We start from the raw sequence: 52,299 nt of genomic DNA, 5'->3' as shown, positions 1-52,299 counted from the left end.
TTGCTCTACCAACTGAGCTATGCCGGATCAGTGGAGGCGCGAGCCGGAATCGAACCGGCGTGCAAGGATTTGCAGTCCTCTGCGTAACCACTCCGCCATCGCGCCTTCGCGTTGGCTGGAGCGGTGTATAGCCTCATAGAATACGAGCCGTCAAGCACCCAATTTTACATTTTTTGAACAACGGCTTGATATTTACACTGAAACGAGAAAAACCGCCCGGGATACAATCCCGAGCGGTTCAACAGGGTGGGGTGCGTGCATGAAGATGACTGTGTCAGGCAGACTTCTTGCCATATTTACGTTCAAGCCACGGGGCGAGTTTTTCCTCGCGGTTTTTACTTGGTGCGAAGTCAATATTGGCAATCGTGTCGTGCGAATGTTCAACCTCGAACGGGATCGTCGTATTCGGTCCTTCAAGGGTGATCTCACCTTTGGCGCCTTTCTTTACCGGTTCAGCCAAAGAAACCTTGGCGCCGCCGGTGGAGATGTCGACGGTTTTTCCGCGAATGGATTTGCCACCAATTGTTAATGTTACCAATATCTGGGTTTCGTAACGCGGATCCTTACGGCGGTTCACTTCAGGTGTTGCTGTGCGAACGATTCGAACAAGACTGTTGCGAAGCTGGGCAATGCTCCCATCCACTTCCTCGGCGATTTTGTTCATTTGCGCTGCACGGTTGAGGTTTTCCTGCGCTTCGGACGCGACATGACCGATTTTTTCGGTAACTTCGTTTGATGCCTCAGCCGTCTGGATAACATTTCGGGCAATTTCCTGAGTTGCATCGTCTTGCTGGCGCACGCTTACCGCAACGTTCGATGCAACTTCATCAACGCGTCGAATGCTTGCCGTCATCAGCTGTACCGTGGATACAACGGAATCTGTGACGTTCTGGATCTCGCCAAGCTGACGGGTGATTTCCTCCGTTGATTTTGCTGTCTGATTTGCAAGGTTTTTGACCTCTTGTGCAACCACGGCAAATCCTTTGCCAGCATCACCAGCTCTTGCGGCCTCGATCGTTGCGTTCAGGGCAAGCAAGTTGGTTTGTGCGGCAATATCACTGATAAGCTCGGCAACTTCGCCAATCTTGCCCACGCTGTTCTGAAGCGAGGTAACCGTTTGCTCTGCGCTTTCGCCCGCCCGGTTGGCTTCGGCGGTCAAATTGGTGGCTTGTTCGATTTGGCGGGTGATTTCGCGAATGGAGGCAGCCAATTCCTCTGAGGCGCCGGAAACTGTTTCCGCATTTGCCAATGCTTGATGTGCTGCTGCAGCAACACTCTCGGAGTTTTCTGAGACACGTTCGGATGATCCTGCCATCTCGCCAGCAGATTCATTCAAACGCCGGGTTTGATCAATGATCGACTGAACAACTTTCTGCAGTTCTTTTTCAACCGTTTCGGCAAGGCCGCGAAGGGCTCCGATCCTCTGGCTGTTGGCTTTGGACTCATTTTCATCACGTTCAAGACGATTATATGCAAGCTTTGCATACAATGCGCGAAGTTGCTGAGTCAACGGTTTGAAATCAGGCATTTCAGGCAAAGGGATAAGATGGGCCAGGTCATTTCGTGCGATTGCATCGAAATGTTTTGCCATCTCGTTCAGGGGGCGACGGAATTTGCGGATAAGCCATGCGCCATAGATCAGAGTCAGGCCTGCTGCGATCAGGATCAGGACACCGTCAACTGTTGCGGCCATGAAGAATGCCTGACGGGCATCTTCAACCTGTACACCGACAATCTCGTTTTGTGCGACTGACAGATTGCCAATCTGTTCGGTGAGCGGGTCTATGGTCTGATAAAGTTCATCCTTGATCAAAGCGTCAAGTGCAACTCTGTCGCCATCTTTAAAGATGGCGCGGAGGCGCAGGATAAGCTTATCTGCGGGCGGGAGCAGCTGTTTAACGCGCTCGACGACTGCGACTTCTCCAGAATCAAGGTTCCGTGAAAAGTAGACATCAAGGTTTTCCTTGATGCGCTGTTCCGCGATATTGATGCTATCCAGACCTTCCTGCCACGTGAAGTTACCGTTGCGGACTTTGTGAGACGCATCAACAACAAACACGGCATAGTCATCAGATACCTGTTTTAGCAGGTTCAACGGTTTGACACGGTCATTATAGACGTTCTCAAGAGCTTGCTCTGTTTTGAATTCGCCATACAATGCATATCCGCCAATCAACAGCATCAGGATAAACATGGTTCCGAAAGCAAGGCTGAGACTGCCTTTGATGCTGGCGAGAAACTCTCTCATCTTCGCTTTGGGGCCTGTATTAACAACTTCACCCTGCTCAAGGCGAATATCCTTTGCCGACCCTGTGCGAATATCGGCATAGATCCGGTTGGCCGTATTTTTTTCTGCCTCGGATGGGTTTGTCCGGATGGAAATGAAACCGTTTACCTGACCGTCTTCTATAATGGGTGTTACGTTTGCCCGAACCCAGTAATGATCACCATTTTTTGCGCGGTTCTTGACCAAACCCTGCCAGGGCGTCCCGGCCTTGATGGTTTCCCAGAGGTTTGCAAATGCTTCCTTGGGCATGTCAGGGTGTCTGATCATGTTATGTGGAGCACCGACAAGTTCGTCGTTGGTGTAACCGCTGATCTCAACAAACGTCTGGTTGGTAAAGGTGATACGCCCACCTGTATCCGTTTTCGAAACCAGAATATCTCCGTCTTTCATGACGACTTCGCGGTTGGTGACTGGTCCATTGTCACGCATGATTTGCTTTCCCCCGGATGAAACACATGACACGGTCTGTCAGACTGTCACGTTCTGTAGAATTCCATTTGTGCATTTATCGAGTTCGATGGTATATATTTTTAATACTGACGTATAACATTCTCATTTGAGGATAAAAATTGTGACAGATCAAAAAATCATGTGCCGGTTTCAAAAAATCTTTGAACCGTAGGGGCGCGCCTTCTGTTTCTGTAAAAATTGGCGGAAAAACGCGCTCAAAGAGCAGGTTGGAGTTGATCCGTTGTTGTCAGTTGCTTATGTGGCAACTATAAACAGGGCAATTGCCGTGACCGCGTTTGACAACGATCAAACAGGAAGCGGAGAGTTTCTCGCGAGAATTTTCAGGTCAGATAATCATGGATTACCAAATCGCGCGCCATAACATGGTGGAAAATCAGGTTCGGACCAACAAGGTTACCGATCCGCTGGTCATCGCTGCGATGGAGGAAGTTCCGCGCGAACTGTTCCTGCCCGAAGGCAAACGCGGCATTGCCTATATTGATGAAGATATTCCGGTTGGTGATGGTCGCTTCGCGATGGAGCCGATGGTGATTGCGCGCTTGATGCAAAGTGCCGAGATCGCTGAGGCAGATGTTGCTTTGGTGATTGGTGCGGGCTTTGGTTATGGCAGTGCGCTGATTTCGCGCGTCGCAGAAACCGTTGTTGCTGTAGAAAGCAACAAGGAAATGGCGAGTGCTGCCGAAGCAGCCTTCCAGAAAGTCAACTATGACAATGTTATCGTTGTCGAAGGTGAACTGGCTGCCGGCTACGCCAAGCAGGCACCTTATAATGTAATCATCTTCGATGGTGCAGTTTGCGAAGTACCCGCCGCCATTCTGGATCAGATCGCAGAAGGTGGTCGTTTGCTCGCCGTTGTAAGAGAGGCTGGCAAGGTCGGTGTTGCCAAGCTTTATGAACGTGAAAATGGCGTCATTGGTCATCGCGATCTGTTTGATGCAAACATTCCATACCTGCCGGGCTTTGAGCCGGCGGAAAGCTTTGTATTTTAATCTGACGAATTGCCCGGAACCATCCGGGCAATTCTTTTTGTGCTCATCGCGATTGTCAGGATTTCATGGTTAGGGAACTTGCATGCCAGGAGTTGGCTAAAATCCTTGAACAAAAATTGCCAATCGTTCTTTTGGATGTGCGCGAAGACTGGGAAGTTGAAATCTGTATGATCAGGGAATCTGTGCATATTCCATTATCGGAATTGCACGGCAGGCTGGATGAGCTGCCGCAAGACATGCCGCTTGCCGTTATCTGCCATCATGGCGTTCGCAGTCGTCATGCAGGGATTTTCCTTGAAGAATATGGATTTAAAGATGTTTTTAATGTTACAGGCGGTATAGATATCTGGGCGCGTCAAATTGCGCCAGATATGATGCGCTACGATTAAACGATGTAACGATCAGAAAGCGGGCAAAATACTTTTTTGGCTTCCAAATGCCTCTTTTGTTGGAAAATTTTGTTTCCGTCGTTACCATGAGTGAAACTGCGCCGGGGTCGGGACTTGGTGTAGGATTTTACAAGGGTAGATAAATGTTAAAACGGTTCTTGCTGACCTGCAGTATCCTTGCAACCGGAGGAATGGTTGCCGGTGGCGCATCTGCGGAAAGTCTTGAGGACGCTCTTATTAAGGCATATCAGAGCAACCCGACACTCGAAGCCGGGCGCGCATCGTTGCGCTCGACAGACGAAGAGATTTCGGCTGCACTGTCAAACTGGCGCCCGAGTGTTACATTAACTGGTGATGCCGGTCTCCGTGAAAACAACACGGAAGTCAACGGGACAAATACCGACAACAGCCTTACGCCTTATACTGTCGGCTTGAACGTGACCCAGCCGCTCTATCGTGGTGGCCGTACAACCGCGCAGACAGAACGTGCAGAAGCACGCATTCAGGCAGCGCGCGCATCCCTGCGTTCCACAGAACAGGATGTGATGTTGCAAGTTGCGACGTCGTATTTCAATGTATTGCGTGATACTGCCGTTGTTGAACTGAACCAGAACAACGTTCGCGTGCTTGAGCGTCAGCTTGAAGCAACCCGGGATCGTTTTGCGGTTGGTGAAGTGACCCGTACCGACGTCTCGCAGGCAGAAGCCCGCCTTGCTGGTGCGAAAGCAGACTTGATTTCGGCACAGGGGGCGCTGGCAAATACACGCGCACAATATGAGCGTCTGGTTGGTAATCCACCAAGCAACCTTGAAATTCCCAACCCGCTTGCCGGTCTTCCAACCAGTGTTACGGATGTTTTGTCGATTGCACAGGGTCAACATCCTGATGTTCTGCAGGCGCAATACACCGAACAGGCAGCCCAGTCTGATATTCGTCTGAATGAAGGGTCGCTTTACCCGGAAGTTAGTCTTTCAGCTGGTGTTGAACGGGCGCATGAAGGGTCGACCGAGGATTTTACGGCCGACAGCGCTGATATAATCGCATCCGTTTCTGTGCCACTGTACCAGCAGGGCGCAGTTTATTCCGGTGTTCGAGCTGCCAAGCAGACCGCAGGTCAGGCGCGCATTCAGGTTGATGAAGCACGCCGTGCTGTGATTGAGAATGCCACCAGTGCATGGGAAACCCTTGTAACTGCGCGGGCGAGTATCGAATCGCAGCAGGCACAGGTATCGTCGGCAGAAGTTGCGTTGGATGGTGTTCAACGAGAAGCATCTGTCGGTTCGCGTACTGTTCTTGATGTTCTTGATCAGGAGCAGGAACTTTTGCAGGCCCGTGTGGACCTTGTCGGTTCGCGTCGTGATGCGGCGGTTGCAGAATTCCAGGTCAAGGCGGCGATGGGTGCTCTTAATGCCCAAGTCCTTGGCTTGCCAGTCGAAATTTACGACACTGAGTCCAACTACAATAAAGTCAAGGACCAGTGGTGGGGAACAGACTGACCTGATGTGTTTTCAGGACAGGGTGTCTGGCATCCTGTCCTGAACAAACTTTCGGATCGGTCTGGTTAAATGACACTAGTGCGGAAATTTAATTATGAGTGACGGGCAACAAGAACCTTCAATGGAGGACATCCTCCAGTCCATCCGCAAAATTCTTGCTGATGAGGGGGATGAAGAAAAACAGGAAGCCGCTCCTGAACCCGAACCGATGCCGGAACCAGAGCCGGAACCGGAACCCGAACCCGAACCGGAAGAAGAAATCGACGAACTCGTTCTTGATGAAGAACCCGAAGAACTTGAGTTTGACGATGAACCCGAAGAACTCGAACTCGACGAGCCCGAGGAGGAGCTTGATCTCGACGATATGCTCGATTTCGACGAGACTCCGCTTGAAGACGAGCCCGAGCCATTCGAAGACGAATTCGAAGAGCCTGAGCCCGAGCCAGAACCGGCAATGCCAGCTCTTTATGATGACGATGATGACGAACCGCTGATTTCGAATATGACGGAATCGTCGGCGACCGGCACCATCTCGGAATTGGCACAAGCCGTTGCAAAGAAACGTGCTGTTGCCCTTGGCGTTAATGCCGGTCATGCGACCCTTGAGGATCTGGTGCGCGATATGCTGCGTCCGCTGCTTAAGGAATGGCTTGACGAAAACCTACCCTATATGATCGAACGCCTTGTGAAGAAGGAAATCGAGCGGATTGTGAACCGCGCCGAAGACCTGTAGGCGAGCCGATAGTTGATTTAAAGCGGCGCGCCCTTGGTGCGCCGCTTTTTTCTTTGTATGAATGATTAAACCCGCAGCGGATCAAAAGACCATGTTGGAGAAGACTTACAGCCCGGCCGACGTTGAAGGCAGACTTTACGATAAATGGGAAAAGTCGGGGGCGTTTGCCTGCGATACGGCATCAGGTGCCGATCCCTATGTCATCATGATGCCGCCGCCCAACGTGACCGGCAGCCTCCATATGGGGCATGCGCTGACTTTTACGCTTCAGGATATCCTTATCCGTTATAACCGCATGAATGGGAAGGACACCCTGTGGCAACCCGGAACCGACCATGCCGGTATCGCCACCCAGATGGTGGTTGAGCGCCAGCTTGGCGAACAGAATGTGACGCGCCATGATCTTGGCCGCGAGAAGTTCGTTGAAAAGGTCTGGGAATGGAAAGAAAAATCCGGTGGTACAATCACCAACCAGTTGCGTCGCCTTGGGGCTTCGCCTGACTGGGCGCGTGAACGTTTTACCATGGACGAAGGCCTTTCTGCCGCTGTTCGCAAGGTTTTCGTTACCCTTCATAAACAGGGCCTCATTTATCGCGACAAGCGTCTGGTGAACTGGGATCCGAAGCTTCTGACTGCGATTTCAGATCTTGAAGTTGTCCAGAAAGAAGTCAAAGGCCATTACTGGCATTTCAAATACCCGATCGAAGGTCGTGAAGGAGAATTCATCACCGTTGCAACCACTCGTCCGGAAACCATGCTTGGCGATACCGGTGTTGCGGTTCATCCCGATGATGAGCGCTACAAGGACCTGATTGGCAAGTATTGCATTCTGCCGATCGTTGGTCGCCGCATCCAGATCGTTGCCGATGAATATGCCGATCCGGAAAAAGGGTCTGGCGCGGTCAAAATCACTCCGGCCCATGATTTCAACGACTTTGAAGTCGGCAAACGTGCTGATCTTGAAAAGATCAACATCATGGACGATCACGCCTGCATTAACGAAAATGCACCGGAAGAATACCGGGGGCTTGATCGTTTCGAAGCACGCAAACAGATCATCGCCAAGATGGACGAGCTTGGCTTGCTTGAGAAAATCGAAGACACTGTTCATATGGTGCCATATGGCGACCGTTCGAACGTTGTTATCGAGCCTTACCTGACCGATCAGTGGTTCGTTAATGCCGAAGTGCTGGCAAAGCCGGCAACCGAAGCCGTCGAAGACGGTCGCATTCGCTTTGTGCCGAAAAACTGGGAAAACACCTATTTCGAATGGATGCGCAACATCCAGCCTTGGTGCATTTCCCGTCAACTTTGGTGGGGACATCGTATCCCGGCATGGTTTGCGCCGGATGGCGAAATCTTCGTTGAGGAAACCGAGGAAGAAGCAATTGCCGCGGCAAAAGCGCATTACGGTAAGGACGTTGAACTGACCCAGGAAACCGATGTTCTGGATACCTGGTTCTCTTCTGCTCTGTGGCCGTATTCGACCCTTGGCTGGCCGGATAAGACGCCCGAGCTTGATAAATACTATCCGGGCGATGTTCTGGTTACCGGCTTTGACATCATCTTCTTCTGGGTTGCCCGTATGATCATGATGGGTATGCATTTCATGGACGGGAAAATTCCGTTCAAGGATATCTATATCCATGCTCTGGTTCGTGACGAGAACGGTCAGAAGATGTCGAAATCCAAGGGGAACGTAATCGATCCTTTGGAAATCATTGACGAATATGGCTGTGATGCATTGCGCTTTACCCTGACCGCACTTGCAGCGCAGGGACGTGACATCAAGCTTGCTGCTTCGCGGGTTGAGGGGTATCGCAATTTTGCGACCAAGCTCTGGAACGCTGCGCGTTTCGCGGAAATGAACGAATGCAAGCCGGTTGATGGTTTTGATCCTGCAAACGTCAAATCCACACTCGCACGCTGGATCGTTGGCAAAACTGTCGAGGCTGCCAAGGCCGTCGGAACGGGGATTGAAACCTATCGTTTCAATGATGCCGCAAGTGGTGCCTATCAGTTCGTTTGGGGCTCATTCTGTGACTGGTATCTGGAACTGGCAAAACCGGTTCTGATGGGCCAGGACGAAGAAGTCAAGGCAGAGATTCGCGCCGTAACCGCTTGGGTTCTTGACCAGATTCTTCTGATCTTGCACCCGGTCATGCCTTACATCACCGAAGAACTCTGGGAACAGATTTCCGATAATCGCAGCAAGATGCTGATCTCGGAAAGTTATCCGAAGTTTGACGATGCCCTGATTGATCGTAGTGCCGAGGCCGAGATTGATCTGGCAATCCGCCTGATTGGTGATATCCGTGGCGTTCGTTCCGAGATGAATGTGCCGCCAGCCGCCGAAGTCCCGATCTATCTGGTTGATGCGACTGACGCGATGAAAGCCGCTGTTTCGGCGCAGGAAGCGCAAGTCAAGCGTCTGGCACGTGTTGCTGAAATCGGCTTCAAGGGGCAGGGCGATGTCGAAGCGATCGCCAAGGGGGCCATTCAGGCCGTTGTTGACGGTGTGGCCGTCTTTGTTTCTGTTGCCGACTTCATTGACGTCGCTGCTGAGAAGTCGCGTCTTGAAAAGGAAATGCAGGACAAGACCAAATATATCAAGGCACAGGAAGGCAAGCTTTCGAACGAGAAATTTGTCAGTCGCGCGCCTGAGCATATTGTGGCGACTGAAAAAGCCAAGCTTGAGGAAGCCCGCGACACTCTGGCGAAACTTACCGAGGCTTATGACCGTATTGCTGCGATGTAATCGGATCTTTGTCCTCTGAATAAAAGGCCAACCTGTGAAGGTTGGCCTTTTTCTTTGGCAAGCCGGGCAAGGTTGCAACTGTAAGAATATTTTTTACCGTAGCCCCGAAGAATCGCGTAGATTTTTCGTCTCCTGCCTTGTGCCAAAAATGCTTCCCTGTATCTTACCGGGGAGAATTGTATCTCCCGCAAGAATGCGCCGCTGAATGCTGATAGAAGAATGTCCCTATATTGAGCCGGTCGATGCTTATGGTGCCTTTGCCCCCTTTGCCGACAGTCATTTTCTTGATTCCGGCGACCGGGATCGATTTTCCTACATTGTTGTTTCGCCATTACACAAACTGACGTCAAAAAATGGTCAGGTGACACTGGATGGTTTCCCGTTCCCGGGAAATCCGTTTGAAGTTCTTGGCGATCTGTTGTCGCGCTACCCGCAACGGCGCCGGACTGATCTGCCACCATTTCAGGGCGGAGCTGTCGGCTATTTCGGCTATGAATTGGCACATCAGACCGAAACGCTGCCGCGCGTGGCAGAAGACTGGCTTGCCATGCCTGATATGGCGGTCGGTATTTATGATCTGGTGATCGCCTTTGATCAGAATGACCGCAAGATGTGGCTGATCTCGACGGGGATGCCCGAACGTTTCGGAAAGGCGCGCGAACAGCGTGCCACAGACCGGATGAACTTGCTGCGAAAGTATCTGCGTCTTGCCAGACCGCTTCTTGAGGTGCCGTCCGCTCCACACTCGCCAAGCATTCAACCATGGCGGTCAAATTTTGGTCGTTCTGAGTTCGAAATCGAAGTTCAAAAAGTCATCGATTACATCTTTGGCGGTGACATTTTTCAGGCAAATTTATCGCAAAGCATTCGGGCTGAATATTCACGAGATGCTGTGCCGGATCGTTTTGGGCTGTATCGGCGTCTGCGAGATATCAGTTCCGCGCCGTTTGGTGCGTTTCTGAATTTCGGTGAATTTGCGGTTCTGTCAAACTCGCCAGAACGGTTTTTGAAAGTTTCGGACGGACAGGTTGAAACCAGACCGATCAAAGGTACAAGGCCCCGTGGAGAGACGCCGCTAAGCGATGCCGAACTTGCGCAAGAATTAATGCTTTCACCGAAAGATCGCGCAGAAAATATTATGATTGTTGATCTTTTGCGAAATGACCTCTCCAAGGTCTGCAAACCGCATTCGGTCAATACACCGGCAATCTGTGCGCTGGAAAGCTATGCCAATGTTCATCATCTCGTGTCGACAGTAACAGGTGAACTGCGCGACGGAAAAACGGCAGTTGATCTTTTGAAGGCCAGTTTTCCGGGGGGATCCATTACGGGTGCGCCCAAAATTCGGGCCATGGAAATCATAACAGAACTTGAGAAGACAACACGCGGCGCCTATTGCGGAGCAATTGGCTTTATCGGCTTTGACGGTTCCATGGATACCAACATTGCCATTCGGTCTCTTTGTGTGAACGGTGGTCGTATGGCCTTTAACGTTGGCGGCGGAATTGTCGCAGACAGTAACCCGGCCCTTGAATATGAAGAAACGCTGGTCAAGGCGACCAAGATGTTCGAGCTGTTCGGTATTGACGCGGAAGAGGTCGTACCGTGATCTTGCTTATTGATAATTATGACTCCTTTGTCTTCAATCTTGCCCGGTATATCGAAGAGCTAGGTCATAGTGTCATCGTGGTCCGCAATGATGAAATCGGCTCGGAACAGGTCCGCAAGCTTGATCCCGATGCAATCATCTTTTCTCCCGGCCCATGTGGCCCCGATGACGCGGGAAACAGTCTTGCTCTGGTTGAAGAGCTCAGAACGGAATATCCGATGCTTGGCGTTTGCCTTGGGCATCAGGTAATCGCGCAGGTTTTTGGCGGTGTGGTCAAGCGCGCCAAGCGTCCGGTGCATGGCATGACCTCCGAGATTGACCATAGTGGCACAGATTTGTTCGCGGGATTAAAAAATCCTTTGCAAGTAACGCGTTATCACTCCTTAATTGTTGAGTTGCCCGAGGATGGAAGTTTGATCGAACTTGCGCGCGGACCCGAAGGGGAAATTATGGCGTTTGCGCATAAAGAGCTTCCAATCTTTGGTGTACAGTTTCACCCGGAAGCGGTTTTGACGGAGCAGGGGCACGACTTGTTGGAAAACTTCCTGAAACGGGCTTCTTCCTGAAAAGCACATAAAGACAGAAGGGACGGCATGATGCAGGTATGGATGAATGGCAGCTTTCGTGATCTGGACGCAGCGTCTATTCCGGTAACGGATAGAGGCTTCTTGCTTGGCGACGGGTTCTTTGAAACCATGCGCGCCCACGAAGGCAAAATTGCCTGGCTTGATGCGCATATGGAACGCCTTGACTTCCATGCCGAGCAGATAGAGTTCCCGCTTGATCTTCTACCAGCAACCAAAGACGTTGCCGAGATCGTTGCGACCCTGTTTGAACAGGTTCGTCGCAAGGATGCCGTTGTCCGTCTGACCGTATCGCGTGGTTCGGGCGAGCGTGGTTTGCTGCCGCCTGCTGATCCGGATCCGACCATTCTGATAACGGTTTCTCCGTTTGAGCCTGTTGATCCTGGTGTCGGACTTAAGCTTTTCACGTCCCAGAAAGTGCGACGTAATGCCAATTCTGTTGCAGGCGGTATCAAGAGCATCAATTACCTTGATAACATAGCAGCCAAACAGGAAGCTCATTCCTACCGTGGAGATGACGCGATCATTCTTTCTGCTGATGGTAATGTCGCGGAAACAACGGCTGCCAATATCTTTGGCATTAAAGGGGATACTTTGTGGACACCCGATGAAGATACCGGAATTCTCTGTGGCCTCGCCCGCGGCTTTGTCCTTGGGTGGGCCGAGGAAACCGGCCGGGAAGTGGACTTTGAACCCAAAACACCCGAGATGCTTAAGGAACTTGATGCGGTTTTCACAGCAAACGCTCTTCAGGGGCTTCGCATTGTTGATAAGGTAGATGGTCTTGTGATCGGTGTTCCGGCGATGACTTTCTTTGCCGAACTTGCTCAAATGGTGGAAACTTCGCTATGCGAAGGTATAGTTGTTTAGGGTAAATTAACACTGTCGAATACATATTCATAGGCAGTGACCTGTTGCAGGACTGCCTATGACTGCCCTTATGACGAAACCCGCATTGACCCTTAACCGTTTTATCGAAAGCCTGCGGAAGCATGCTGCCAATGGTAAAACGCCGCATATGGGTATCCTTAATATCCCGCCTGAACTGCGTCTTGGTGCCGAGGATTATCAGGCAATCACCCGCGATGCTTTCCACTACCTTCCTGAAAACACCCAGATATATCGTCTTGAAAACGGAATGCTGGCGTGCGTGCGTGGCGGGAAGTGGGCCGAGGACGATTCCAACTTTGTTGATCATGTTCGTGAAACGCTCGAAGAAGTAATTGACCGTCAGGGGTTGGGAAGCATCCCGACCAATCTCTGGAACCGTTTCAAATGGCCCGATGACGACGAACGATTGGGCAAGCTGTTTGGTCTTCCGGTTTCGGCACGCATGATGGGTGAGAACTGGGAACGGTTCGATATGGCCGAGATGCTGCGCGGCGCCATTACGACCGACGCAGTTTTTGATTCCTGTCGCCGTCAGGCAATTCTGAGTTTCGACGACACCCGTCGTCAGGTTCTGGGACATGAAATCTATTGTTCCCTTGATTACCTGCGTCAGCATCATCTTGCGAGCTTCCTTCTTGAAGGGCCCGGCGAACTTGAGATTCTATCAAGGGTGCTCGATGAAAAGGTCATGGAAGTTACCCGATCAATTGCACCGTCCATTCTGCCGGATCGGCTTCATCTGAACATGCAGGTACAAACCGTTTTAAGCGACACGTTCGCTGAATTTATCAATCACGATGACGGAAAACTTGTTCAGAACCTTGCTATCGAGTTCTCAATGGAAAATGCGATTGCAAACTGGTGGGAGTTCGAAGATGCATGCGAATTTCTGCATTCTTCCGGAATTCAGGTTGGTTTGGACCGGATAACATTGCCCGCGCTGGAGTTCCTATCTCCACGCAAGATGAATGTCGATTTTATCAAGGTGATCTGGGATCAGAACATCATAGGATCGCGCCGGACCGAAGTTGCCGAACGGCTTCGTGAATTTGCCAACCTGTTTGTTGAAAACAGCCTCATTCTGACACGTTGCGACAGTCGCACGGCCCTTCGCATGGGGCGCAGTCTGGGCGTTGAAGTCTTTCAGGGTAGTTACATCGATGCGATGATGGGGACTTATCTTCATCGGGAATGCAAATCCAAGCGCCGTTCGACTGATAAAAGATGTGCTGTTTGTCAGTGGGCACCACGTGAAGCACGCAAGAACGGATGCGAGTTCCACTTTCGAAACGGCAAACGTCTTTCCGAGGTTTAAACCAAAGGTTTTCTTCGTTTTTTAGATGTTTGACAAGTGTGTGGTGCTTTCTTAAAGTGCGCACAGTTGATCAATTATGATCGGCTATGTCGTTAAAACACGGCGCTTATTCTCAGGGCAGGGTGCAAATCCCGACCGGCGGTAACCCAGATATCTGGGAAGCCCGCGAGCGCCCGAAGATTTCGCGATCTTTGGGGTCAGCAGATCCGGTGTAACTCCGGGGCCGACGGTAATAGTCCGGATGGGAGAGGATAAAGCGTGACGTTCAGGACAAGAACGCATTGGCGTGACTGTTTTGACGTCTGCCTACGACCGCCATGTGGCAATTCTGCTGCAAAGCGGGCCTTTCTTTGTTTGCCCTGGTTCGTAAGCCCCATCCGTAGAGGACGGTTATGAATCAGAGTGTTGAACCACAATCAGGTCTTTCGATCTTTGGCGATCCGCATGCGCGTATGGAACGTGCACTTGCTGATCTGCGCCAAGGTAAGGGGGTTCTGGTTGTTGATGATGAAGATCGCGAAAATGAAGGCGATCTGATTTTCTCCGCAGAAAAACTTACCAATGAACAGATGGCGATGCTAATTCGTGATTGCAGTGGCATTGTATGCCTCTGCCTGACCGATGAAAAAGCAACTGCGCTTGATCTCCCCCCCATGGTCGCAACCAACACGTCAAGCATGGGGACCGGCTTTACCGTCACCATCGAAGCCAAGGTTGGCGTCACGACCGGTGTTTCGGCTGCTGACCGGGTCACAACGGTCAAAACGGCGATTGCAGATGACGCAAAGCCGTCTGATCTTGCCCGTCCTGGGCATGTCTTCCCGCTGCGTGCCCGTGCGGGCGGTGTTCTGGAGCGTCGCGGCCATACCGAAGGTACTGTTGATCTGATGCGTCTTGCAGGCTTCAAACCGGCTGGCGTGTTGTGCGAGGTAACCAACCCGGATGGCACAATGGCGCGTTTGCCTGAACTGATTACCTATGCCCAGAACCATGACATGGTTGTTATTAGTATCGAGGACATTGTTGCCTATCGGACAGTGATGCAGCAGGCTGCAGAATAAGAGTTCCGGTCCATAGACCAGATATGAGAAAGGGCAGCGTTTTGAGCGCTGCCCTTTGTTTTTTTTGATCCGGTTATGTTTCATGGATCAATCGTCGATCATGCACCAGACCGGGGTGTGATCGGATGCTTTTTCCTTGCCGCGCGGGTCGCGATCAATGTCCGAAGCACTCAAACGATCTGCCGCCGCCGGGGTCAGCAAAAGATGATCAATGCGAAGACCATTATCCTTGTTCCAGGCGCCAGCACGGTAATCCCACCAGCTATATTGATGGCCTTTTGGATTGAAGGTGCGGAAGGCATCGGTAAAGCCCATATTGAGCATCGTGCGCAGGCGTTTGCGTTCGACCGTTGTGCAAAGAACGGTTTCATGCAGTTTGATCGGATCGTAAACGTCGGAATCATCCGGTGCGATGTTATAATCGCCGCCCATAACAGCGGCTTCACCGCTGGCATGAATTTTCTCAAAACGGGTGATCAGGCGATCAAGAAAGTTCAGTTTGTAATCAAACTTTTCATCGCCAACGGCTGTACCCATCGGAACATAGATCGATGCGACCCGTACCGGGGTGGTTGAGCAGATTGTTGCTTCGATATAGCGCGCCTGTTCATCGTCGTTATTTCCAGGCAGACCGCGTTCGACATCCTCAATCGGGAATTTCGAGAGGATGGCAACACCGTTATAGGTTTTCTGGCCATGTATCGCGATGTTGTAACCGAGATCCTCGATTTCCATCGCCGGAAATGCTTCATCAACGGTCTTGGTTTCCTGCAACAGGACAACATCTGGTTTCGCCTCACGCAACCATTCAAGAATGTTGGGCAGGCGGGCCTTGATCGAGTTGACGTTCCAGGTGGCGATTTTCATTCGGGCCTCGGATTTTTTGTGTTTAAGGTCGTTCTGATCAAACAAAACGGGGTCCGAAAGTAACGGACCCCGTTTTATAAATCGTTTTTCCGATCCGGATCAAATCGAGAAACTTGATCCGCAGCCACATGACGATGTGGCATTCGGGTTATTCACGCGGAAAGCAGATCCAACCATTTCACGTACGAAATCGATCTCGGCACCGCCCAGAAGATCAAGGGATACCTCGTCAATTACCATTTTCGCGCCGTGATTTTCGAAAATGCAGTCTTCATCAGTGGTGTCAGAGTCCAGTGAAAACTCGTACTGAAAACCACTGCATCCACCACCTGAAACCTGCAGACGCAGCATTGTGTTCGCAGCGCCTTCGCTTGCGATCAGTTCCTGGATGCGTTTCGCAGCACTTTCGGTCATTTGAACTTGCCGTGAAGCTTCGGTCATTCAACACTCCTTGGTCTCAAACCCGCCAGAATGCTGACGGGAGTAGTTCCGATCCTTGGCGTTATGATAGCACGGTCAGATCGCAGTATTTAAGTCACTATTTAGCGCGCATGGCTGAAATGTCAAAACCTGTAATCACTCCAGACAAGGGTGACTTGCGTTTTGGAACGAAATGGCTCAAAACAAGCCCCTGTCAAATGGTCCAGCGGACCAGAACCAAAAAAATGCAAAGTTCAAAGTCATGAATGTTTTCAGCCTGTTGAAAAGCGACATCGAGAGCCAGATTCTCGGCCTTGAGAAAGATGGGGTTCTTCCTGCCGGTATAGACACCTCACGCGTGACGGTAGAGCCGCCGCGCGATGCGTCTCATGGCGATGCCGCAACCAATGCCGCCATGTTGTTGTCCAAGGCCGCGGGCATGAAACCACGCGATCTTGCCGAAAAGCTTGCTGAAAAACTGCGTCTGCTTGATCACATCGACAATGTCGAGATCGCAGGGCCCGGCTTTATCAATCTGCGCATGGCTGACCGTTTCTGGCTGTCACAGGTTTCCAAGGTTCTTGAAGTCGGCACAGCATATGGCGAAAGCGATCTTGGCAAGGGCGAAAAGATCAACGTTGAATATGTTTCGGCCAACCCGACCGGTCCGATGCATGTCGGCCATTGCCGTGGGGCGGTTGTTGGCGATGTTCTTGCCAACCTGCTTGCCAAGGCCGGCTATGCTGTCACCAAAGAATATTACACCAATGATGCTGGCGCGCAGGTCGATGTTCTTGCACGGTCGCTTCATATGCGTTACCGCGAGGCACTTGGCGAAGATATTGGCGATATTCCGCAGGGCCTTTATCCGGGCGACTATCTTGTCGAGCCGGGCAATAAAATGGCCGAGCGCGATGGCAATAAATGGGTGAACGCCGCCGAAGAAGAATGGCTTGAAGAATTCCGTAGCTTTGCCATCGTCGAAATGATGGCACTGATCAAGGAAGACCTTCGCCTTCTTGGTGTGTCTCACGACGTCTTCACGTCTGAAGATGGTCTGGTAAAGGCTGGCAAGGTTCAGTCGGCTTTCGAGCATCTTGAGAAAAAAGGCGATATCTATGTCGGTGTTCTCGAACCGCCAAAGGGCAAAAAGCCCGATGACTGGGAACCGCGCCCGCAAACCCTGTTCCGTGCCACCGAGTTTGGTGACGATGTTGACCGTCCGTTGAAAAAATCGGATGGCAGCTGGACCTATTTTGCGTCGGACATCGCGTATCACTTCGATAAATACGAGCGCGGCTTTAATCTGATGATCGACATTTTTGGTGCCGATCATGGTGGCTATGTCAAACGCATGAAAGCGGCTACCAAGGCGATCACGGGTGGCGAGGGCGACCTTGATGTCAAACTGTGTCAGCTGGTCAGCCTGTTTGACAATGGCGAACCGGTCAAAATGTCAAAACGCGCTGGAACCTTCGTGACGCTGCGTGACGTGGTTGAACGTGTCGGCAAGGATGTTGTGCGTTTCATCATGCTGACCCGCAAGAACGACGCCGCACTTGAATTCGATTTTGCCAAGGTTACCGAGCAGTCCAAAGACAACCCTGTCTTTTATGTTCAATATGCGCATGCACGCGTCAATTCTGTCTTCCGTCAGGCTGCTGAAGCCTTCCCCGGGCAGGATTTCTCGGATGCCACTCTGTCGGGTGCCGACCTGAGCCAGCTTTCAACCGAAGAAGAAAAACTTCTGGTTCGTCGTATGGCTGAATGGCCGCGTATCGTTGAACAGGCTGCCATTGCTCACGAACCACATCGTATTGCCTTTTTCCTGACAGAAATTGCAGCAGAATTCCATGCATTGTGGAACAAGGGACGTGACAACACCGCATTGCGGTTCATCGTTGCCGATGATCTTGATGCTACGCTGGCACGTCTTGCGATGATCCGTGCAGTTGCGACCGTAATCGCATCGGGTCTTGAGGTGCTTGGCGTCAAGCCTGTCGAGGAGATGTAAGATATGAACGAAGAATACGGCCGTGGCCTTCATGCCGAACGCGCAGAACAGTTTCCGGCTGAAAAGCCCGCGCGCAAAAGCATGCTAAAAGGTGCGATAACCGTATTCTTCGGTCTGGCTGTCGTCATTGGCGGTCTGGGTGGCGCAGGTTACTGGTTTTATAATCAGGGACAACCGATTCAGGATGACGGCAAACTGCCAATCCTGTTGCCAGACCCGGCTCCGATCAAGTTGCGGCCCGATGATCCCGGCGGAATGGAAGTCCCGCATCGCAATACCACTGTTTATGATCAGCTCAATGATGTTGATCCGGATGCCAATGTGGTGTTGCAGGAACTTCCTGATATGCCACGTGCCCCGGAAGTAGCCAGAACTCCCAAATCGCCAGATGCGGCGGCAGTTGCAGAGAACTCTGCCCAAGCAGCCGCATCGGTTTCACCGGATGCAAGTGAAGCTGCCACGGTAGAACCGTCATCAGCTGTAAGTGCTCCGGCAATCAATGAGCCGGAACTGACAGATGCCGAAAAGGCTTTGGCAGCTATTGCTGAACGTGAAGCCGAAGCAAAAAGCGCAAAGCCTGCGGCGGTGCCGGAAACGGTGCCGTCATCGGCGGTTTCGATGAATGATTTCCGTATCCAGCTGGCGTCCGTTCGGGATGAAAGTGGTGCTTCGGCAGAATGGAAAAGATTATCGTCGAAAAACAATGACTTGCTTGGTACTCTTCAGATGTTCGTACAGCGCACCGACCTTGGGGACAAGGGCGTGTTCTATCGTTTGCAGGCGGGGCCTTTGGCCGATTCAGCTGCGGCCGAAAAGCTGTGTAGTGATCTGAAACAACGCAATGTGGGGTGCCTCATTGTCCGGCCTTGAAGTCAAAAAGCCGCGCGCCTGTATTTTGGGTGTTGCTGGGACAGAATTGAGTAATTGGGAAAAGGGCTTCTTTCGCGAAGCCGACCCTTATGGCTTCATTCTCTTTGCACGAAATGTCGAAGACCGTACTCAGGTTCGCGCACTGACCGCGTCACTTCGCGAAACGGTGGGCAACAGCAACGTTCCGATCTTTGTTGACCAGGAAGGCGGACGTGTGATGCGGCTCAAGCCGCCGCATTGGCGCAAAATCCCGGCAGCTGGCGTTTTTGGCGAGTTGTTTGACTCAAACCCGGAAGATGCCCGCGAAGCCGCCTATATCAATGCACGTCTGATGGCGATGGATTTGCGTGAGGCCGGTTTCAATACAACCTGTGCGCCGGTTCTGGATTTGAGATTTCCGGGGATGAGTGACGTTGTCGGTGACCGGTCATATGGTGCCGATGTTCAGAAGGTTGTTATGCTGGCAAGTGCGGTTGCCGCCGGTCTGCTTGACGGTGGTATTGCCCCTGTTATCAAGCATATTCCCGGGCATGGTCGTGCTTCGGTCGACAGTCACAAGGATCTTCCGGTCGTTTCTGCCTCGCGTGCGGAATTGTCACGGCTTGATTTTGCGCCTTTTGTGCAGATGAAAGATGTTCTTGCTGCGATGTCTGCGCATTTGCTGTTTACAGCAATTGATGATCAGCGTCCTGGTACGGTATCGCCAACCGTGATCAATGATGTCATTCGCAGCGAAATCGGGTTCGAGAACCTTTTGATCAGCGATGACCTATCCATGGAGGCACTTGGTGGGTCCATCGCCAGCCGTACGCACGAATGTCTGAGGGCAGGGTGCGATGTTGCACTTCACTGCAATGGCAAGCGAACCGAAATGGAAGAAGTCGTGTCAATGGCGCCACTGTTGAACGGGGCTGCCTTGGTGCGAGCACAAACATTTTCCAACCAGATCGCTGCCTTTAAAACCGACGTACCGTCTGCTACGCAGTTAGCAGATTGGCGCTTGCGCCTGGCTGAATTACTTGCACCGGTCTGGCAATCCGAAGGCGCGAACACGTGAATGATATTATCGAACTGATCGTATCTGCATCGACCTGGGTCATTCCGGTTCTGTTTGCTGTTACTTTGCACGAAGCAGCGCACGGATTTGCGGCAAAGCTGTTTGGTGACGACACGGCCCAGCGCATGGGACGTCTCAGCCTTAATCCGATCCGTCACATTGATCCGGTCGGAACCGTTCTGATACCCGGATTGCTGCTTGTTACAAATGCGCCGTTCCTTTTCGGCTATGCCAAACCGGTTCCGGTCGCTTTTCATCGCCTTCATCCCCAGCGTTTGGGCATTATCGGTGTGGCTGTCGCGGGACCCGCGACCAATGTGTTGCTGGCTATCGTATCAATCCTGCTTATGGTGTGGCTGCCGAATTTTTCGCCAGCAGTGAATGACTGGTTGGCAACAACGTTGAACCAGTCGATCTGGCTTAACTGTATTCTGGCCGTTTTCAACATGCTGCCGATCCCGCCGCTTGATGGCGGGCGTGTGCTGACCGCGATTTCTCCGATGCCAGTTGCGGGGGTCTTGGCGCGCATGGAAAAAACCGGCATGATCATTTTGATCGGTCTGGTCTTTTTGCTGCCTTACGTAACAGCCAAACTTGGAATTGACCTGCTGATCTTTCAATGGCTGGTGATTGAGCCGGCCGGTGGGCTGGTAAGACTCTTGGCGAATATCTTCGCCTGATTTCCAGTGCGAGACGGGGGCAGTCGGGGACATATGGCAGACCAGTTCGAATTGGAAATTCCGGACGAGGTGTTCGACAAGAAGCCGGTCGATGAAGACGGACCGAGCCTTGCCGAACGTTTGATCCTTGATCTAGACGGTTTCGAAGGTCCGCTTGATGTTCTGCTTGAACTGGCACGAGACCAGAAGGTCGACATCATCAAGATTTCGATCCTTGATCTGGCAGAACAGTATCTTGAATTCATCAACACGGCCCAAGGGTTGCGCCTGGAACTGGCTGCCGACTATCTGGTGATGGCGGCCTGGCTAGCTTACCTCAAATCGCGACTGTTGCTTCCCAAGCAGGAAACTGACGAGGAAGAGCTCAGTGCCGAAGAAATGGCTGAACTTCTTGCCTTCCAGCTTAAACGTCTTGAAGCAATGAAGGCAGCCGGTGAAAAGCTTCTTGAACGCCCAAACCTTGGTCGTGATTTCTTTGCGCGTGGCGCCCCCGAAGAAGTCCGCGTGACGACGGCGTCGGTCTATGATGCGTCGTTATATGATCTTCTGAAGTCATATGCGCGCATCATGTTGACATCGGAAAGCAAGACACTCGAAATCGAGGCATTCGACCTGTATGCCATGGATGATGCCATTCAGCGTCTGCGTGATCTTTTTGGTCGACGTGTGGTCCCGACCTGGACAAAGCTTCTGGAATTCATGCCGCGCGGCTTGGGATCACCGCTGAAGGCGCGATCAGCACTCGCGGCACATTTCGTCGCAAGTCTTGAAATGTGCCGGGACGGCGAACTGGAAATTCTGCAAGAACAGGTATTTGGACCAATTCTGTTGCGTTCACCGCAAAAGCCGCGTGAGGGGGATTTGCCGCGGCCAACCGCGTCTGACGACGAGTTGATCAGGGGTTAAGGGGCAGGGGCATATAAATGAGCGATAACGCACAGCTTGAAATTGAAGGTGTCGAAAGCGCGCCTGATATTGATTTTCAGCATATTCGTATTGTCGAGGCCGTGCTTTTTGCCTCGGCCGATCCGGTCAGTGAACGCGTCATTGCGGCACGTCTGCCCGAGGGTACAGATGTCGCAGCCATTTTGAATGCGCTGTCGGAAACATATGCCGCGCGGGGCATCAATCTTAATCGTGTCGGCGAAAAATGGGCGTTCCGGACGGCGGTCGACCTTGCAGGCGATCTTCATATCGAAGTCGAGAAAGCCAAGAAGATGACGCGTGCAACCCTCGAAACGCTTGCGATCATTGCCTACCACGAACCGGTCACCCGATCCGAAATCGAGGAAATCCGTGGTGTGGCTCTATCAAAGGGGACGCTCGATATCCTTCTTGAAGCACGGTGGATCCGTCCGCGCGGACGTAAACGTGTTCCGGGACGGCCTGTGCTCTGGGCAACCACAGACGACTTTCTGGATCATTTTGGTCTTGAAAATCGCGATGATCTTCCTGGACTTGCCGATCTCAAGGCTGCGGGACTTCTTGATAGCAGACCCGGTATGGGCCGCTATGGCGCAAATTCTGATGACGATGTTTTGCCTGATCTGGTCGATGATGGCGAGGTTGCGGATGCTGTCGTGGAAGAGGCTCTTACCACGCGCAATCTCGAAGAGCTTGATGAAACAATCTATTCGGACAATCCGAACCTGATGGATGACCGGGACTTTGACAGCCAGTCAGTGTCCGCTAATGAGCTTTTTGATGAAGAAGATGACCTGAATTGATCCATCTTCTTGCATCATAGGCACGGTGACCTTAAGTTTCAGAAAGATTTCGCAAATCATTTGCACCTGCAGGTGCGCGACCATTGCAGCTAAAAGAGAATTTGAATGACCGACGGCCTTAAGATGTCGAATGTCTCGCATATGTTCGGGAAAAACCGGGTTTTGCGTGATATCAGTTTCGATGTCGCCCCCGGGGAACTTGTTTGTTTGTTGGGACCGTCTGGCTGCGGGAAGACCACGGCCCTTCGTCTTGCTGCCGGGCTCGAAAAACTTCAGGTCGGGGAAATTTCGGTGAGCGACCAGGTTGTTGCCCGTCCAGGTGATTATGTGGAGCCGGAAAAGCGCGGCGTTGGCATGGTGTTTCAGGACTATGCACTGTTCCCGCATCTCAATGTCGCAAAGAATATTGCATTCGGACTGCGCCATTTTACAGAAGCCGATCGTAGCGCTGCTGTAAAAAGGGCATTGGTGCAGGTTGGCATGGCCGATTACGAGAATGCTTTTCCGCACGAACTTTCCGGGGGACAGCAACAGCGCATTGCGCTGGCGCGCGCGTTGGCACCTACACCACGTATCATGCTGCTTGATGAGCCGTTTTCAGGGCTGGATGTTGCCCGGCGTGCCGATTTGCGTGACACGACCTTGCATGTGCTGAAAAATGCCGGGATTGCGACGGTTATGGTAACCCATGACCCGCAAGAAGCCATGTATATGGCCGACCGGATCATCATCATGAACGAAGGTGAAATCATGCAGGACGGCACACCGGAGGAACTGTATTTCGAGCCGCAAAACCGTTTCGTGGCTTCGTTCTTTGGTGAAGTGAACCATTTCCCGTCAGTTGTTGCCAATGGTGCCATTTCGACCCCGGTAGGCATACTTGAAGATGTTGCTTATGCTGACGGTACGAGTGTCGATGTTCTGGTGCGCCCTGAGGGGCTTCATATTGGCAAAGCTGTCAATGGTCATGACATTCTTGCAAATGTTGATGCGGTGCGCGCATTGGGCGAGGTGAACCTGATGCATTTAACGCTTGAGTCGGGTTTCCACATCCATGCACGTGTCCCGCGGCGGTTTTCGACATTAAATCAGAAATCGGTTGCTATAACGCTTGATCCCGAGATGACCTTCGTGTTTCCTATGTCCTGATGTGACGAACTGCTCCTTGGACGAAAAACAGGGCGGACTGTCAGATTGACTATGATCAACAGATGTAAGTAGTGCCGGTTTTTAATCCATCCGTCGCATTGCACAGTGGGGGGCTTTCTGCCATTATCCGAGCACATCGCCGGAAGGCAGAATGGATCTTTGGAGATTGAAGTTATGGGTATTGGCGTTTGGCAAATCGTTCTGATCCTTGCGATTGTCCTGATCATCTTTGGCGCGGGTAAACTGCCAAAAGTGATGGGTGACATGGGCAAAGGCATCAAGAGCTTCAAAGCGGGCATCAACGAAAAAGAAGAAGATGCGGCCGCTTCGGCCAAGACCATCGAAAACACGACCTCTGCATCGGTTTCTTCCGAGAGCAAAGACAAGGATTCCGTGAAATCCTGATCGTCTGTCGGATTTCCTTCAGATAGGCGTGTCAAATGTTTGATATCGGCTGGACCGAAATGGCTCTTGTGGCCGTCGTCGCTTTGTTCGTCGTCGGCCCCAAAGAGTTACCTCATCTTCTATACAAGTTGGCAGGCTACTGGAAAAAAGTGCGCGGAATGGCACGAGAATTCCAAAGTGGCATTGATGATATCATCCGCGAAGCTGAGCTTGATGATCTGCGCAAACAGGTCACAAGTGCGCCGACCAGTGGTGCCGACTTCCTTGATAAAAGCATTGGCGCTCCAAAAAGCACCGACAAGGCTAAGGACAGCAAGGTAAAAGAACCGGAATCAAAATCCGATCCGAAAGGTGACGCTGACAAAGCCGAAACCAAGCCTGCCGCCAAGTCAAAAGCCAACGAGAGCAAAAAGAACGACCACCCGGAGAGCCAGGCGTGAACATGCAGTCGCATGACAAACAGATGCCGATTATGGAACATCTGATCGAGCTGAGAAACCGTCTGACCTGGGCGGTTCTTGCTTTGTTTATCACCTTTGCTGTTTGCTATTATTTCGTCGAAGATATCTATGGTTTTCTCGTGCGGCCTCTGGCCAACGAGATGGGCCCGGACCGGCGCATGATTTACACTGCGTTGACCGAGGTTTTCTTCACCTATGTCAAAGTGTCGTTCTTCGCGGCCCTGTTTGTTTCTGCACCTGTGTTCTTGGGGCAGCTTTGGGCATTTGTCGCGCCGGGGCTCTATAAAAACGAGCGGTCGGCATTTTTGCCGTTCCTGGTTGCGACCCCGATCCTGTTTCTTTTGGGTGGGGCTCTTGTTTATTACTTTATTATGCCGCTTGCCTGGAAGTTCTTCCTGAGCTTCGAGCATGCTGGTGGTGATAGCGGGCTTGCCATTCAGCTTGAAGCCAAGGTGGGTGAATACCTGTCTTTGGTGATGAAGCTGATCTTTGCCTTTGGTCTGTGTTTCCAGTTACCGGTTCTGCTGACCTTGATGGCACGCGCGGGCATCGTGACGGCTGATGGATTGGCACGGCGTCGCAAATATGCGGTTGTTATTGCGTTTGTCTTTGCCGCTATCCTTACACCGCCTGACCTTATCTCTCAGGTTGGTTTGGGTATCCCGATCATCATTCTTTATGAAATCTCGATCATCATGGCGCGTATTTCCGAACGCAAAAAGCGTCAGGCCGCCGACGATGACGAAGATGAAGGGGAAGACGATGATGTTGCCAAAACCGAAGAGGATTCTGGTGAAAATGTCGATGATCAGGGGGCCGCAGCAGCTGCCTATGATGATGGTCAGTCTTCTCTGACAGGGGACCAGAACAAGAAATCTCCTCGACTGTCCGGACCTTCTGACAATGGCGATGGTGAAGACGATTTCAATAACGCGCGCTAGTTGGAATTGTTAACCGGAAACGTCTGATTTGGTGGGGTGGACCTGGCGTTCACCCCATCGTATAAAGCCACAAATATTTGACTGACAGGGTGCTGTTTTATGCACGATATTAAATGGATTCGGGACAACCCCGAGGCTTTTGACGCAGCGATGGCTGCGCGCAAGCAGGAAATTACTGCGGAACGTCTGATGGATATCGACGTCGAGCGCCGCAAGCTCATGACTGAGCATCAGGAAATGCTGGCGCGCCGTAAAACCATTTCCGGTGAAATCGGCATGCTTCGCAAGAAGGGCGAAAATGCCGATGAACTGATGGCCGAAATGGGCTCGCTCAAGGACAATATCAAGGATGCTGAAGACGGGCAGGCTGCTCTGAATGAGCAACTTGATCTGCTGCTGTCCTCATTGCCCAATATTCTCGATCCAGAAGTGCCGGTCGGTGCGGACGAGGAAGATAACGTTGAGGTCAATCGCTGGGGAACACCCGGCGCGTTTGATTTCCAGCCGCTGGAACATTTCGAGATCGGTGAAAAGCTTGGCATGATGGACTTTGAGGCCGCTGCCAAACTTTCGGGCTCGCGGTTTGTTATCCTGCGTGGAGGTCTTGCCAAACTTGAACGTGCTCTTGCGCAGTTCATGCTGGACCTGCACACCAATGAACATGGTTACGAAGAAACCATCACGCCAATGCTGGTGCGTGACGAGGCTATGTTCGGGACCGGGCAGCTGCCGAAATTCGCCGAAGATTCGTTCAAGACAACGAATGATTACTGGTTGATTCCGACCTCGGAAGTTACCCTGACCAATCAGGTCGCAGGCGAGATCATTGATCAGGCCAAATTGCCGCTGCGCTACACTGCACTGACCCAGTGTTTCCGCTCTGAGGCCGGTTCTGCCGGGCGTGATACTCGTGGCATGATCCGTCAGCACCAGTTCTCGAAAGTTGAGATGGTATCGGTTGTCGAGGCCGAAAAGTCTGATGAAGAACTGTCGCGCAAAACCCGCTGTGCCGAAACCGTTCTGGAGCGCCTCGGGCTTCCGTACCGTACGGTTATCCTGTGCACTGGCGATATCGGGTTTTCGGCCTGCAAGACATATGACATCGAAGTCTGGCTGCCGGGACAGGGGCGCTACCGCGAGATTTCATCTTGCTCGAACACCCGCGATTTCCAGGCGCGTCGCATGAATGCGCGCTACCGTGCGGCGGGCGACAAGAAAACCCAGTTCGTTCACACATTGAATGGATCTGGTCTTGCGGTTGGTCGCTGCCTGATTGCGGTGATGGAAAATTACCAGCAGGCAGATGGTTCCATTCGGGTACCCGATGCGCTTAAGCCCTATATGGGCGGCCTCGAGGTTATTAACCCGCGCTAAGGCATGACCAGCATGATTGATCTGACCAACGCACGTATCCTGATCAGTAATGATGACGGCATTGATGCACCGGGGATCAAGCTGCTTGAAAGGCTTGCGCGGGAATTTTCCGATGATGTATGGGTGATCGCGCCTTCCATGGAACAAAGCGGTGCAGGGCATTCCTTGACCCTGCGCCGCCCTTTGCGCATTCACAAGCGCGATGAACGTCACTTCGCTGTTGATGGAACGCCGACCGACTGCATTCTTTTGGGACTGCAGCAGGTCATGCGCGATACACCGCCTGACATCATCCTTTCCGGAATTAATCGTGGCGGCAATCTTGGCGAAGATGTGACCTATTCCGGGACAGTTGCAGCCGCAATGGAAGCAACCTTGCTCAATGTGCCCGCAATCGCATTTTCCCAGTATTTTTCCGGCGACATGATCGACTGGACCATTGCCGAGAAATATCTCAAGGACGTTGCAACTACCTTGGTCAAAGCTTCATGGCCCAAGGGGGTTCTGATCAACGTCAACTTCCCGGAACATGAAGCAAATGGCGGGGCAAAAGTCCGCATTTCCAAGCAGGGGCAGCGTAAAATTGGCGACCATATCGCCGAACGTCATGACCCGCGCGGGGAACCTTATTACTGGATTGGTGCCATTCTTTCTGAACTTCCGGAAGATCCGAATGCCGATCTGCGGGTGATCGAGCAGGGGCATATTTCTGTGACCCCGATCAGCCTTGATTTCACCCATTACGAGACTGTTGATAAACTGACGAAAGCATTTCCGTGAACGAGCCGGTCATTACGCGTGAATCCAGAATAGCCGATTTGCTTCAAACGCTTCGCCATGATGGCATTCATGATGAAGCGGTTTTGCGTGCGCTGGCCGAGGTCCCGCGTGAATCTTTTGTCGCCGATCCGTTCGTGAACCGCGCCTGGGAAAATGTCGCCTTGCCAATCAGCAAGGGCCAGACGATTTCCCAACCTTATATTGTCGCCCTGATGACACAGGCCCTTGAGCTTAATGACCGGATGAAGGTTCTTGAAGTCGGCACCGGATCAGGTTACCAGGCCGCAATTTTGGCAAAGTTAGCCCGCCGTGTTTACACGCTGGAACGCCACAAACCGCTTTTGCGGCAGGCCGAAGAGCTGTTCCGGGCTCTTGGTCTTCATACAATATCTACCCTGCACGGGGATGGCGGGCTCGGCTGGAAAGCGCAGGCACCGTTTGACCGTATCATCGTAACGGCTGCTGCTCAGGATGTTCCGCCCGTGCTGGTTGATCAGCTGGCGGTTGGGGGGATTATGGTCGTGCCGGTCGGAGAGGTCTCTCATACCCAGCTCTTGTTGCGTGTCTTGCGCACTCCAAGCGGGGTCGAGGTTACCGAGCTGATGCCTGTGCGGTTTGTTCCGATGCTGCCCGGCACCGAAGAGTTCTAACCCCACTAACAGCCAAAGAAAATCACGACAATTCCATCAATCGCTTACCGATTGTTAACGGCTGATCACTGACAATCGAAAACATGATGGAAAATTGTGTCAAACTTGCTGTTTATCGCGGAAAACGACTGCTGCTTGTCTGTGCGACAAGCGCGGCGTTAGGCGGCTGTTTGCTAAATTCTGTCCCGGTTCCGGTTGTCTATGGCGACGGGGCAAGTTACAGCCCCTATAGTATGCCTAAGCTAAAAAACGGCGAGCGCGTTATTACCGTTGAGCCGGGTGATACCGTATCCCAACTGGCGACACGTTATCGGACCGATTTCAATAGGTTTGCGTCGCGCAATGATCTTCGAAAGCCGTATGTCATTTATCCGGGACAACGTCTGGTGCTTCCTGCCTGGTCTGAGGATTCTAACAGTTCCAGCTCGACTGTCGTGGCGGCGAGCCAATCCAGCCCGAGAACAAAGACTGTTACCATCGGTGGCCAAAGGCAGGTTGTGAGTGTGCCGTTGGAACAAAGTACGCCGCGATCTCGAACCTCATCCCAAACACGGACAGCGGGCGTTGCACCTCGTGAAGGTGGAAATATCCCGACACCGGGCATTAAGCCGCGCGACTATGCTGCTGATGCGCAACGTGAAATTGCTTCTGCACGCAGCTGGAAGACGGACAGCAAACCGACACCGGTTGCTGGACAAGGAAGCGATGTTCGCAAGAATGTCCCGATTGCCGAGCCGGCGGATCGCAAAGGATTTATCTGGCCCGTTCAGGGGAAAGTTGTTCTGAAATACGGGGCAGGGACTGGCGGTCTGTTCAATGATGGTATCAATATTCAGGCCAATCGCGGAACGCCAATTCTTGCTGCAGAGAACGGTGTCGTGACCTATGTCGGTAACGAGTTGCGCGGTTTCGGCAACCTTATCCTGATCAAGCATGCTGATAATTTTGTCACGGCCTATGCTCATACTGAAAACCCGCTGGTCGCACGCGGGGATGTGGTGACCCGCGGACAGCGGATTTCGAGTGTCGGTACAACCGGTGCCGTGACCTTCCCGCAACTTCATTTTGAAGTCAGAAACGGACGCAAGTCATCCGATCCTCTGAAATATCTACCAAGTGTGATGGTCTCCAGATAAGAAAACACCCGGAGTCATGTCCGGGTGTTTTTCTGTTTTTGCTCGGAGGTTTGATCCGGCTAGTCGAGGGATTTACCCATCTCACCGGCGATTTCCTGAATGAACTGCCATGCGACACGACCTGAGCGGCTACCGCGTGTGACGGTCCATTCCTTGGCTCGGGCATGGAGTTCTTCGATCGGCATGTCCAGTTTGAACTCTTTGGCATAGCCTTCGATGATTTCGAAATAGACATCCTGGGAAATGTTGTGGAAGCCAAGCCACAGGCCAAAACGATCCGACAAAGACACTTTTTCTTCTACGGCCTCGGATGGATTGATTGCGGTTGAACGTTCATTTTCGATCATATCGCGCGCCATCAGATGCCGGCGGTTCGAGGTCGCATAGAAAATAACGTTCTTGGGGCGTCCTTCAATGCCACCTTCAAGAACCGCCTTGAGCGATTTATAGCTTTCATCCTGCATGTCAAAGGACAGGTCGTCACAGAACAGAACGGTTCGACGACCACTTTTTTCAAGAATGTGAAGCAGTTCAGGCAGGCTGGGAATGTCTTCGCGATGAATTTCAACCAGCGCAAGGGCTGCAGGTCGTTCAGCGTTGATTTTGGCATGCATTGCCTTGACGATGGAGCTTTTCCCTGTACCGCGTGCGCCCCACAAAAGGGCATTATTGGCAGGAAGGCCATCGGCGAAGCGTTTGGTATTGTTATAGAGAATTTCTTTTTGTTGACCGATGCCCTGCAGCAACTCGATGTCAATACGGTTAACGTTGCGAACCGGCTGGAGATAGCCGGTTTCCGCCTGCCACACAAAGGCGTCTGCCGCGCCCAGATCATTTTCGGTGCGCGCTGGTGGGGCCATGCGCTCAAGTGCGGTTGCAATTCTTTCAAGTGTGGGCAGCAACTTATCGAAGTCCGTACTCATCGAAGCCTCTTGGATGTTTAATGTTCTTGGTGACACTGATGGTCGGCAAACTAGCATATCAAGCATGAAAAAGAACAAAATGTTGACGGTCCTATCCGTCGGCACAACGTGAACGAAACCACATGTTTGCCAATTTTCATCCTTTAAGTCAGGTTCTTCCTTGCTTTGGCGTTGTACGCCGTTATATTCCGGCAGTTGATATTTTTTGTTCTGAGGAATTAGGAGTTCCTAATGTTTATTTCGACGGCTTACGCTCAGGCCGCTGGTGGTGCAGACGGTGCAGGCGCACTTATGCAGTTCGCGCCGCTTATCCTGATTTTCGTTGTTTTCTATTTCCTGCTTATCCGTCCTCAGCAGAAAAAACAGAAAGAACATAAAGCAATGCTTGGCGCGATCCGCCGTGGCGACAAAATCGTCACTGCTGGTGGCCTGATTGGCACGGTTGCCAAGGTTGTTGGCGATGACGAGCTGTCTGTCGAGATTGCCGAAGGCGTAAAAGTTAAAGTGGCACGCGGCATGGTTTCGACTGTTCTGTCGAAAACCGAACCTGCCAAAAACGACGCCAAAGATGACGAAAAAGACGAAGAAGAGACCAAAAAAGATTGATCTCTTCGCGCTAAGCAAGGCGGGGCATAGTGGCTCCGCCTTCTTGCATTTTACCGGTGGCCTGAAGCGGCACAAATAGCCGTTGTTCCAAGCACCTTGGAACCAGACCAAGGTTGACCCAGACATATCCGGTCAAAGAACACATGCTTTATTTTACAAAATGGAAAGCAGCACTGGTCCTTCTGGTGTGTGCTTTGGGCGTAATCTACGCCGCGCCAAACTTCCTGCCGTCGGGAGCTTTCCCGACCGAGGCAAGCTATTTGCCCGGAAAACAGATTAACCTCGGTCTTGATCTTCGTGGTGGCTCTCACATGCTGCTCGAAGTTGATACTGACAGCGTTCTGCGTGAACGTTACGAGGCATTGGCAGACACGATCCGTACCGACCTGCGCAAAGAGCAGATTCGGAACCGTCCGCGTGAAGCTACGGCAAACGGTGCGGATATCACCATTCTTAGTCCAGAGGACTTTGAAAAAGCACGCGAGATTGCACGTTCTGCGGAGCCGAACACAGACTTGAGCGGCGAAGGCAACACCATCCACGTTACCTATAACGCAGTTGCCCGGAAGGAACTGATTGACCGCGCCATCGCGCAGTCTTTGGAAGTTGTCCGCCGTCGTGTTGACGAGCTTGGGACGACTGAGCCATCAATCCAGCGTCAGGGTGAGAACCGTATTGTTGTTCAGGTGCCGGGGCTTGATGATCCGTCACGTTTGCGCGCGATCCTCGGTCGTACTGCAAAGATGAATTTCCATCTTGTGAATAACGAAAAAACAGCTGCTGACGCACGTGCTACTGGCTTGCCGCCAGGAACCATGATCCTTCCTGCTGCAGATGCATCAGACAAGGCGGCTGGCATCAAGGAATTCCTGATTGACCGCCGAGTGGTCGTTTCTGGCGACAACCTTGTTGATTCGCAGCCGACCTTCAGTGATGGTCGCCCGGTTGTTTCGTTCCGCTTCGATGCGGCAGGCGGTGCACGATTTGGCGACATTACAAGCAAGAATGCGGGGCGCGGGCTGGCGATTGTTCTGGATGGCGAGGTGATTTCTGCGCCACGCATCAACGAACCAATTCTGGGTGGTAACGGTATCATCACCGGCCAGTTCAGCGTTCAGGAAGCAAATGATCTTTCATTGCTGTTACGTGCGGGTGCATTGCCTGCACCGATGCAGATTCTTGAAGAACGTTCTGTTGGTCCGGGGCTTGGTCAGGATTCGGTTGAAGCCGGTGAAATTGCTGCTGTGCTCGGACTGGTCTTCGTTGTGGCCTTCATGGTCATCAGTTATGGCCGTTTTGGTCTCTATGCCGACATCGCCCTGATGATGAACCTTATTCTTGTCGTGGCTGTGATGTCCGTTCTTCAGGCAACGCTAACACTTCCCGGTATTGCCGGTATCGTTCTTACCGTTGGTATGGCCGTTGATGCCAACGTTCTGATCTTTGAACGTATCCGCGAAGAACAGCGCAATGGTCGAACCGTCATCAACTCGATTGATGCCGGTTACCGCAGTGCCATGTCGACAATTCTCGATGCCAATATCACCACGTTGATCGCGGCACTGGTGCTGTTCAGCTTTGGTTCTGGTCCGATCAAGGGCTTTGCCGTCACGCTGGCAATCGGCATCATCACGTCGATGTTCTCGGCGATCTGGTTGACCCGCCTGATGATTGCAGGCTGGGTCAAGCGGCGTCGTCCGACCGAGCTGGTACTTTGAGGAAGGGAACAGGGAAGATATGAAACCTTTGCATCTTATCCCGGATGACGTGAACGTCCCGTTCCTCAAATTCCGGAAACTCTTTTATATCGTATCCTTGGTGATGGTTCTGGCATCTGCTGCCTTGTTCTTCACCAAGGGACTTAACTTCGGGATCGATTTTCGCGGGGGTATCCTTGTTGAAATCAAGACCGATGGTCCGGCAGATATCAGCGGATTACGCGACAATCTTGGAAGTCTTGGTCTTGGTGACGTTTCGATCCAGGAATTCGGGGCACCGGATGACGTTCTGATTCAGTTGCAGCGTCAGGATGGCGACGAAAAGGCCCAGATGGCTGCGTTGGCGACAGTCACCGATGCCCTTGGCGAAAATGTCACCATCCGTCGTAGTGAACTTGTTGGCCCGAAAGTTGGTAGCGAGCTCAAGGAAGCGGGTTTTTATTCGGTCGTGATTTCGCTGTTGCTGATCATGGTCTATATCTGGTTCCGCTTTGAATGGCAGTTTGCAGTGGCTTCGGTTGTTGCCCTGTTGCATGACGTTGTGATTACGGTCGGGTTCTTTGTGATCACCGGTGTTCAGTTCGATCTTGCAACGCTTGCCGCCGTTCTCACGGTTGCCGGTTATTCGATCAACGATACCGTCGTTGTGTTTGACCGTATTCGAGAATATCTGCGCAAGTTCCGCAAAATGGAAATTCCGGATCTTCTTGATCTCTCGATCAACTCGACGCTGTCGCGTACAACCATGACGTCATTCACGACCTTGCTGGCGCTGATTGCTCTGTTTACCTTCGGTGGCGAGGCAATCCGCGGATTCACGCTGGCGCTTATTTTCGGCATCGTGATCGGTACATATTCGTCAATTTGTGTGGCTTCTCCGCTTTTGATTGTTTTGCGTCTGAAACGCAAAATTCCCGAAGCAGAAGAAGGTCAGGAAGTAAAAGCCTGATCCGACCAACATTGATCTAGAATTTGCAAGAAGGCCGGGGATGTGCGAAAACGCCCCGGCCTTTTTTGTTTTGCCGTTTTGTTCGCCCGAACAGAACATGATGCGCTCCAGATGATACGAGGATTTCCATGTCACTTGAAGTCAGCCCACTTGTTGCCGAAGGTCGCAATCTGGTCTCAAGCTATGGTGACGGTCTGTTTCGCTTTGGCGAAGAAACGGTAAACGGTTCAGTGTTGCTGTTTCCGGAATCCATCTACTCATGGAATGTCAAATCCATCGATGACATTTCGGTGGACTCATTTGCCCGCATCATCGAGAAAGCTGATGAAATCGAAATCTTGCTGCTGGGTATGGGAACGCGTTTGACACCTGTGCCGCTGGCATGGCGTCATGCGCTTAAAGAGCATGGTATCGTGATCGAGCCGATGGATACCGGTGCGGCTTGCCGCACATACAATGTCCTGGTTGCAGAGGCCCGTCGCGTAGCAGCCGCCCTGATTGCGGTTTGACGCCTATTCCTTCAAATAGGCCAATACCTGCTGGCGAACCTGTTTGACGCTGGCAAACAAGGCAGCAGGGCCCGGTGCAGAATCCACCGGGAATGAATCACCGCACAGAAACAGGTTCTTCCAAGGTGTTTTCAGGCGATTCCGCAAGGCGGCATGGCCAGGTGTAAATTCGGGAAATGGAGCTTCCGCATCAATGAAGCTGAAATTGGGATGTTCGGCCCCTTGAACATTTTGAGCCCGTGCCTGCAAATCAAGATTGAGATACTGGTTGCATAGCCACACGCAGCGCTGCCAGATACGGTCCACAAGCTGTTCTATTGTTCCGTCAGCAGGAAGGTGAAAGCTGCTGTTCAGGCTGACCTGGATATGTCGGCGATGGCAATATATTGCCCGGACAAGGTCATCGCTAACGAACAGGCAAAGAGGTTCCGCAAATGGACGTCGTAGCTCATATGCCACTGTTTGTCGGCGTGCCGGGGCGGGCGGGATACCAATGTCGGGGACAGCGTTGCACAGTGGTTTGGGATGAAGTGCAAGTACGACCGCATCACTGGGATTGATCATAACCTGAATATCATCGTTAAACAAAAGATCGGTGGCATATTCAGATGTGCTGTCAATATCACCAAGCCTGGTTCGGGCCATGATCTTTCCACCCGCTGCTAAAAAGCGTTCACGCAGTGTCGGCAGGGCGATATCGTTGAGGATGATAGGATCAATCGCCGAAAAGACCGGCTCATGTGATCGGGCGACCACGGCGCCTGCTTTGGGCAGGAGAACCCGCGCGAGCAGAGTGCTTGAACATTTGTGAGCCGGAATTGAAAACAGGACTTCTGCCAACACTGCCAGAGCATCGCGATGGTATGTGCCGGGTTTATGGGCGTGCTCGTCGCTATCAAAGTCACCGAATGAAGCAGCTGCCTCGACCCGGTTTTCCTCATTGCCATAACGCTGTCGCCAAAAGTCGATCATGGTGTATATGCGGGCCAAAACGCCAAGTCGCCGGGCGATCAGAGCCCTTGAAACACCCTGATCAAGCGTGATGATCGCAGGTTTGCGTCGGCCGCGTTTTAATCCCATGACACAGTGGGCCGGGCGGACGAGTTTGGCCGGAATTTCGGGCCATCGGGCAAAGTAGTCTGCAACCAGGCCGTCCGGATCATAAAAGATTTCCGGCTCCGACGTTTTGTGACTTTCGGGCGCGGTTTGCATGCCACGGGTCCAGCGGCTTTCGAATGGCTCGCCTTCGTCATACAGGTGTACTTCCACGCCGTCTTCGGCCAGCTGGGTCGCCAGTGCCGCACCAGCCAGGCCGCCGCCTATAACGTGTAATTTTCCAGAGGTGAAGGATGCCATATGCCTGCGCCACTTTAATTGTTATACAAGGCCGGAAATACTGGTTTGCACGTTATCGTGTCATTCGGTCTGACAAAATAACCTTAACAGCAGAACACCTTACAAGCCATGGATGAAATTATCACTGCGCAGATCAACCAGCCAATTGAAGTTGTTGGTGCAATGAAAAGCGGGTTGGAAGCATAGAATGACTGAGACGCCAAAGCTCTCGCATTGCGCGGACTACACGCGCCGTCATGATCGGGATCGTTTCCTGTGTGCGTTATTTGCCGCACCTGAAAAGCGTGAAGACCTGTTCACGCTCTATGCTTTCAATCAGGAAGTCTCGAAAACGCGCGAAATGGTTACGGAAATCATGCTTGGCCATATTCGGCTGCAATGGTGGCGTGATACCCTGAGCGAAATCGGGGAGGGCAAAGTACGCAAGCATGAAGTTGTCGAACCGCTTGCGGAACTTGTTCAGTCTCAAGCCGTTTCGGTTCGTGACCTTGAAACCGTCGTTGCCGCGCGTGAATTTGATCTTGAAGACCGCCAACCTGCTGATCAGGAAGAACTTGATCGATATATCGATCAAACCTCAGGTCAGATGGCGGTTCTTTCCGGGCGTGTTCTTGGTGCGACGGGAGACGATGCTGAACACGCAATCCGTCTTGCGGGCAATGCCTATGGTCTGGTCGGTATCATGCGTGCAATGGTATTTCATGGACGTGCCAAGCGCCTTTATCTCCCCAAGGACCGGATGGAAAGTCACAATGTCGGGCAGAGCGATATCTTTGAGTTCCGAAAAAAGGAAGAGGTCCGCAACCTGACCAAAGAACTGGCAGAACTGGCAAGAAAGAGGATTGCCGAGGCACGCAAGCATCGAGGGGCTGTTCCGAAATCTGCCCGCGCTGCTGCATTGCCACTGGTACTTGCCGACGGGTACCTGCGCAAACTGGCCAAAGCGGAATTTGATCCGTTCTCGGCCGAATTCGGGCTTGCGCGACCGGCAAGTGTGCGTCTGACCCTTAATGGCTTGCTTAAAAGCTATTGATGCCAATTCACGTGATGGCTGGATATTGCGAAAATATCATCTACATTAACGATAAAGGATAAGACAGCTTCGTTCTGTCCGTGTTAGCGTTAATAACGCCTTGTTTACACGGTGCAACGTCAATTGTGGGCTACCCAGCATGAGGGTTCGTATGGCATATCCGCATTCCAGACTTGGAACTAACTGGCTATCGAAGCTGGTTATTGTCATGCTGTTTGGTGGTTTTGGTTTTGCGCCATTCGTCGCCCAGGCAGCAAGTATCGATCCGTTCGTTGGTGATTATCACGGTGTGACAATTGAACATGCCGATGGAGAGCTGCAGGCCCGCGATCTTGACGTCAGCATTGAAAAGACGGAACGGGGTTTTAACGTTGACTGGGCTACTGTCATTCACAAAAAGGACGGGCGCGAAAAGAACGTTTCGCTGAGTATCGAGTTCTATTCAACCGAACGCCCGGACATCTATGGCAGTGCAATGCGCTCAGGCCTGTTCGGGAAACGTATCCCAAACGATCCGTTAAAAGGTGAACCGTTTTTCTGGGCACGTATTGTCGGTAAAACCCTTACCATTCATGCCCTTTATATCACCGATGAAGGTGGTTACGAGATGCAGGTCTATGAACGCAAGCTTGATGATGACGGCAATATGGACCTTGTTTTTAGCCGGTTTCGGGATGGCAAGCAGATCCGTGACATTACCGGCAAGTTGACCCGCCAAAAGAAAACTTATTGATTGTGATCAGATAGCATCAAGCTGAGACAAGAAAGCCGCATCACAGGATGCGGCTTCTGTCTTGTTATGCGGCGTTTACCGCACTTAGCCATTGATCAAACAACGGAATGGCACGATCCGAATAGAGCTTTTTCCGATCCCGGCCCTTGACCCGTTTGGTCAGCTCCAGATCCGGGAACAGTCCGAAATTGACATTCATCGGCTGGAATGTGCTTTCGTCTGCACCGCCTGTGATATGGTTCAAAAGCGCCCCCATTGCCGTTGCAAGGGGCGGGGCAGGAATTGTTTTCCCTGCTTTTTCAGCCGCAGTAAAGCGACCAACCATCAGTCCGACCGCTGCACTTTCAACATAGCCCTCGCAGCCGGTAATCTGACCGGCGAACCGTAAATCAGGGCGGGCTTTGAGGCGCAAGGTCGGATCAAGAAGTCGTGGTGAGTTCAGGAAGGTATTCCGGTGTATGCCGCCAAGGCGGGCAAACTCGGCGTTTTCAAGGCCCGGAATGGTCCGGAATACGTCAACCTGGGCACCGTATTTCAGTTTGGTCTGGAAGCCGACCATATTGTAAAGCGTGCCAAGCGCGTTGTCCTGACGAAGCTGAACAATCGCACGCGGCTTTACAGTCGGGTTATGCGGATTGGTCAGGCCGACCGGCTTCATTGGACCATGGCGCAGGGTTTCGCGCCCGCGCTCAGCCATCACTTCAATCGGAAGACAGCCATCGAAATAGGGGGTGTCTTTTTCCCATTCCTTGAATTCGGTTTTTTCGCCGTCAAGCAGGGCATCGATGAAACGATTATACTCGTCTGCATCCATCGGGCAGTTAATATAGTCCTTGCCATCGCCCTTGTCATAACGCGATTGGAACCATGCCTTGTCGAAATCAATGCTTTCCTTGTAGACAATCGGCGCAATCGCATCAAAGAAGGCAAGACTTGCTTCACTGGTGACTTTGCGGATTGCCTCGGCAAGCGCTCCAGAGGTCAGAGGCCCGGTCGCAATGATGGTATGCTCCCATTCCTGCGGCGGCAGATCATCAATCTCGCCACGTTCCATGGTGATAAGCGGATGATTCTCCAGCGCGTCGGTAACAGCCTGCGAGAAGCCTTCGCGGTCAACGGCCAACGCGCCGCCAGCGGGGACCTTGTGTTGATCGGCGCAACGCATGATGATGGACCCGGCACGGCGCATTTCGTCGTGGATCAGGCCAACAGCGTTATATTCCTTGTCATCCGAGCGGAACGAATTCGAACAGACCAATTCGGCACATTTATCCGTATGGTGCGCGTCTGTCGGACGTACCGGGCGCATCTCATGCAGGATAACGGGCACACCGGCTTCTGCCAGCTGCCAGGCGGCTTCACTGCCGGCCAGACCGGCACCGATAATATGAACAGGTTTAACCGTATTCACGTGTGCGAACTCCTCGCGAAGAATATGTTTGAAAGCTTGGCACACACATAGCGGTGCATGGGGGCATATTTCAAGTCAATTGCGCAGTCATCATGCCATCAGTACGCATGGACCCATAAATTTTTCACATTGCCACAGCAAGTACGTCTTATATGCCAGACCCGTTCTGTCGAACATATGTGAAACTGGGGCCAATATGAGCTACCCGCATCACCCATATGGCTATGAACCCACACATTGTCCGGTAATCGGGCTTGTTCCCCGACGTCGGATCATACGCGATGTCGAGTGCAAGCCGACTTCGCAAGACGATGCCGCGTGTCAACCAGACGCTCCGACGGAGAGCAAGGAACGGCGGCCGGGATTTCCGTTTGGTGGTTTCCCCGACGGGGTCTTTAGTCCTGCCGACATCGAAAGCATGATTGAATACGTGGTGGCAACCCGCCAGGGATGGCGAGCCTCGCTTGTTATGCGGGCGTTCTTGCGATGGTGGCGCAATGATGTGGCCCCGGAAAGCAGTGTAACTGACCGCAAGCAATCCGATGCTGTTTTGATGCTTTTGGCGCTTAATCAGGGACGCGACGGCTTTGTCCAAGGGTATTTGCACGATCTGAGCGCAGAGATGAAAGATCATCCCAAGTTACCAACCCCCGAAAACCCGATTGAAAAGGCTTTCAACAAAAGCCTTCGGATTGCAGCACTTGCTTTGGCGCTGTCGCCAATCGTTCTGATTTTTGCTGTTCTGATGTTTGTCCAGATAGACACCATCATCAGCACAGGCAATGGCAAATTGTTCGGGTTCAGTTACGACCTGTTGTTCTTTGTTGGCAGCTTCGGTGCCATTGGTGCCCTGACAAGCATGATGATGCGTTTAGGGAAGGACACCCCGTGGGCGGATATGGAACCGTCGTCAGTGTTCTTTAATTTCCTGTTCCGGCCATGCATGGGGTTTTGTTTCGCACTGGTCGTGCTGCTTGCGTTACGCGCCGGGATACTCCCCATACCGCTTGATGAGCTGCATAATCTTGATGACCTCGACCAGATCAGCAATTCCGCCGTGGCCGGACAACAAATGTCGATCGTTCTGGTCTTCGCATTCTTGTCAGGATTTAGTGAACGGCTGAGCACAGCCTTGGTCAAAAGGGTTGAAAACCGGGTAACCAGTGGCGGGTAGGCGAAGAAAAAGGGCAGCAAAAACATGCTGCCCTTTAAATATTATTCCAGTCCCAGATGCCGTTTCAGATAACGCCCCGTATAGCTGCGCTCATTGGCCATGATGGCCTCCGGGGTGCCGGTGCCGACCAGCTGCCCGCCGCCGTCGCCGCCCTCGGGTCCTATATCAATGATCCAGTCAGCCGTTTTGATAACGTCAAGGTTATGTTCGATCACGACCACCGTGTTGCCCTGATCCACAATGGTATGCAGCACCTCAAGCAATTTGCGGATATCGTGGAAATGAAGACCTGTGGTCGGTTCATCGAGAATATAGATCGTCCGTCCTGTCGCGCGTTTTGAAAGTTCCTTGGCAAGTTTGACGCGCTGTGCTTCACCACCCGAAAGAGTTGTCGCCTGCTGACCAAGGTGGATATAGGAAAGACCGACCTGTTTCAGGGTTTCCATCTTGTCACGGATCGAAGGAACAGCCTTGAAGAATTCGGCACCTTCTTCGACCGTCATATCAAGGACATCAGATATCGATTTGCCTTTAAACGATATTTCCAGTGTCTCGCGGTTGTATCGTTTACCTTTGCACTGATCGCATGTCACATAGACGTCGGGCAAGAAGTGCATTTCGATCTTGATGACGCCGTCACCCTGACAAGCTTCGCAACGACCGCCTTTGACGTTAAACGAGAAACGACCGGGCTTGTAGCCGCGTGTTTTGGCTTCGGGCAACTGTGCGAACCAGTCCCGGATCGGGGTGAAAGCCCCGGTATAGGTCACCGGGTTGGATCGCGGGGTTCTGCCAATCGGGCTTTGATCAATATCGATGATCTTGTCGATAAGTTCGACACCGGTAATGCTGTCATGTGCACCGGGATGATGACGGGCGTTATGCATCCGTTTTGCCAACGCCTTATAAAGAGTTTCGATCACCAGACTGGACTTGCCACCACCGGAAACTCCGGTAACACAGATGAATTTTCCAAGCGGGAAATCAACATCAATGCCCTGAAGGTTGTTGGCCGTGGCCCCCTTGATGGTAATCGCCTTGCCATTTCCTTTGCGACGTTCCTTGGGAACAGCGATCTGCTCGATCCCGACAAGGTATTTTCCCGTCAGACTGTCGGGGTTCTGCTGGATTTCTTCGGGGGTTCCCTGCGCAACAATACGTCCACCATGGATACCTGCACCCGGGCCCATATCAACGACATAGTCAGCCGCGCGAATAGCATCTTCGTCATGTTCAACGACAAGAACAGTGTTTCCAAGATCACGCAGGCGCTTGAGGGTTTCCAGAAGACGGTCATTGTCGCGCTGATGCAGGCCAATTGAAGGTTCATCAAGCACGTAAAGCACACCTGTGAGGCCCGAGCCGATCTGCGATGCCAGGCGAATACGCTGGCTCTCACCGCCCGAAAGGGTGCCGGACGTGCGCGACATGGAGAGATAATCAAGTCCGACGTCACGCAGGAACCGCAGACGGTCATTGATCTCGCGAAGAATACGCCGGGCGATCTCTGTTTCTTTCTCGTTCAGCTTGCCTTCAAGGCCGATAAACCAGTCACCGGCCTTGGCAATCGAAAGATCAGTGATCTGCGAGATATCAAATCCATCAACCTTTACGGCCAGTGCTTCTGGTTTCAGGCGTTTTCCCGAACAGGTCGGGCAATGTGAAACCATCTGATATTTGGACAGTTCATCACGGGCCCACTGACTGTCGGTTTCGCGCCAGCGACGGGCCATGTTTGGAATAACACCTTCGAACGGGCGAGAAACCTTATAGCTGCGCGACCCGTCATCATAGGTAACGGTGACTTCTTCTTCGCCCGAGCCGTTCAGAATAATGTCCTGAGCTGTTTTCGGTAATTTGTCCCAGGCAACATTCGTCTTGAAGCCGAAATGCTTTGCGACCGATTTCAGCGTCTGCAGATAATATTTCGATGTGCTGCTTGCCCAAGGAGCAACAGCGCCATCTTCAAGCGTCTTGCTTTCATCTGGGACAACCAGCATCGGATCAAATTCCATCTGGGTGCCAAGACCATCACAAGCCGGGCAGGCGCCAAAGGGATTGTTGAATGAAAACAGGCGGGGTTCGATTTCCTCAATCGTAAAACCGGAAACGGGGCAGGCGAACTTTGCAGAGAAGACAGTGGTTTCCCCAGTCTTGGCGTCTTCGGTCAGGACGATGCCATCGGTCAATTCAAGGGCAGTTTCAAAACTGTCGGCAAGACGGGTGGCGATGCCTTCCTTGACGATCAAACGATCCACCACGACTGAAATATCATGTTTCAGTTTTTTATTGAGTTCCGGGGCCTCGTCGATGTCATACATCTCGCCATCGATTTTGACGCGCTGGAACCCGCGTGAGCGCAGATCACGCAATTCCTTTTTGTATTCGCCCTTACGTCCGCGTACGATTGGAGCAAGAAGGTAAAGACGGGTGCCTTCTTCCATCTCCATCACCCGGTCGACCATCTGCGACACCGTCTGGCTGACAATCGGAAGACCCGTTGCAGGCGAATAGGGGATCCCGATGCGCGCCCACAGAAGACGCATATAGTCATAAATCTCGGTGACGGTACCGACGGTCGAACGCGGATTGCGCGATGTCGTTTTTTGTTCGATCGAAATGGCCGGGGACAAGCCGTCGATATATTCGACATCCGGCTTTTGCATCAATTCAAGGAACTGGCGCGCATAGGCAGACAGGCTTTCGACATAGCGACGCTGACCTTCGGCATAGATCGTGTCGAACGCAAGCGAACTTTTTCCGGATCCAGAAAGGCCGGTAATCACCACCAGAGAATCGCGTGGCAGTTCAACGTCGATGTTCTGAAGATTGTGTTCTTTCGCACCGCGAACCGAAATTTTCGTCAGCATATCGGGCCTTTTGTTCCTGAATTGTTCGGAAAGTGTATAGAGGACGTCAACGCTATACGCAAGCGCACCCCTGACAGCTCCTGTCAGTATTTGTCAGGAGACTGTCATTTCACAATGACCATGGCGATAGAGACACGAAAAAACCCGCCGAACAAGTCCGGCGGGTTTCACAAATCCTGTGACCATTTTGGTCGAACAAGGCTGATCAGGCTTAGCCCTTGGTGACCGAACGACCGGTCGCGCCAAGGTCTTTGAAAGCTTCTTCGAGACGGGCTGCCATCGAAAGTTCAGCTTCGCGAACCCAGACGCGCGGGTCATAGTCTTTTTTGTATGGTTTGTCCGTTTCCGGATCGACCTGATACTTGAAGGCGCGCGCATGGGCTTCGACATATTCACCGACCGGGCGGGAATAGGCGAACTGGGTATCGGTATCGATATTCATCTTGAAAACGCCATAGCTGACGGCTTCTTCGATTTTTTCTTTTTCCGAACCGGAACCACCATGGAATACGAAGTCCAGAGGACGGTCGCCAAGACCATGCTTCTCGGATACAAATTTCTGGCTTTCCAGAAGGATTTCCGGACGCAGTTTGACGTTGCCCGGTTTATAGACGCCGTGCACATTACCGAATGCAGCAGCAACCGAGAAATGGCCGAGCGGCGACAGACGGCGATAGGCCTCTTCAACTTCTTCCGGACGGGTATAAAGACGCGGATCGATCTCGTCACTTGACGTGTCAAGCTCGTGACCAATGCCGTCTTCTTCGCCACCGGTAACGCCCAGTTCGATCTCAAGGCTCATCTCGATGGCGGACATGCGCTTAAGGAAGGTCTCGCAAGTCGACAGGTTGTCTTCAAGCGTTTCTTCCGAAAGATCGAGCATGTGAGAGCTATAAAGCGCCTGACCGGTTTCGGCATAGGCCTTTTCGCTCCATTTCAACATTTCATCGACCCACGGGACGAACTTGCGGTTCGCGTGATCGGTATGCATGACAACAGCGACACCGTAATATTCAGCAAGAAGCTGTGCATGACGGGCAGCCGAAACTGCGCCCACGACACGGGCAGCATCAGCGTCCTTGATGCCCTTGCCGGCAAAGAACTGTGCACCACCATTCGAAAGCTGAATGATAATGTCAGAACCGGCATTCGCGGCAGCTTCAAGGGCTGCGTTCATCGTGCTTGATGATGTGATATTAACAGCGGGAAGGGCGTAACCGTCCTGCTTGCAAGCAGCGACAAGGTCACGATAGGCAGCACCGGTAACAACACCGGGTTTAACGGAAGGCATGTGGGTACTCCTCCTGGGGGTCAGAGTAAAACAGGTGCCCCCGTGCGAACCGACTGGTCCGCAGCAAGGGCAATCCGTAAGGAGCCCAATGCATCTTCCATATGCTGCGTCAGGTCAAGATTTTCTGTTATAGACTTTAGGAAAAATTCCTGTTCACGCAGGCAAAGACCATCGTGATCGGGTTCGTCATCTGTGCGGATGATTTCATCAACGCGGGTGAATTCGCCGGAACTGTCGGTATCTGCATGATGCAGGCGCAATGCATTTGTCTTGGTGTGGGTATCGATGTCGGCCGATCCGGCTCCTTTTTCTTCGACATCGGTAATCGAGACGCAACCTTTCGGTCCAATGACATCCTTAACAAAAAATGCGGTTTCGCTGATCATCGGACCCCAGCCAGCTTCATACCAGCCAACTGAGCCGTCATCAAAACGTACCTGAAGCTGCCCATAGTTATACATCTCTGGTGCGACATCCTCAGAGAGACGCACACCAATTGCATTGACCGATACCGGCTTTGCGCCGGTCATCAGGCACATGATGTCAAGATAATGAACCCCGCAATCAACAATCGGCGATACGCTGTTAAGCAACCGCTTGTGGGTTTCCCAAAAGGCGCCGCTGCTTTGTTGGTTAAGGTTCATCCGCATGACAAGCGGTTTGCCGAGTGTCTTGGCAATTTCGACGAACTTTTCCCAGGATGGATGATGGCGCAGGATATATCCGATCACCAGTTTCCGATCATGTTTGCGTGCAGATGCGACCACGCGTTCAGCATCTGCGACGGTCGCAGCCAGCGGCTTTTCAATAAAAACATGTGCACCGGCTTCAAATGCTGCGATGGCGAAATCTGCATGTGTTTCGGTATAGGTATTAATTGAAACCGCATCCGGTTTGGTTTCTGCCAACGCAGTATAGAAATCGGTAAATTGCGGATAGTCGGCAAAACCATCAGGAAGCTTGTTTGCCGGGATTTCGGAACGTGCGCAAATGCCGACGATTTCGTATCCATCCAGCGCGTGATAAGCCTTTGCGTGGGACATACCCATATTACCGAGACCAATAACAAGAATACGAACCGGCTTCATTTTATGCCTCCTGAAAACCTGATAAAATATTGATTGTTTTGATTGTTATGCGCCGTTGATCCAGCTGCGGGTTACAGTGTAGCTGTCATCAAACAGAATGATATCGGCCTGATAGTCCGGTGCAATGCGCCCCATCTTGTCATCTAGTTTCAGGAACTCTGCCGGATAAAGGGATGCCATTCTAAGCGCTTCACCAAGCTCAATACCGATCATCTCGACACAGTTTTTAACCGCACTGATCATATCAAGATCGGAGCCTGCTAGCGTCCCGTTGGCCAAGGCGCAACGCCCATCAGTGGCGATAATTTCCTCACCACCAAGGACAAAGCGTTTTTCAGTTGCGCCAACTGTCGGCATCGCATCCGTCACAAGCATGATCTTGCCTTTTGCCTTGGCTTTAACGGCGATTTTCACAGCGGCAGGATGCACGTGGTAACCATCAACAATCAGTCCACACCAGGTGGTATCATCTGCCATTGCCGCACCGGCAACACCAGGTTCGCGATGGGTAAGGGGGCTCATGGCGTTAAACAGATGGGTAAAGCCACGCATTCCTTCGCCAATTGCTTCCTGAATATCATCATACGTACCTGCAGTGTGCCCGGCGCAAACCAGAACCCCTTTGTCTGCAAGCATCTTTATGGTTCCCTTGGCGGCTTTTTCCGGCGCCATGGTGACCAGAATTCTGCCGTTGGGCAGGCGGGTCAGAAGTTCAATCGCATCATCTTCCATCGGGCGGATGATGTCGGCGGAATGAACGCCTTTACGCTCGACATTCAGGTACGGGCCTTCAAGATGAATACCGACGATACCCGGAACATTTGCATCAATTGCAGCGCTGACGGCCGCAATTGCATCTTCCATCTTGTCACGATAGTCGGTGATGAGAGTAGGCAGCATCGCAGTGGTACCGAACTTGCGATGGGCTTCCATAATGGCGCGCACCCCGTCGATATCGGGTTGATCGTTCAAAAGAACGCCGCCGCCGCCATTAACCTGAACGTCAATCAGGCCGGGGGCCAAAGTTTGGCCCTGACCATCAACGATTTCAATGTCGTCGGGCAGGGCTTTTGCATCGGAAATTGATTCGATCTTGCCGTTACGCACGATGACCGCTCTTCCGTCGAGAAATTCTGTCCCGTCGAAAATGCGGGCATTGGTAATGGCAAAGCTGGTCATTAGTGGGTCTCCGTCACTTTCGAAAGGTGCGGCGGCGCATCGGGGTTGCAGCCACGGGCCAAAGCCACATTTTCCGCCAGAGTGTAGAATGTCTGGATCATGGCAATCGGCGCCAGTAACGGGTGGATATCCTCGACCACCGGGAGGTGACCCTTGATATCGGCATAGCCCGTCTCTGCGGCAAACAGATTGTCTGTTTTTGCCCGCATCTCGGAAAGGAAATCCTCGACGCTGTCACGTGACGCATCTTGCTGCGAGAATACCAGCATCGGGAAAGTCGGCGTGACCAGTGCCATCGGTCCGTGCTTGACTTCAGCTGCGCTGAAAGCTTCGGCGTGCAAGCTGCTGGTTTCCTTGAATTTAAGGGCAGCTTCCTGTGCGATTGCAAATGCTGGTCCACGCCCGATAACATAAAGGCCGTTAGAGTTGGCAATCGTTTCCGATGCGCCCAGCCAATCCTGATCCAGAGCGGAATTCAACGATTGAGGCAACTTAACGAGCCCTTTGTTAAATGCATCATCCTGTGTCCAGGCACCTACAATCTGCGCAATCGCTGACAGGGTTGCGATATAGGATTTGGTTGCTGCAACGCTTGTCTCTGGTCCGGCCATCAGCGGGATCACATGGTCAACGGTGTCGGCCAGTGGAGAATCGACAACATTCACAAGTGCCACAGTGCGCGCGCCCGCGTCACGGGCTGCCTCGGCATTCTTCACCAGATCAGGGCTCTTGCCGGACTGCGAAACCGCTATGAACAAAGCGTCTTTCGAGGCAATTGAACGATTATAGATTGATACAATTGATGGTGCTGCCGAAACGACCGGAATGCCAAGCTGGCTTTCGATCAGGTATTTGGCATACAGGGTGGCGTGGTCGGAGCTTCCGCGCCCGCAGGTGACAACAAATTTCGGCGGATTGTTCCGCAGGTCTTCCGCCAGCTTGGCAATTGCATCCCTGTTGTGTGCAAGCTGAGTTGCGACAACTTCCGGGGCTTCTGCCAATTCGCGGCCCATCTGCGTTTTCGGACGCCAACTTGTCGTCATGTGCTATATTCCCTTGGTTCTGTATGAATGGCGAATTGACTCGATCAACGCGCATCCACCTGCATTTCAGCGATAAAGTCATAACTGTCACCGCGGTAATAGGACCGGGTGAATTCCACTGGCGTGCCATTGGCAAGGAAAGAGCGTCGCTCGATATAAAGCGCGGCACTGCCATCCGGCACCCCAAGGATTTTGGCGGTTTCGCCATCAAAAAGTTCGGCCCGAAGGCGCTGCAACGCGCGCTCGGGCTTTTTGTTGTACTTTGCCAGCGCGTCATAAAGCGATTTGTCGACTTCATCCGGGCTGGGCAAAAAGGCGCGCGGAATGACCGCATATTCAAGCGCCATAGGTTTGTCATTCGCTGTACGCAGACGACGCAAACGGGTGACCTCGGTCCCCGGTGACAAATTAAGGGCCATGGCTTCTTCGGGCGAGGCATGACCAAGTGTTTTTTCCAGCCAGACCGCACCCGGATCCATTCCGCGTGTAATCATGTCTTCAGTAAAGGAAGTCAGTCGCGACAGAGCCTGTTCGACACGAGGCGCTACAAAGGTTCCAGCTCCGTGTCGTTGCACCAGAACGCCTTCCTCAACAAGGGCACGCATCGCGTTGCGAACTGTTACCCGTGAAATACCCAATTCGGTTGCCAGATCGCGTTCACTTGGCAATGCATCGTCAACTTGCAGGATGCCATCTTCGATGACAGCCTTAAGAGCAGACTGCAACCGACGATAAAGCGGGCCATTGCCGGTATTTTCAATATCCCGGGTCCTGAGATTTGCGATGATGTCCGACGTTGCGATCATGCGGCGGCTCTTTCATGCTGTTTGGCCAACAAAATAGCACCATGCATGGCGTCAAATTTTGCAGGCGCCATCAGTTTCTTGATATCTTCTGGCATGCGTTTGGCCATCTGTTCGGCAAGCCCGCCCATCAGGGTCAGACGTGGTGCGCCAAAGGCGACCAGCTTCCGGAGAATCTTCAGGTTTGCATCTACGGCGAAATTCACAAGTGATATCGCCGCCTTATCACCGGCAGCCTCGGCATCAAATACCATCGGGCAAAACGCGCCATAATCTGATGGCCGCGCGGTTTCGGCAAATACGACAATATTCTCGGGATTGTTGTCGAATTTGGCCATCACAGCAGTAGTAAGGTCTGTTTTCTCAGCCAAACCTTCATGGGCGAGCAGGGCTGTTTCAATGGCATTGCGACCAATCCGCGCACCACTACCAAGATCGGAAACTTCAAACCCCCAACCAGCGACCGCCAATTCTGTGTTGTCGATGATTGCCTGTCCGCATGTTCCGGTGCCAACGATCAGAATTGCACCATTTGCGCCGTCATGAGCGCCAAGGCACGCTGTATAGGCATCGGTTGCAAAACAGGTGCTGGCGAAGGGATGCGCATAAGATTGCGCAAGTTTGCGATCACGCTCAAGTGGGAGGCCGGCAAGCCCCATTCCAGCATGCAGATCACCAAGTCGGGAATCATCCATACCGGCATTTGAAAGCGCAAGAGACGCAGCTGCGATGATTTCACCAAAAACATGGTCGATACCAAGGCGGGTATTGGCCCCGCCACTCACGGATTCACCCAGTACGCAGCCGGATTCATTTGCAATCCGCACGCGGCAGCGCGTTCCGCCGCCATCAACACCAAGATAAAGCCGTTCGTTTGCCATGATTGCTTAGCTGCCTTCCCGTTTCTGATCAGAGCATAGCAGAGTGGTATCTTAAAAAGCAATACCAATATAGTGCCACTATATTTGATAGTGGTCTGATTTTGGAGTCAGTAGATATACGCACAGATTGTAGGGGTGAATTGAAATAGTTAACTATTGCATTGTTTTATATAGGTTTTCCGAGTGTATTGGCGGTCTTTATCGAAAATATTTACGAAGTGGCTTGCACCGCTGGTATCACAATGGTATTTAATTTGGAGAGGGAGACGGAAAAATGGCATCACGCACTGAAGAATTTGATTCGCGATTTGCCGGGTTGGACCAATGGTCTGACGCCGATTTCCTTATGGCCTTGTGGGAAGGCCAGATGCGTGCTGTGGCTTCGGTTGGTCCGGTCCTGGGGGATCTGGCCACAGCAGCTAACGGGATTGCACGCCGCCTGGGGGGCGGCGGGCGTCTCGTTTATGTCGGCGCAGGAACTTCCGGAACGGTTGCATGGCAAGACGCCAAGGAACTTGGCGGGACCTTTGGTTGGCCCGAAGAGCATACCATTGTCATGCTGGCTGGCGGTGTTCAAAGCTCGCCAAATGAATTCAATGGTGCAGAGGATGATGTCGACCTCGCTGCGCGCGAAATATCCCAACATAATATTTCGGAAAATGATGCCGTAATTGCCATCGCTGCCAGCGGCGCAACGCCCTATACGGTGCGCGCACTGGAGCTGGCGCGCGAACGTGGCGCTTTTACTGTCGGCATTTGCAACAATCCTGATGGTCATATTCTTGGTATTGCGGACACAGGAATTTACCTCGAAAGCGCCCCGGAAGTTGTCGCTGGTTCGACCCGCATGGGGGCGGGAACAGCACAAAAGGCTGCGCTGAACATCCTGTCGACGCTTGTGATGAACAAGTTGGGGCGCCTGTTTGATAACCTGATGGTTGGTATGCGCGCAGAAAATATCAAGCTGCATGAACGGGCAGTACGCATCGTCTCGCACATCGCGTCCTGCGCGCCAGATCAGGCCAAACACGCGCTTGAAAAAACAGACTTTGATATTCGTTCGGCGGTGCTGGTGGCCAAGGGTCACACACCGGACCGGGCAAAAGAAATTCTTGTACTGTCTAATGGAAATCTCCGGACAGCGCTTGAGTACAGGAACTGACATCAACACGGTGCCAGTCCGCCGACATTGATCAGAGGAGGCATAAATGTCGAATAAAGTCTTAGCAAAAGGTCTGGCCGGGGCCCTGGCGGCAAGTGTCGCCCTGGTTCCGTTGATGGCATCTGCTGGCGAACTTGTAATCGAAAGCTGGCGTAACGACGATATCGATATCTGGAATGATAAAATCATTCCGGCATTCAACAAAGAACACCCGGACATCAAGGTTTCGTTCAAACCGACCCCACCGACCGAATATAACGCATCGGTCAATGCCAAGCTGGCAGGCGGCACCGCAGGCGACCTGATCACCTGCCGTCCGTTTGACGCATCGCTTGAACTATACAAGCAGGGCAACCTTGCGCCGCTCGATGACCTCAAGGGGATGGATAACTTCTCTGATGTTGCCAAATCTGCATGGCAAACAGATGACGGTTCTGTCACCTTCTGCCTGCCGATGGCGTCTGTCATTCACGGTTTCATCTATAACAAGGAAGCCTTCGAGGAAGTCGGCGTAGAAGTCCCGAAAACCCGCGAAGAATTCTATGCCGCCCTTGACAAGATCAAGGAAGAAGGCAGCTACATTCCGATGGCAATGGGGACCGCAGACCAGTGGGAAGCTGCAACCATGGGCTTCCAGAATATCGGTCCGAACTACTGGAATGGTGAAGCTGGTCGTAAAGCTCTGATCGATGGTAGCGCGAAATTCACCGATGCGCCTTATGTCGACACCTTCAAGGAACTGGCAAGCTGGAAGAACTATTTGCCAGACGGCTATGAAGCCATTTCCTATCCGGATGCGCAGAACCTGTTCTCGCTGGGGCGCGCAGCTGTTTATCCGGCGGGCTCCTGGGACATTTCGCTGTTCAACAACCAGGCTGATTTCGAGTTCGGCGCATTTCCGCCGCCCCCTGCAGCTGGTGCCGATACCTGCTATATCAGTGACCATACCGACATTGCTCTTGGCCTGAATGCAGGTTCGAAAAACGCAGCAGAAGCCAAACTGTTTCTTGAATGGATGACGGGCTCCGAGTTTGCCGAACTCTATTCCAACGCGCTGCCGGGCTTCTTCTCGCTTTCAAACCACAAAGTCGCCGTGACCGATCCGGTTGCAAGCGAGTTCGTGAGCTGGCGCCAGAAGTGTGAATCCACCATTCGCAACTCCTACCAGATTCTGTCGCGTGGCACGCCGAACCTTGAAAACGACCTGTGGAACCTTTCTGCACAGGTAATCAACGGTACGCTGACCCCGACAGATGCAGCAGGTGCTGCCGAAGCTGGTCTTGCGAAGTGGTATGCTCCGCACCAGTAACATATCGAAAGGATGGCGGAGACTGCGGGTTTCTGCCATCCTTGCTTTATCGCCCGATCAGGTAACAGCATGCGTTCTGTATCTTGAGGCCGCCGGGCGGAAAAACTGCGGTCCATACATGAGAAGGTTATTCAGAAACCTTCAATCTTTTAATCTTGGATAACAGGACAGGGTATGGCGCATTCCGGCCCCATGACCGATTGGCGCAAGGCAAAATTGCCTGTGATCGCCTTTCTGGCCCCAGCAACGGTCATTTACACGCTGTTTATGATCTATCCGCTGCTTGATTCAATCCGGCTCAGCTTCTATGCGACCCCGAGTGGTGGTGATACTGCTTTCGTTGGTTTGGACAACTATCGCACCATTTTGGCTGATCCGGATTGGTCGGCGACCTTTTGGAACAGCTTCTGGAACAATATGAAGTTCTTTGCTGTTCACATGTTGATCCAGAACCCGATCGGCATTGCGCTGGCTGGTATTCTCAGCCTGCCGCAGCTCCGCTTCCGGAATACCTATCGCACCATGATGATCATGCCGACCATGCTTTCAGTGGTGATTGTCGGCTTTATCTGGCAGTTGATCCTGAGCCCTGTCTGGGGTGTTGGCGCAGACCTTCTTGATATTGTCGGCCTTAAATCTTTGTTCGGTCCCTGGCTGGGCAAGGAAGGTAGTGCCTTGATCACTTTGTCATTCATTTCGGTCTGGCAGTGGGTTGGCATTCCCTTGATGCTGATTTATGCCGCCTTGCTTGCGATCCCGGACGATCTGGTTGATGCCGCAATTGTCGATGGCGCGACCCATTTCGAAGTATTCATCCATATCAAGTTGCCGTTGGTCCTGCCGACTGTTGCCATGGTCTCCATTCTGACATTTGTTGGTAATTTCAACGCCTTCGACCTGATTTATGCGGTAAAGGGTGCGTTGGCAGGCCCGAACTTCTCGACCGATATCATGGGCACATTGTTCTATCGCACATTCTTTGGTTATCAGTTGCAGCTTGGAAACCCGCATCTCGGGGCGACGGTTGCATCCCTGATGTTCCTGATCATTCTGGCAGGCGTTCTGTTCTATCTGTTCGCCATTCAGCGCCGTCTGGCGCGTTATCAGCTGTAATCGGGGGCGACGATGAATTTTGCAAATATACGTC

At 52.3% G+C, this 52,299-nt stretch carries 48 protein-coding genes, 1 tRNA gene and 1 riboswitch (1 of these 50 cut by a window edge); of the genes, 35 read left to right on the top strand and 14 right to left on the bottom strand.

From position 1 onward, the window contains the following. Positions 1 to 31 precede the first annotated feature (31 nt). Positions 32 to 105, bottom strand: a tRNA-Cys gene (locus tag TH30_RS19900). A gap of 169 nt (positions 106 to 274) precedes the next feature. Continuing rightward, a complete protein-coding gene (locus TH30_RS19895) occupies positions 275 to 2,716 on the bottom strand; it encodes a methyl-accepting chemotaxis protein (RefSeq protein ID WP_114099822.1) in 2,442 nt (813 codons plus the stop codon). Between the two features lie 377 nt (positions 2,717 to 3,093). Between TH30_RS19895 and TH30_RS19890 the strand changes: the two genes are divergently transcribed. From TH30_RS19890 to ribB, 10 genes are all read left to right on the top strand, one after another. Then, positions 3,094 to 3,747 (top strand): protein-L-isoaspartate O-methyltransferase family protein, encoded by a 654-nt coding sequence (locus TH30_RS19890; RefSeq protein ID WP_114099821.1) that lies wholly within the window; start codon positions 3,094 to 3,096, stop codon positions 3,745 to 3,747. Between the two features lie 65 nt (positions 3,748 to 3,812). Continuing rightward, the gene (locus TH30_RS19885; protein ID WP_114099820.1) at positions 3,813 to 4,136 is read left to right on the top strand and encodes a rhodanese-like domain-containing protein; all 324 of its coding nucleotides are present in this window, start codon (positions 3,813 to 3,815) and stop codon (positions 4,134 to 4,136) included. Positions 4,137 to 4,279: 143 nt separating this feature from the next. Further along, positions 4,280 to 5,632, top strand: coding sequence for a TolC family outer membrane protein (locus tag TH30_RS19880; protein ID WP_114099819.1), 1,353 nt, complete (start codon positions 4,280 to 4,282; stop codon positions 5,630 to 5,632). A 121-nt stretch (positions 5,633 to 5,753) separates the two neighbouring features. After that, the gene (locus TH30_RS19875; protein WP_114099818.1) at positions 5,754 to 6,365 is read left to right on the top strand and encodes a DUF2497 domain-containing protein; all 612 of its coding nucleotides are present in this window, start codon (positions 5,754 to 5,756) and stop codon (positions 6,363 to 6,365) included. A 91-nt stretch (positions 6,366 to 6,456) separates the two neighbouring features. After that, positions 6,457 to 9,123 (top strand): valine--tRNA ligase, encoded by a 2,667-nt coding sequence (locus tag TH30_RS19870; RefSeq protein WP_114099836.1) that lies wholly within the window; start codon positions 6,457 to 6,459, stop codon positions 9,121 to 9,123. Between the two features lie 205 nt (positions 9,124 to 9,328). After that, positions 9,329 to 10,732 carry an aminodeoxychorismate synthase component I gene (gene pabB / locus TH30_RS19865; RefSeq protein ID WP_114099817.1) on the top strand — a complete coding sequence of 468 codons (1,404 nt, stop codon included), beginning with the start codon at positions 9,329 to 9,331 and terminating at the stop codon, positions 10,730 to 10,732. Next, positions 10,729 to 11,298, top strand: a complete 570-nt coding sequence (locus TH30_RS19860; protein ID WP_114099816.1) for an anthranilate synthase component II — start codon at positions 10,729 to 10,731, stop codon at positions 11,296 to 11,298. The genes pabB and TH30_RS19860 overlap by 4 nt, the downstream gene beginning before the upstream one ends. Before the next feature lie 27 nt (positions 11,299 to 11,325). Next, the gene (locus TH30_RS19855) at positions 11,326 to 12,186 is read left to right on the top strand and encodes an aminotransferase class IV (RefSeq protein ID WP_258548804.1); all 861 of its coding nucleotides are present in this window, start codon (positions 11,326 to 11,328) and stop codon (positions 12,184 to 12,186) included. Between the two features lie 58 nt (positions 12,187 to 12,244). Continuing rightward, entirely contained in the window at positions 12,245 to 13,522 is a 1,278-nt protein-coding gene (locus TH30_RS19850; protein ID WP_114099815.1) for an EAL domain-containing protein, read from the top strand. Positions 13,523 to 13,626: 104 nt separating this feature from the next. Continuing rightward, positions 13,627 to 13,779, top strand: a riboswitch (FMN riboswitch). A 135-nt stretch (positions 13,780 to 13,914) separates the two neighbouring features. Beyond that, positions 13,915 to 14,583 carry a 3,4-dihydroxy-2-butanone-4-phosphate synthase gene (ribB, locus tag TH30_RS19845; RefSeq protein ID WP_114099814.1) on the top strand — a complete coding sequence of 223 codons (669 nt, stop codon included), beginning with the start codon at positions 13,915 to 13,917 and terminating at the stop codon, positions 14,581 to 14,583. An 87-nt stretch (positions 14,584 to 14,670) separates the two neighbouring features. Here ribB and xth read toward each other — a convergent pair whose 3' ends face one another. After that, positions 14,671 to 15,450, bottom strand: a complete 780-nt coding sequence (xth, locus tag TH30_RS19840; RefSeq protein WP_114099834.1) for an exodeoxyribonuclease III — start codon at positions 15,448 to 15,450, stop codon at positions 14,671 to 14,673. Between the two features lie 99 nt (positions 15,451 to 15,549). After that, positions 15,550 to 15,891, bottom strand: coding sequence for an iron-sulfur cluster insertion protein ErpA (gene erpA / locus TH30_RS19835; RefSeq protein ID WP_114099813.1), 342 nt, complete (start codon positions 15,889 to 15,891; stop codon positions 15,550 to 15,552). A gap of 241 nt (positions 15,892 to 16,132) precedes the next feature. Here erpA and argS point away from each other — a divergent pair, with 241 nt between their 5' ends. From argS to TH30_RS19765, 14 genes are all read left to right on the top strand, one after another. Beyond that, the gene (argS, locus tag TH30_RS19830) at positions 16,133 to 17,884 is read left to right on the top strand and encodes an arginine--tRNA ligase (protein WP_114099833.1); all 1,752 of its coding nucleotides are present in this window, start codon (positions 16,133 to 16,135) and stop codon (positions 17,882 to 17,884) included. A gap of 3 nt (positions 17,885 to 17,887) precedes the next feature. Continuing rightward, positions 17,888 to 18,754, top strand: coding sequence for an SPOR domain-containing protein (locus tag TH30_RS19825; RefSeq protein ID WP_114099812.1), 867 nt, complete (start codon positions 17,888 to 17,890; stop codon positions 18,752 to 18,754). Further along, positions 18,726 to 19,811: a beta-N-acetylhexosaminidase gene (gene nagZ / locus TH30_RS19820; RefSeq protein ID WP_114099811.1), complete on the top strand. Its 1,086-nt coding sequence runs from the start codon at positions 18,726 to 18,728 to the stop codon at positions 19,809 to 19,811. Before TH30_RS19825 ends, nagZ begins: the two co-directional genes overlap by 29 nt. Further along, positions 19,808 to 20,491, top strand: a complete 684-nt coding sequence (locus TH30_RS19815; protein ID WP_114099810.1) for a site-2 protease family protein — start codon at positions 19,808 to 19,810, stop codon at positions 20,489 to 20,491. Before nagZ ends, TH30_RS19815 begins: the two co-directional genes overlap by 4 nt. Before the next feature lie 33 nt (positions 20,492 to 20,524). Continuing rightward, on the top strand, positions 20,525 to 21,397 hold the full coding sequence (locus TH30_RS19810; RefSeq protein ID WP_114099809.1) for a segregation and condensation protein A: 873 nt from the start codon (positions 20,525 to 20,527) through the stop codon (positions 21,395 to 21,397). A gap of 17 nt (positions 21,398 to 21,414) precedes the next feature. Beyond that, complete coding sequence (gene scpB / locus TH30_RS19805; RefSeq protein WP_114099808.1) at positions 21,415 to 22,218, top strand: SMC-Scp complex subunit ScpB; 804 nt, start codon at positions 21,415 to 21,417, stop codon at positions 22,216 to 22,218. 105 nt (positions 22,219 to 22,323) lie between these two features. Continuing rightward, positions 22,324 to 23,367 (top strand): ABC transporter ATP-binding protein, encoded by a 1,044-nt coding sequence (locus tag TH30_RS19800; protein ID WP_114099807.1) that lies wholly within the window; start codon positions 22,324 to 22,326, stop codon positions 23,365 to 23,367. Positions 23,368 to 23,541: 174 nt separating this feature from the next. Then, on the top strand, positions 23,542 to 23,772 hold the full coding sequence (gene tatA, locus TH30_RS19795) for a twin-arginine translocase TatA/TatE family subunit (RefSeq protein ID WP_068519123.1): 231 nt from the start codon (positions 23,542 to 23,544) through the stop codon (positions 23,770 to 23,772). A gap of 35 nt (positions 23,773 to 23,807) precedes the next feature. Further along, entirely contained in the window at positions 23,808 to 24,212 is a 405-nt protein-coding gene (gene tatB / locus TH30_RS19790) for a Sec-independent protein translocase protein TatB (RefSeq protein ID WP_114099806.1), read from the top strand. 2 nt (positions 24,213 to 24,214) lie between these two features. After that, positions 24,215 to 25,174, top strand: a complete 960-nt coding sequence (tatC, locus tag TH30_RS19785) for a twin-arginine translocase subunit TatC (protein ID WP_114099805.1) — start codon at positions 24,215 to 24,217, stop codon at positions 25,172 to 25,174. Between the two features lie 99 nt (positions 25,175 to 25,273). Then, positions 25,274 to 26,548, top strand: a complete 1,275-nt coding sequence (gene serS / locus TH30_RS19780) for a serine--tRNA ligase (RefSeq protein ID WP_114099804.1) — start codon at positions 25,274 to 25,276, stop codon at positions 26,546 to 26,548. Between the two features lie 12 nt (positions 26,549 to 26,560). Then, complete coding sequence (gene surE, locus TH30_RS19775) at positions 26,561 to 27,328, top strand: 5'/3'-nucleotidase SurE (RefSeq protein ID WP_114099832.1); 768 nt, start codon at positions 26,561 to 26,563, stop codon at positions 27,326 to 27,328. Between the two features lie 11 nt (positions 27,329 to 27,339). Further along, positions 27,340 to 27,978 carry a protein-L-isoaspartate(D-aspartate) O-methyltransferase gene (locus TH30_RS19770; protein ID WP_404969470.1) on the top strand — a complete coding sequence of 213 codons (639 nt, stop codon included), beginning with the start codon at positions 27,340 to 27,342 and terminating at the stop codon, positions 27,976 to 27,978. A 170-nt stretch (positions 27,979 to 28,148) separates the two neighbouring features. Further along, positions 28,149 to 29,114 (top strand): peptidoglycan DD-metalloendopeptidase family protein, encoded by a 966-nt coding sequence (locus TH30_RS19765; RefSeq protein ID WP_258548803.1) that lies wholly within the window; start codon positions 28,149 to 28,151, stop codon positions 29,112 to 29,114. 59 nt (positions 29,115 to 29,173) lie between these two features. Here TH30_RS19765 and TH30_RS19760 read toward each other — a convergent pair whose 3' ends face one another. Beyond that, on the bottom strand, positions 29,174 to 30,037 hold the full coding sequence (locus TH30_RS19760; RefSeq protein ID WP_114099802.1) for an ATP-binding protein: 864 nt from the start codon (positions 30,035 to 30,037) through the stop codon (positions 29,174 to 29,176). Between the two features lie 231 nt (positions 30,038 to 30,268). Between TH30_RS19760 and yajC the strand changes: the two genes are divergently transcribed. The 4 genes from yajC (at position 30,269) to TH30_RS19740 (ending at position 33,819) form a co-directional block, all read left to right on the top strand. Further along, positions 30,269 to 30,643: a preprotein translocase subunit YajC gene (gene yajC, locus TH30_RS19755; RefSeq protein WP_114099801.1), complete on the top strand. Its 375-nt coding sequence runs from the start codon at positions 30,269 to 30,271 to the stop codon at positions 30,641 to 30,643. Between the two features lie 143 nt (positions 30,644 to 30,786). After that, on the top strand, positions 30,787 to 32,361 hold the full coding sequence (secD, locus tag TH30_RS19750; RefSeq protein ID WP_114099830.1) for a protein translocase subunit SecD: 1,575 nt from the start codon (positions 30,787 to 30,789) through the stop codon (positions 32,359 to 32,361). A 19-nt stretch (positions 32,362 to 32,380) separates the two neighbouring features. Further along, positions 32,381 to 33,310, top strand: a complete 930-nt coding sequence (secF, locus tag TH30_RS19745; protein ID WP_114099800.1) for a protein translocase subunit SecF — start codon at positions 32,381 to 32,383, stop codon at positions 33,308 to 33,310. Positions 33,311 to 33,438: 128 nt separating this feature from the next. Continuing rightward, a complete protein-coding gene (locus TH30_RS19740) occupies positions 33,439 to 33,819 on the top strand; it encodes an Mth938-like domain-containing protein (protein WP_114099799.1) in 381 nt (126 codons plus the stop codon). A 3-nt stretch (positions 33,820 to 33,822) separates the two neighbouring features. Here the strand turns inward: TH30_RS19740 and TH30_RS19735 are convergent, their stop codons facing one another. Beyond that, the gene (locus TH30_RS19735) at positions 33,823 to 35,175 is read right to left on the bottom strand and encodes an NAD(P)-binding protein (protein ID WP_114099798.1); all 1,353 of its coding nucleotides are present in this window, start codon (positions 35,173 to 35,175) and stop codon (positions 33,823 to 33,825) included. A gap of 187 nt (positions 35,176 to 35,362) precedes the next feature. On the opposite strand from TH30_RS19735, the gene TH30_RS19730 reads away from it, so the two are divergent. Next, positions 35,363 to 36,208 carry a phytoene/squalene synthase family protein gene (locus TH30_RS19730; RefSeq protein ID WP_114099797.1) on the top strand — a complete coding sequence of 282 codons (846 nt, stop codon included), beginning with the start codon at positions 35,363 to 35,365 and terminating at the stop codon, positions 36,206 to 36,208. A 151-nt stretch (positions 36,209 to 36,359) separates the two neighbouring features. Further along, positions 36,360 to 36,941: a hypothetical protein gene (locus tag TH30_RS19725; protein WP_258548802.1), complete on the top strand. Its 582-nt coding sequence runs from the start codon at positions 36,360 to 36,362 to the stop codon at positions 36,939 to 36,941. A gap of 64 nt (positions 36,942 to 37,005) precedes the next feature. Here the strand turns inward: TH30_RS19725 and trmFO are convergent, their stop codons facing one another. Continuing rightward, on the bottom strand, positions 37,006 to 38,352 hold the full coding sequence (gene trmFO / locus TH30_RS19720; RefSeq protein WP_114099795.1) for a methylenetetrahydrofolate--tRNA-(uracil(54)-C(5))-methyltransferase (FADH(2)-oxidizing) TrmFO: 1,347 nt from the start codon (positions 38,350 to 38,352) through the stop codon (positions 37,006 to 37,008). A gap of 196 nt (positions 38,353 to 38,548) precedes the next feature. Between trmFO and TH30_RS19715 the strand changes: the two genes are divergently transcribed. Beyond that, positions 38,549 to 39,526, top strand: coding sequence for a hypothetical protein (locus tag TH30_RS19715; RefSeq protein WP_114099794.1), 978 nt, complete (start codon positions 38,549 to 38,551; stop codon positions 39,524 to 39,526). A gap of 41 nt (positions 39,527 to 39,567) precedes the next feature. Here TH30_RS19715 and uvrA read toward each other — a convergent pair whose 3' ends face one another. From uvrA to TH30_RS19680, 7 genes are all read right to left on the bottom strand, one after another. Continuing rightward, positions 39,568 to 42,396 (bottom strand): excinuclease ABC subunit UvrA, encoded by a 2,829-nt coding sequence (uvrA, locus tag TH30_RS19710; protein ID WP_114099793.1) that lies wholly within the window; start codon positions 42,394 to 42,396, stop codon positions 39,568 to 39,570. A 211-nt stretch (positions 42,397 to 42,607) separates the two neighbouring features. Continuing rightward, a complete protein-coding gene (gene fbaA, locus TH30_RS19705) occupies positions 42,608 to 43,687 on the bottom strand; it encodes a class II fructose-bisphosphate aldolase (protein WP_114099792.1) in 1,080 nt (359 codons plus the stop codon). Positions 43,688 to 43,707: 20 nt separating this feature from the next. Then, positions 43,708 to 44,775 (bottom strand): Gfo/Idh/MocA family protein, encoded by a 1,068-nt coding sequence (locus TH30_RS19700; RefSeq protein WP_114099791.1) that lies wholly within the window; start codon positions 44,773 to 44,775, stop codon positions 43,708 to 43,710. A 45-nt stretch (positions 44,776 to 44,820) separates the two neighbouring features. Then, on the bottom strand, positions 44,821 to 45,954 hold the full coding sequence (gene nagA, locus TH30_RS19695) for an N-acetylglucosamine-6-phosphate deacetylase (protein ID WP_114099790.1): 1,134 nt from the start codon (positions 45,952 to 45,954) through the stop codon (positions 44,821 to 44,823). Next, positions 45,954 to 46,997, bottom strand: a complete 1,044-nt coding sequence (locus TH30_RS19690) for an SIS domain-containing protein (RefSeq protein ID WP_114099789.1) — start codon at positions 46,995 to 46,997, stop codon at positions 45,954 to 45,956. Before TH30_RS19690 ends, nagA begins: the two co-directional genes overlap by 1 nt. A 44-nt stretch (positions 46,998 to 47,041) precedes the next feature. Beyond that, on the bottom strand, positions 47,042 to 47,803 hold the full coding sequence (locus TH30_RS19685) for a GntR family transcriptional regulator (protein ID WP_114099788.1): 762 nt from the start codon (positions 47,801 to 47,803) through the stop codon (positions 47,042 to 47,044). Beyond that, a complete protein-coding gene (locus TH30_RS19680; RefSeq protein ID WP_114099787.1) occupies positions 47,800 to 48,681 on the bottom strand; it encodes a glucosamine kinase nucleotide-binding domain-containing protein in 882 nt (293 codons plus the stop codon). Before TH30_RS19680 ends, TH30_RS19685 begins: the two co-directional genes overlap by 4 nt. Positions 48,682 to 48,955: 274 nt before the next feature. Here TH30_RS19680 and TH30_RS19675 point away from each other — a divergent pair, with 274 nt between their 5' ends. The 4 genes from TH30_RS19675 to TH30_RS19660 form a co-directional block, all read left to right on the top strand. Further along, the gene (locus TH30_RS19675; protein ID WP_114099786.1) at positions 48,956 to 49,843 is read left to right on the top strand and encodes an N-acetylmuramic acid 6-phosphate etherase; all 888 of its coding nucleotides are present in this window, start codon (positions 48,956 to 48,958) and stop codon (positions 49,841 to 49,843) included. A 46-nt stretch (positions 49,844 to 49,889) separates the two neighbouring features. Next, a complete protein-coding gene (locus TH30_RS19670; RefSeq protein WP_114099785.1) occupies positions 49,890 to 51,152 on the top strand; it encodes an ABC transporter substrate-binding protein in 1,263 nt (420 codons plus the stop codon). Positions 51,153 to 51,326: 174 nt separating this feature from the next. Continuing rightward, positions 51,327 to 52,265: a carbohydrate ABC transporter permease gene (locus TH30_RS19665; protein WP_114099784.1), complete on the top strand. Its 939-nt coding sequence runs from the start codon at positions 51,327 to 51,329 to the stop codon at positions 52,263 to 52,265. 12 nt (positions 52,266 to 52,277) lie between these two features. Continuing rightward, positions 52,278 to 52,299: the start of a carbohydrate ABC transporter permease gene (locus TH30_RS19660; protein ID WP_114099783.1), read on the top strand. The gene runs 827 nt beyond the window's last position; only the first 22 of its 849 coding nucleotides appear in the window; its start codon is at positions 52,278 to 52,280; its stop codon lies beyond the right edge, outside the window.

It is taken from the genome of Thalassospira profundimaris, from assembly GCF_003326795.1.
GTDB lineage: Bacteria > Pseudomonadota > Alphaproteobacteria > Rhodospirillales > Thalassospiraceae > Thalassospira > Thalassospira profundimaris_C.
The sequence above is the reverse complement of the archived record's forward strand: the minus strand, read 5'-3'. Positions and strand labels throughout refer to the sequence as shown.

What these genes read in the sequence shown, in the direction of transcription:
- TH30_RS19895 (WP_114099822.1), bottom strand. Translation starts at nt 2,716, where the DNA reads ATGCGTGACAATGGACCAGTCACCAACCGCGAAGTCGTCATGAAAGAC.
- TH30_RS19890 (WP_114099821.1), top strand. Translation starts at nt 3,094, where the DNA reads ATGGATTACCAAATCGCGCGCCATAACATGGTGGAAAATCAGGTTCGG.
- TH30_RS19885 (WP_114099820.1), top strand. Translation starts at nt 3,813, where the DNA reads ATGGTTAGGGAACTTGCATGCCAGGAGTTGGCTAAAATCCTTGAACAA.
- TH30_RS19880 (WP_114099819.1), top strand. Translation starts at nt 4,280, where the DNA reads ATGTTAAAACGGTTCTTGCTGACCTGCAGTATCCTTGCAACCGGAGGA.
- TH30_RS19875 (WP_114099818.1), top strand. Translation starts at nt 5,754, where the DNA reads ATGGAGGACATCCTCCAGTCCATCCGCAAAATTCTTGCTGATGAGGGG.
- TH30_RS19870 (WP_114099836.1), top strand. Translation starts at nt 6,457, where the DNA reads ATGTTGGAGAAGACTTACAGCCCGGCCGACGTTGAAGGCAGACTTTAC.
- pabB (WP_114099817.1), top strand. Translation starts at nt 9,329, where the DNA reads ATGCTGATAGAAGAATGTCCCTATATTGAGCCGGTCGATGCTTATGGT.
- TH30_RS19855 (WP_258548804.1), top strand. Translation starts at nt 11,326, where the DNA reads ATGATGCAGGTATGGATGAATGGCAGCTTTCGTGATCTGGACGCAGCG.
- TH30_RS19850 (WP_114099815.1), top strand. Translation starts at nt 12,245, where the DNA reads ATGACTGCCCTTATGACGAAACCCGCATTGACCCTTAACCGTTTTATC.
- ribB (WP_114099814.1), top strand. Translation starts at nt 13,915, where the DNA reads ATGAATCAGAGTGTTGAACCACAATCAGGTCTTTCGATCTTTGGCGAT.
- xth (WP_114099834.1), bottom strand. Translation starts at nt 15,450, where the DNA reads ATGAAAATCGCCACCTGGAACGTCAACTCGATCAAGGCCCGCCTGCCC.
- erpA (WP_114099813.1), bottom strand. Translation starts at nt 15,891, where the DNA reads ATGACCGAAGCTTCACGGCAAGTTCAAATGACCGAAAGTGCTGCGAAA.
- argS (WP_114099833.1), top strand. Translation starts at nt 16,133, where the DNA reads ATGAATGTTTTCAGCCTGTTGAAAAGCGACATCGAGAGCCAGATTCTC.
- TH30_RS19825 (WP_114099812.1), top strand. Translation starts at nt 17,888, where the DNA reads ATGAACGAAGAATACGGCCGTGGCCTTCATGCCGAACGCGCAGAACAG.
- nagZ (WP_114099811.1), top strand. Translation starts at nt 18,726, where the DNA reads ATGTGGGGTGCCTCATTGTCCGGCCTTGAAGTCAAAAAGCCGCGCGCC.
- TH30_RS19810 (WP_114099809.1), top strand. Translation starts at nt 20,525, where the DNA reads ATGGCAGACCAGTTCGAATTGGAAATTCCGGACGAGGTGTTCGACAAG.
- scpB (WP_114099808.1), top strand. Translation starts at nt 21,415, where the DNA reads ATGAGCGATAACGCACAGCTTGAAATTGAAGGTGTCGAAAGCGCGCCT.
- TH30_RS19800 (WP_114099807.1), top strand. Translation starts at nt 22,324, where the DNA reads ATGACCGACGGCCTTAAGATGTCGAATGTCTCGCATATGTTCGGGAAA.
- tatA (WP_068519123.1), top strand. Translation starts at nt 23,542, where the DNA reads ATGGGTATTGGCGTTTGGCAAATCGTTCTGATCCTTGCGATTGTCCTG.
- tatB (WP_114099806.1), top strand. Translation starts at nt 23,808, where the DNA reads ATGTTTGATATCGGCTGGACCGAAATGGCTCTTGTGGCCGTCGTCGCT.
- tatC (WP_114099805.1), top strand. Translation starts at nt 24,215, where the DNA reads ATGCAGTCGCATGACAAACAGATGCCGATTATGGAACATCTGATCGAG.
- serS (WP_114099804.1), top strand. Translation starts at nt 25,274, where the DNA reads ATGCACGATATTAAATGGATTCGGGACAACCCCGAGGCTTTTGACGCA.
- surE (WP_114099832.1), top strand. Translation starts at nt 26,561, where the DNA reads ATGATTGATCTGACCAACGCACGTATCCTGATCAGTAATGATGACGGC.
- TH30_RS19760 (WP_114099802.1), bottom strand. Translation starts at nt 30,037, where the DNA reads ATGAGTACGGACTTCGATAAGTTGCTGCCCACACTTGAAAGAATTGCA.
- yajC (WP_114099801.1), top strand. Translation starts at nt 30,269, where the DNA reads ATGTTTATTTCGACGGCTTACGCTCAGGCCGCTGGTGGTGCAGACGGT.
- secD (WP_114099830.1), top strand. Translation starts at nt 30,787, where the DNA reads ATGCTTTATTTTACAAAATGGAAAGCAGCACTGGTCCTTCTGGTGTGT.
- secF (WP_114099800.1), top strand. Translation starts at nt 32,381, where the DNA reads ATGAAACCTTTGCATCTTATCCCGGATGACGTGAACGTCCCGTTCCTC.
- TH30_RS19740 (WP_114099799.1), top strand. Translation starts at nt 33,439, where the DNA reads ATGTCACTTGAAGTCAGCCCACTTGTTGCCGAAGGTCGCAATCTGGTC.
- TH30_RS19735 (WP_114099798.1), bottom strand. Translation starts at nt 35,175, where the DNA reads ATGGCATCCTTCACCTCTGGAAAATTACACGTTATAGGCGGCGGCCTG.
- TH30_RS19730 (WP_114099797.1), top strand. Translation starts at nt 35,363, where the DNA reads ATGACTGAGACGCCAAAGCTCTCGCATTGCGCGGACTACACGCGCCGT.
- TH30_RS19725 (WP_258548802.1), top strand. Translation starts at nt 36,360, where the DNA reads ATGGCATATCCGCATTCCAGACTTGGAACTAACTGGCTATCGAAGCTG.
- TH30_RS19715 (WP_114099794.1), top strand. Translation starts at nt 38,549, where the DNA reads ATGAGCTACCCGCATCACCCATATGGCTATGAACCCACACATTGTCCG.
- uvrA (WP_114099793.1), bottom strand. Translation starts at nt 42,396, where the DNA reads ATGCTGACGAAAATTTCGGTTCGCGGTGCGAAAGAACACAATCTTCAG.
- fbaA (WP_114099792.1), bottom strand. Translation starts at nt 43,687, where the DNA reads ATGCCTTCCGTTAAACCCGGTGTTGTTACCGGTGCTGCCTATCGTGAC.
- TH30_RS19700 (WP_114099791.1), bottom strand. Translation starts at nt 44,775, where the DNA reads ATGAAGCCGGTTCGTATTCTTGTTATTGGTCTCGGTAATATGGGTATG.
- nagA (WP_114099790.1), bottom strand. Translation starts at nt 45,954, where the DNA reads ATGACCAGCTTTGCCATTACCAATGCCCGCATTTTCGACGGGACAGAA.
- TH30_RS19690 (WP_114099789.1), bottom strand. Translation starts at nt 46,997, where the DNA reads ATGACGACAAGTTGGCGTCCGAAAACGCAGATGGGCCGCGAATTGGCA.
- TH30_RS19685 (WP_114099788.1), bottom strand. Translation starts at nt 47,803, where the DNA reads ATGATCGCAACGTCGGACATCATCGCAAATCTCAGGACCCGGGATATT.
- TH30_RS19680 (WP_114099787.1), bottom strand. Translation starts at nt 48,681, where the DNA reads ATGGCAAACGAACGGCTTTATCTTGGTGTTGATGGCGGCGGAACGCGC.
- TH30_RS19675 (WP_114099786.1), top strand. Translation starts at nt 48,956, where the DNA reads ATGGCATCACGCACTGAAGAATTTGATTCGCGATTTGCCGGGTTGGAC.
- TH30_RS19670 (WP_114099785.1), top strand. Translation starts at nt 49,890, where the DNA reads ATGTCGAATAAAGTCTTAGCAAAAGGTCTGGCCGGGGCCCTGGCGGCA.
- TH30_RS19665 (WP_114099784.1), top strand. Translation starts at nt 51,327, where the DNA reads ATGGCGCATTCCGGCCCCATGACCGATTGGCGCAAGGCAAAATTGCCT.